This window comes from Sulfuriferula multivorans (genome assembly GCF_003851125.1).
GTDB classification, from domain to species: Bacteria; Pseudomonadota; Gammaproteobacteria; order Burkholderiales; family Sulfuriferulaceae; genus Sulfuriferula; species Sulfuriferula multivorans.
The window spans coordinates 1-57,671 of record NZ_BGOW01000036.1 but is presented as its reverse complement, the minus strand read 5'-3'; the positions used below and the strand labels follow the sequence as shown (position 1 = coordinate 57,671).

52 protein-coding genes, 1 tRNA gene and 1 CRISPR repeat array (1 of these 54 running past the window's edge) are annotated in these 57,671 nt (G+C 57.2%); of the genes, 39 read left to right on the top strand and 14 right to left on the bottom strand.

From position 1 onward, the window contains the following. The 14 genes from ispG to EI185_RS14775 all read left to right on the top strand — a co-directional run. Window positions 1-582, top strand: the final stretch of a protein-coding gene (ispG, locus tag EI185_RS14840; RefSeq protein ID WP_124705928.1) for a flavodoxin-dependent (E)-4-hydroxy-3-methylbut-2-enyl-diphosphate synthase. Its footprint begins 687 nt before the window's first position; 582 of the gene's 1,269 nt are visible here — the last part of the coding sequence; its start codon lies off the left edge, out of view; its stop codon occupies window positions 580-582. A 76-nt stretch (window positions 583-658) separates the two neighbouring features. Further along, window positions 659-1,924, top strand: coding sequence for a histidine--tRNA ligase (hisS, locus tag EI185_RS14835; RefSeq protein ID WP_124705927.1), 1,266 nt, complete (start codon window positions 659-661; stop codon window positions 1,922-1,924). Between the two features lie 2 nt (window positions 1,925-1,926). Next, window positions 1,927-2,565, top strand: coding sequence for a YfgM family protein (locus tag EI185_RS14830; RefSeq protein ID WP_124705926.1), 639 nt, complete (start codon window positions 1,927-1,929; stop codon window positions 2,563-2,565). Beyond that, complete coding sequence (gene bamB / locus EI185_RS14825) at window positions 2,562-3,725, top strand: outer membrane protein assembly factor BamB (protein WP_124705925.1); 1,164 nt, start codon at window positions 2,562-2,564, stop codon at window positions 3,723-3,725. Before EI185_RS14830 ends, bamB begins: the two co-directional genes overlap by 4 nt. 49 nt (window positions 3,726-3,774) lie before the next feature. Then, on the top strand, window positions 3,775-5,187 hold the full coding sequence (der, locus tag EI185_RS14820) for a ribosome biogenesis GTPase Der (RefSeq protein ID WP_124705924.1): 1,413 nt from the start codon (window positions 3,775-3,777) through the stop codon (window positions 5,185-5,187). 88 nt (window positions 5,188-5,275) lie between these two features. Further along, window positions 5,276-6,361 carry a galactose-1-phosphate uridylyltransferase gene (locus EI185_RS14815; protein ID WP_124705923.1) on the top strand — a complete coding sequence of 362 codons (1,086 nt, stop codon included), beginning with the start codon at window positions 5,276-5,278 and terminating at the stop codon, window positions 6,359-6,361. A 104-nt stretch (window positions 6,362-6,465) separates the two neighbouring features. Then, window positions 6,466-8,295 (top strand): putative bifunctional diguanylate cyclase/phosphodiesterase, encoded by a 1,830-nt coding sequence (locus tag EI185_RS14810; RefSeq protein ID WP_124705922.1) that lies wholly within the window; start codon window positions 6,466-6,468, stop codon window positions 8,293-8,295. Window positions 8,296-8,384: 89 nt separating this feature from the next. Next, the gene (gene hfq, locus EI185_RS14805) at window positions 8,385-8,624 is read left to right on the top strand and encodes an RNA chaperone Hfq (RefSeq protein ID WP_124705921.1); all 240 of its coding nucleotides are present in this window, start codon (window positions 8,385-8,387) and stop codon (window positions 8,622-8,624) included. A 74-nt stretch (window positions 8,625-8,698) separates the two neighbouring features. Next, on the top strand, window positions 8,699-9,856 hold the full coding sequence (gene hflX / locus EI185_RS14800; RefSeq protein ID WP_124705920.1) for a GTPase HflX: 1,158 nt from the start codon (window positions 8,699-8,701) through the stop codon (window positions 9,854-9,856). 4 nt (window positions 9,857-9,860) lie between these two features. Continuing rightward, on the top strand, window positions 9,861-11,033 hold the full coding sequence (gene hflK / locus EI185_RS14795; RefSeq protein ID WP_124705919.1) for an FtsH protease activity modulator HflK: 1,173 nt from the start codon (window positions 9,861-9,863) through the stop codon (window positions 11,031-11,033). After that, on the top strand, window positions 11,030-11,902 hold the full coding sequence (hflC, locus tag EI185_RS14790) for a protease modulator HflC (RefSeq protein ID WP_124705918.1): 873 nt from the start codon (window positions 11,030-11,032) through the stop codon (window positions 11,900-11,902). Before hflK ends, hflC begins: the two co-directional genes overlap by 4 nt. Before the next feature lie 3 nt (window positions 11,903-11,905). Next, window positions 11,906-12,103 (top strand): DUF2065 domain-containing protein, encoded by a 198-nt coding sequence (locus EI185_RS14785; RefSeq protein WP_124705917.1) that lies wholly within the window; start codon window positions 11,906-11,908, stop codon window positions 12,101-12,103. Next, window positions 12,096-13,253: an ATP phosphoribosyltransferase regulatory subunit gene (locus EI185_RS14780; RefSeq protein ID WP_124705916.1), complete on the top strand. Its 1,158-nt coding sequence runs from the start codon at window positions 12,096-12,098 to the stop codon at window positions 13,251-13,253. The genes EI185_RS14785 and EI185_RS14780 overlap by 8 nt, the downstream gene beginning before the upstream one ends. Before the next feature lie 27 nt (window positions 13,254-13,280). Further along, window positions 13,281-14,573 (top strand): adenylosuccinate synthase, encoded by a 1,293-nt coding sequence (locus EI185_RS14775; protein WP_124705915.1) that lies wholly within the window; start codon window positions 13,281-13,283, stop codon window positions 14,571-14,573. A gap of 134 nt (window positions 14,574-14,707) precedes the next feature. On the opposite strand, the gene EI185_RS14770 is transcribed toward EI185_RS14775, so the two are convergent. Further along, window positions 14,708-14,794: transfer RNA gene (locus tag EI185_RS14770), tRNA-Leu, on the bottom strand. Window positions 14,795-14,834: 40 nt separating this feature from the next. Between EI185_RS14770 and rnr the strand changes: the two genes are divergently transcribed. From rnr to EI185_RS14745, 5 genes are all read left to right on the top strand, one after another. Further along, window positions 14,835-17,177, top strand: coding sequence for a ribonuclease R (gene rnr, locus EI185_RS14765; protein ID WP_124705914.1), 2,343 nt, complete (start codon window positions 14,835-14,837; stop codon window positions 17,175-17,177). After that, complete coding sequence (gene rlmB, locus EI185_RS14760; RefSeq protein WP_124705913.1) at window positions 17,178-17,927, top strand: 23S rRNA (guanosine(2251)-2'-O)-methyltransferase RlmB; 750 nt, start codon at window positions 17,178-17,180, stop codon at window positions 17,925-17,927. Further along, a complete protein-coding gene (locus tag EI185_RS14755; protein WP_124705912.1) occupies window positions 17,917-18,471 on the top strand; it encodes a hypoxanthine-guanine phosphoribosyltransferase in 555 nt (184 codons plus the stop codon). Before rlmB ends, EI185_RS14755 begins: the two co-directional genes overlap by 11 nt. Window positions 18,472-18,574: 103 nt before the next feature. Continuing rightward, on the top strand, window positions 18,575-19,411 hold the full coding sequence (locus EI185_RS14750; protein WP_124705911.1) for a Tim44 domain-containing protein: 837 nt from the start codon (window positions 18,575-18,577) through the stop codon (window positions 19,409-19,411). 4 nt (window positions 19,412-19,415) lie between these two features. After that, a complete protein-coding gene (locus EI185_RS14745; RefSeq protein ID WP_124705910.1) occupies window positions 19,416-20,165 on the top strand; it encodes an S-methyl-5'-thioinosine phosphorylase in 750 nt (249 codons plus the stop codon). A gap of 266 nt (window positions 20,166-20,431) precedes the next feature. On the opposite strand, the gene EI185_RS14740 is transcribed toward EI185_RS14745, so the two are convergent. From EI185_RS14740 to EI185_RS14720, 5 genes are all read right to left on the bottom strand, one after another. Beyond that, window positions 20,432-20,698, bottom strand: coding sequence for a DUF2007 domain-containing protein (locus tag EI185_RS14740; RefSeq protein ID WP_124705909.1), 267 nt, complete (start codon window positions 20,696-20,698; stop codon window positions 20,432-20,434). Window positions 20,699-20,780: 82 nt separating this feature from the next. Next, entirely contained in the window at window positions 20,781-21,176 is a 396-nt protein-coding gene (locus EI185_RS14735) for a hypothetical protein (RefSeq protein WP_124705908.1), read from the bottom strand. A gap of 339 nt (window positions 21,177-21,515) precedes the next feature. Next, window positions 21,516-22,652: a TGL-type protein-glutamine gamma-glutamyltransferase gene (locus tag EI185_RS14730; RefSeq protein ID WP_223247871.1), complete on the bottom strand. Its 1,137-nt coding sequence runs from the start codon at window positions 22,650-22,652 to the stop codon at window positions 21,516-21,518. Window positions 22,653-22,818: 166 nt separating this feature from the next. After that, the gene (locus EI185_RS14725) at window positions 22,819-22,971 is read right to left on the bottom strand and encodes a DUF3096 domain-containing protein (RefSeq protein ID WP_124705907.1); all 153 of its coding nucleotides are present in this window, start codon (window positions 22,969-22,971) and stop codon (window positions 22,819-22,821) included. Window positions 22,972-23,205: 234 nt separating this feature from the next. Beyond that, entirely contained in the window at window positions 23,206-23,571 is a 366-nt protein-coding gene (locus EI185_RS14720) for a DUF6164 family protein (RefSeq protein WP_124705906.1), read from the bottom strand. Between the two features lie 62 nt (window positions 23,572-23,633). Here EI185_RS14720 and EI185_RS14715 point away from each other — a divergent pair, with 62 nt between their 5' ends. The 12 genes from EI185_RS14715 (at window position 23,634) to cas2 (ending at window position 34,781) form a co-directional block, all read left to right on the top strand. Continuing rightward, on the top strand, window positions 23,634-23,960 hold the full coding sequence (locus EI185_RS14715; protein WP_223247870.1) for a hypothetical protein: 327 nt from the start codon (window positions 23,634-23,636) through the stop codon (window positions 23,958-23,960). Between the two features lie 172 nt (window positions 23,961-24,132). Further along, window positions 24,133-24,543, top strand: a complete 411-nt coding sequence (locus EI185_RS14710) for a hypothetical protein (protein ID WP_124705905.1) — start codon at window positions 24,133-24,135, stop codon at window positions 24,541-24,543. Between the two features lie 570 nt (window positions 24,544-25,113). Next, on the top strand, window positions 25,114-26,079 hold the full coding sequence (locus EI185_RS14705; protein WP_124705904.1) for a helix-turn-helix transcriptional regulator: 966 nt from the start codon (window positions 25,114-25,116) through the stop codon (window positions 26,077-26,079). 78 nt (window positions 26,080-26,157) lie between these two features. Beyond that, window positions 26,158-28,731 (top strand): CRISPR-associated helicase Cas3', encoded by a 2,574-nt coding sequence (gene cas3 / locus EI185_RS14700; RefSeq protein ID WP_223247869.1) that lies wholly within the window; start codon window positions 26,158-26,160, stop codon window positions 28,729-28,731. After that, window positions 28,724-29,434, top strand: coding sequence for a type I-C CRISPR-associated protein Cas5c (gene cas5c, locus EI185_RS14695; RefSeq protein ID WP_223247868.1), 711 nt, complete (start codon window positions 28,724-28,726; stop codon window positions 29,432-29,434). The genes cas3 and cas5c overlap by 8 nt, the downstream gene beginning before the upstream one ends. A gap of 4 nt (window positions 29,435-29,438) precedes the next feature. Next, window positions 29,439-31,343 carry a type I-C CRISPR-associated protein Cas8c/Csd1 gene (gene cas8c / locus EI185_RS14690; RefSeq protein WP_124705903.1) on the top strand — a complete coding sequence of 635 codons (1,905 nt, stop codon included), beginning with the start codon at window positions 29,439-29,441 and terminating at the stop codon, window positions 31,341-31,343. 20 nt (window positions 31,344-31,363) lie between these two features. Continuing rightward, a complete protein-coding gene (gene cas7c / locus EI185_RS14685) occupies window positions 31,364-32,248 on the top strand; it encodes a type I-C CRISPR-associated protein Cas7/Csd2 (protein ID WP_124705902.1) in 885 nt (294 codons plus the stop codon). Window positions 32,249-32,372: 124 nt separating this feature from the next. Beyond that, on the top strand, window positions 32,373-32,579 hold the full coding sequence (locus EI185_RS14680; RefSeq protein WP_124705901.1) for a 2-oxoisovalerate dehydrogenase: 207 nt from the start codon (window positions 32,373-32,375) through the stop codon (window positions 32,577-32,579). Then, the gene (locus EI185_RS14675) at window positions 32,576-32,818 is read left to right on the top strand and encodes a type II toxin-antitoxin system HicA family toxin (RefSeq protein ID WP_124705900.1); all 243 of its coding nucleotides are present in this window, start codon (window positions 32,576-32,578) and stop codon (window positions 32,816-32,818) included. The genes EI185_RS14680 and EI185_RS14675 overlap by 4 nt, the downstream gene beginning before the upstream one ends. After that, the gene (gene cas4, locus EI185_RS14670; protein ID WP_124705899.1) at window positions 32,819-33,445 is read left to right on the top strand and encodes a CRISPR-associated protein Cas4; all 627 of its coding nucleotides are present in this window, start codon (window positions 32,819-32,821) and stop codon (window positions 33,443-33,445) included. It begins immediately after the preceding gene. A gap of 2 nt (window positions 33,446-33,447) precedes the next feature. Beyond that, window positions 33,448-34,482, top strand: coding sequence for a type I-C CRISPR-associated endonuclease Cas1c (cas1c, locus tag EI185_RS14665; RefSeq protein WP_124705898.1), 1,035 nt, complete (start codon window positions 33,448-33,450; stop codon window positions 34,480-34,482). Between the two features lie 8 nt (window positions 34,483-34,490). Then, the gene (gene cas2 / locus EI185_RS14660) at window positions 34,491-34,781 is read left to right on the top strand and encodes a CRISPR-associated endonuclease Cas2 (protein WP_124705897.1); all 291 of its coding nucleotides are present in this window, start codon (window positions 34,491-34,493) and stop codon (window positions 34,779-34,781) included. A 178-nt stretch (window positions 34,782-34,959) separates the two neighbouring features. Then, a CRISPR array of direct repeats spans window positions 34,960-37,857; the repeat unit is 37 nt; unit sequence GCATCACCCGGCCAATTGGCCGGGTGCGGATTGAAAC. 3 nt (window positions 37,858-37,860) lie between these two features. Here the strand turns inward: cas2 and EI185_RS14655 are convergent. The 6 genes from EI185_RS14655 to acs all read right to left on the bottom strand — a co-directional run bounded on the left by EI185_RS14655 (window position 37,861) and on the right by acs (window position 48,098). Continuing rightward, window positions 37,861-38,982: a 3-deoxy-7-phosphoheptulonate synthase gene (locus EI185_RS14655; protein ID WP_124705896.1), complete on the bottom strand. Its 1,122-nt coding sequence runs from the start codon at window positions 38,980-38,982 to the stop codon at window positions 37,861-37,863. 102 nt (window positions 38,983-39,084) lie between these two features. Then, on the bottom strand, window positions 39,085-39,444 hold the full coding sequence (locus EI185_RS18240; RefSeq protein ID WP_223247867.1) for a DUF2934 domain-containing protein: 360 nt from the start codon (window positions 39,442-39,444) through the stop codon (window positions 39,085-39,087). Between the two features lie 185 nt (window positions 39,445-39,629). Further along, window positions 39,630-41,105 carry a metalloprotease TldD gene (gene tldD, locus EI185_RS14645; RefSeq protein ID WP_124705895.1) on the bottom strand — a complete coding sequence of 492 codons (1,476 nt, stop codon included), beginning with the start codon at window positions 41,103-41,105 and terminating at the stop codon, window positions 39,630-39,632. A gap of 63 nt (window positions 41,106-41,168) precedes the next feature. Then, window positions 41,169-42,098 (bottom strand): carbon-nitrogen hydrolase family protein, encoded by a 930-nt coding sequence (locus EI185_RS14640; protein WP_370685776.1) that lies wholly within the window; start codon window positions 42,096-42,098, stop codon window positions 41,169-41,171. Window positions 42,099-42,144: 46 nt separating this feature from the next. Then, window positions 42,145-45,954 carry a YhdP family protein gene (locus EI185_RS14635; RefSeq protein ID WP_124705893.1) on the bottom strand — a complete coding sequence of 1,270 codons (3,810 nt, stop codon included), beginning with the start codon at window positions 45,952-45,954 and terminating at the stop codon, window positions 42,145-42,147. 173 nt (window positions 45,955-46,127) lie between these two features. Further along, the gene (gene acs / locus EI185_RS14630; protein ID WP_124705892.1) at window positions 46,128-48,098 is read right to left on the bottom strand and encodes an acetate--CoA ligase; all 1,971 of its coding nucleotides are present in this window, start codon (window positions 48,096-48,098) and stop codon (window positions 46,128-46,130) included. A 61-nt stretch (window positions 48,099-48,159) separates the two neighbouring features. On the opposite strand from acs, the gene glnE reads away from it, so the two are divergent. Genes glnE through EI185_RS14615 form a run of 3 tightly spaced genes read left to right on the top strand, consistent with a single transcriptional unit; the run spans window position 48,160 to window position 52,029 of the window. Further along, a complete protein-coding gene (gene glnE, locus EI185_RS14625; protein ID WP_124705891.1) occupies window positions 48,160-50,835 on the top strand; it encodes a bifunctional [glutamate--ammonia ligase]-adenylyl-L-tyrosine phosphorylase/[glutamate--ammonia-ligase] adenylyltransferase in 2,676 nt (891 codons plus the stop codon). Window positions 50,836-50,891: 56 nt separating this feature from the next. After that, window positions 50,892-51,812 carry a branched-chain amino acid transaminase gene (locus EI185_RS14620; RefSeq protein WP_189836423.1) on the top strand — a complete coding sequence of 307 codons (921 nt, stop codon included), beginning with the start codon at window positions 50,892-50,894 and terminating at the stop codon, window positions 51,810-51,812. A 10-nt stretch (window positions 51,813-51,822) separates the two neighbouring features. Beyond that, the gene (locus EI185_RS14615; RefSeq protein WP_124705890.1) at window positions 51,823-52,029 is read left to right on the top strand and encodes a zinc-finger domain-containing protein; all 207 of its coding nucleotides are present in this window, start codon (window positions 51,823-51,825) and stop codon (window positions 52,027-52,029) included. Window positions 52,030-52,130: 101 nt separating this feature from the next. Here EI185_RS14615 and EI185_RS14610 read toward each other — a convergent pair whose 3' ends face one another. Next, the gene (locus tag EI185_RS14610; RefSeq protein ID WP_189836422.1) at window positions 52,131-52,343 is read right to left on the bottom strand and encodes a hypothetical protein; all 213 of its coding nucleotides are present in this window, start codon (window positions 52,341-52,343) and stop codon (window positions 52,131-52,133) included. Between the two features lie 175 nt (window positions 52,344-52,518). Here EI185_RS14610 and EI185_RS14605 point away from each other — a divergent pair, with 175 nt between their 5' ends. Next, a complete protein-coding gene (locus EI185_RS14605; RefSeq protein ID WP_124705888.1) occupies window positions 52,519-53,571 on the top strand; it encodes an AI-2E family transporter in 1,053 nt (350 codons plus the stop codon). Between the two features lie 146 nt (window positions 53,572-53,717). Then, entirely contained in the window at window positions 53,718-54,134 is a 417-nt protein-coding gene (locus EI185_RS14600; protein WP_124705887.1) for a PRC-barrel domain-containing protein, read from the top strand. A gap of 111 nt (window positions 54,135-54,245) precedes the next feature. Here EI185_RS14600 and EI185_RS14595 read toward each other — a convergent pair whose 3' ends face one another. Next, the gene (locus EI185_RS14595) at window positions 54,246-54,611 is read right to left on the bottom strand and encodes a COG4315 family predicted lipoprotein (protein ID WP_124705886.1); all 366 of its coding nucleotides are present in this window, start codon (window positions 54,609-54,611) and stop codon (window positions 54,246-54,248) included. Window positions 54,612-54,860: 249 nt separating this feature from the next. Here EI185_RS14595 and queD point away from each other — a divergent pair, with 249 nt between their 5' ends. From queD to EI185_RS14580, 3 genes are all read left to right on the top strand, one after another. Continuing rightward, on the top strand, window positions 54,861-55,307 hold the full coding sequence (gene queD, locus EI185_RS14590) for a 6-carboxytetrahydropterin synthase QueD (RefSeq protein ID WP_124705885.1): 447 nt from the start codon (window positions 54,861-54,863) through the stop codon (window positions 55,305-55,307). A gap of 268 nt (window positions 55,308-55,575) precedes the next feature. Next, entirely contained in the window at window positions 55,576-56,133 is a 558-nt protein-coding gene (locus EI185_RS14585) for a YbhB/YbcL family Raf kinase inhibitor-like protein (RefSeq protein WP_442267873.1), read from the top strand. 379 nt (window positions 56,134-56,512) lie between these two features. Next, window positions 56,513-57,532, top strand: a complete 1,020-nt coding sequence (locus EI185_RS14580) for a molybdate ABC transporter substrate-binding protein (RefSeq protein WP_124705884.1) — start codon at window positions 56,513-56,515, stop codon at window positions 57,530-57,532. Window positions 57,533-57,671 lie beyond the last annotated feature (139 nt).

Here is a 57,671-nt window from a genome sequence, read left to right as displayed (position 1 = left end):
CACCTGGGCCTGACCGAGGCAGGCATGGGTTCCAAGGGTATTGTCGCCTCCACCGCTGCGCTATCGGTGCTGCTGCAGGAGGGCATCGGCGACACGCTGCGTATTTCGCTGACGCCAGAACCCGGTGGCGACCGCACCCAGGAAGTCGTGGTGGCGCAGGAAATTCTGCAAACCATGGGTTTGCGTTCGTTCACTCCGATGGTAGTCGCCTGCCCGGGCTGCGGACGCACCACCAGCACCGTGTTCCAGCACCTGGCGCAGGACATCCAGCGTTACCTGCGCGACCAGATGCCGGTATGGCGCAACCACTATCCCGGTGTAGAAGATATGCGCGTGGCGGTGATGGGTTGCGTGGTGAACGGGCCGGGTGAATCCAAGCATGCCAACATCGGCATTTCCCTGCCCGGTACCGGCGAAGTTCCGGTCGCCCCGGTATATGTGGATGGCCAAAAAACCGTGACGCTGAAAGGCGAGCGCATCGCCGAGGAATTTCAGCGGATTGTAGAAGACTATGTACAAAGCCATTATTCTGGCGGCCAAATAAGCAGCAAACCCAAAACCATACCGATTGCCATCGCCTGATATTATTTGCCGCAGAGCCCAGGGAAATACCAAGGAATGTTCCCGACACTCTGTCGCAAAAGAAACGAATTTAAAAATGAGTAACACTATCCAGGCCATACGCGGGATGAACGACATCCTGCCCGAACACAGCCCGCGCTGGCAGCACTTTGAAGCCGTGATACGCGATTGGCTCGGCGCATACGGCTACCGCGAAATTCGTACGCCCATCGTCGAGCAGAGCGCGCTGTTCAAACGCGCCATCGGTGAAGTCACCGACATTGTCGAAAAAGAAATGTACGCGTTTGAAGACGCCTTGAATGGCGAGCATCTCGCGTTGCGCCCAGAAGGCACAGCCGCTTGCGTACGTGCCGTGATCGAGCATAACCTGCTGTACAACGCACCGCAGCGATTATGGTACGCCGGCCCCATGTTCCGCCACGAACGACCGCAAAAAGGCCGCTACCGGCAATTTCACCAGGTCGGCGTCGAAGCGCTGGGTTTTGCAGGTCCGGACATCGACGCCGAGCACATCGTGATGACCGCTGATCTGTGGCGACGCCTTGGCCTGACCGGCATTACGCTGGAGTTGAACACGCTGGGCAATGCTGCCAGCCGTGCCCGTCATCGTGACCGCCTGATCGCGCATTTCGAAACACACCAGGATCAGCTCGATGCAGATGCCAGGCGCCGTCTGCATAGCAATCCGCTGCGGATTCTAGACACCAAAAACCCGGCCATGCTCGCATTGGTCGAATCCGCTCCGCGCCTGATGGATGACCTCGACACGGACGCCATCAAACACTTCGAGGATGTGCAAGGGCTGTTGCGCAGCAATGACATCGAATACCGCATCAATCCGCGTCTGGTGCGCGGGCTGGATTACTACAACTACACGGTGTTTGAGTGGGTAACCGACAAACTCGGCGCCCAGGGCACTGTGTGCGCCGGCGGCCGCTACGACAGCCTGATCGAACAGATCGGCGGCAAACCTGCACCGGCCTGCGGTTACGCAATGGGCGTGGAACGCCTGTTGGCATTACTGGAAGAGTCCGGTGTCAATGCGCCAGCGACCTCTACCGATGCCTACCTCGTGCATCAGGGTGAAACCGCTACGGCGTTTGCCTGGCAGGTTGCCAACAGCTTGCGCCAAGCCGGTCTGAGTGTGGTGTTACACTGCGGCGGCGGCAGTTTCAAAGCCCAAATGAAAAAAGCCGATGCCAGCGGCGCACGTTTTGCGCTGATTATCGGTGACGATGAAGCCGCTGCTGGCTTGATTACCCTGAAAGCATTGCGAGAAACTGCTGAACAAACGCGCTGCAGCCTCTCTGAGGCGACAGACCTTTTGCAATCAAGGAACTGAACATGACTTTCGATCTGGAAGAACAGGAAAAACTCGACGCACTCAAAGACTGGTGGAAACGCTATGGCAACTGGGTGACAGGCGCACTGGCCATACTGATCATCGGCGCAGCGGGCGCACAATGGTGGCGATATCAGCAGCATGAAAAATCTGCCCAGGCTGCCGTGATATATGGCGCATTACAACTGGGTTTGCAGGCAAACCAGCCTAAAGTCATCAAGGATGACGCAGCGACCATTGTCGCCAAATATCCGGGCACTCCTTATGCGTCGCGCGCGGCGCTGATTTCCGCCAGCAGCAGTATCCAGGCCGGGGATACGAAAACCGCTGAAACACAGTTGCGATGGGTCATCGATCACACCAGTGAAGACGGCATCAAACAATTGGCAGTCCTGCGCCTGGCCGCCGTGCTGCTGGAACAGAAAGATCCGGCAGGCGCGTTGAAATTGCTGGATGCTCCCTACAATGAAGCCTTTGCCGCCCGCTTCAATGATCTCAAGGGCGACGCGCTGGTACAGCAAAGCAAAATTGCCGAGGCACGTGCCAGTTACAAGATCGCATTGGAAAAAATCGACGCGCAAAGCCCGTACCGAAAATATATTGAAGTCAAACTCGACGCCCTTGGCGGGGAACCCAAATGAACAAACTCATCCACATGGTGCCGCGCCTCAGCGTATTCGCACTCGTCGCCGCCCTTGCCGGCTGTTCCAGCATGAACCCGATGAACTGGTTCGACAGCAGTTCTCCAGCAGAAAAGCCTGCGCCGCTGGTGGAGTTCAAGCCCGCAGTCAATCTCAAGACCGGTTGGCAGGCCAAGATAGATCCGGCGCGCAGCTATGCCTTTGCACCGGGTTTGAGTGCCGATGCGATTTACGTGGCCGGATACGATGGTCAATTGGCCAAGCTTGATGCCGGCAATGGCGCCACCTTGTGGCGCATCGCAACCGGCGGCAAACTGTCTGCAGGGGTGGGCATTGGCGACGATCTGGAACTGGTAGGCACGCCCAAAGGCCAATTACTGGCATTCGATAGCAAGGGCAAGCCGCGCTGGCAAGTACAGCTATCCAGCGAAGTGCTTGGAGTCCCTCAAGTTGCCGATGGCTTCGTCGTGGCACGCACCGCCGACGGCCACATTTATGCGCTGGATGCCAAGGATGGCTCGCGTAAGTGGATGTATGAACGCTTGTTGCCTGCGTTGTTGTTACGCAGCCAGCCTGGTGTACTCATTACACGTGGTGGCGTCTTCGCCGGTTACGCCGGCGGCAAGTTGGTGGCACTCGCGCTGGATACCGGAGCAGTCGGCTGGGAGGCTAGTGTGGCGATTCCAAAAGGTGCTTCGGAAATCGAACGGATTGCCGATGTCACCAGCACCCCGGTCGCTGATGACAAACAGGTATGCGCTGCTGCCTTCCAGGGGCGCGTGGCCTGTTTTGATCTGCGCACCGGCAATGTCAACTGGACGCGCGAACTGTCCAGTGTGGCTGGCCTTACCATGGATGACAGCAATCTCTATGTGACTAATGACAAAGGCGAGGTAGTCGCACTGGAAAAGAACCGTGGCGCAATCCTGTGGACGCAGGACAAATTGCGAGCACGCGGCACCACGGCACCACAACGGGTCGGCAACTATCTGGCGGTAGGTGATGGGCAGGGCTATGTACACCTGCTGGCACTGGATGACGGTCATTTTGTCGGCCGCATCGCCACCGATGGGTCCGCCATTATCAGCCGCCCGCAACCACGCAGCGGCGGTGTCGTAGTACAAACCGCCAACGGCGGTGTCTACGCACTTGCTTTGTAAAATATAAACCGGAACCAATCGCCGCTCAATACACGGCGATGAATACACCATGAAACCCACTCTCGTACTGGTCGGCCGCCCCAATGTGGGGAAGTCCACCCTGTTCAACCGCCTGACCAAGACCCGCGACGCCATTGTTGCGGATATCCCCGGGCTTACCCGTGATCGCCACTATGGCCACGGCAAGGTGGGCGACAAGCCCTATCTGGTGGTGGATACCGGCGGCTTCGAACCGGTGGTCAAGGAGGGCATCATGCATGAAATGGCACGCCAGACCTTGCAGGCCGTCGATGAGGCCGACGTGATTCTGTTCATGGTGGACGTGCGCACCGGTTGCACCGCACAGGACAAAATCATCGCCGACCGCCTGCGCCAGAGCGGGCGCCCGGTATTTCTGGTGGTGAACAAAGCCGAAGGCATGCGCCGTGAAGTGGTGACCGCCGAATTTCATGAGCTGGCGCTGGGCGACCCGCTGGCCATTTCCGCCAGCCACGGAGAAGGCGTGCACGAACTGGTCGAACTGGCACTGGAGAGCTTTCCCGACGCCACTGAGGATGAGTCCGACAAACACCCGAAAATCGCCATCGTCGGCCGCCCCAACGTGGGCAAGTCCACCCTGGTCAATACCCTCCTTGGCGAAGAGCGCGTCATCGCTTTCGACCAGCCTGGTACCACGCGCGACAGTATTTACATCGATTTTGAGCGCGCCGGCAAGAAATACACCCTGATCGATACCGCCGGGGTCCGCCGCCGCGGCAAAATCTTCGAGGCCATCGAGAAATTCTCAGTGGTCAAGACCCTGCAGGCCATCGAAGACGCCAACGTGGTGGTACTGGTATTGGATGCGCAGACCGACATCTCCGAGCAGGACGCGCACATGGCCGGATTCATTCTGGAAACCGGACGCGCGCTGGTGGTGGCGGTAAACAAATGGGATGACCTCGACGACTACAAACGCGACACCGTCAAACGCGAAATTTCGCGCAAACTGCAATTCCTCGAGTTTGCCAAATTTCATTACATCTCGGCGCTCAAAGGCAATGGCGTGGGCGGACTGATCGGCTCGGTGGACGTGGCCTATGCCGCCGCCATGGCCAAGCTGCCCACCCCCCAACTCACCCGCATCCTGATGGATGCAGTTACCGCACACCAGCCGCCCAAGTCCGGCCCGTTCCGCCCCAAACCGCGCTATGCCCACCAGGGTGGCATGAACCCGCCGCTGATCGTGGTGCACGGCAGCGCGCTGGATAAAATCAGTGCCAGCTATAAACGTTATCTGGAAAAAACCTTCCGCCAGGCGTTCAAGCTGGAGGGTACGCCCCTGCGTGTGCAGTTCAACGTGGGTGCCAACCCGTTCGCCGGCAGGAAACCCGCACCGCTCACCGAGAACGAAGAACGCCAGGCGCACCGCAAGCGCATGGTAGGACGCAAGCTATACGGAAAACAGCGCAAAAAAGACTAATCTGTAGAACGACATTAAATGTTTGAACAGCTATTAAAGTCATGGCCAAACCAGAATTCTTTGCTTTCAAAATAATGCAGGAAAAAATATGAGCGAATCAAACGAAATCCGCGAAATCCGCATCAACCCCATTGTGCCCAGCGAATCGGTGCTGGTTGCCACGGCACGCAGCATGCGCCCAAAAAAAGCCGAGGATCTGGCGCCGCGCGACACGCGCAAACACGTGGAAACCTGCCCGTTCTGCCGCGGCAACGAAGACAAGACGCCGCCGGAAATACTGACTTACCCGGCCAGCGGTGACTGGGATATCCGTATCGTGGAAAACCTCTACCCGGTGCTGGGGGACGATCGCAGTCAAAGCAATTTCAGTTTTGGCCTGCAGCAGACCATCGACGGCTATGGCCGCCACGAGGTCATTATCGACCACTATGAACACGGTACCGCCCTGCATGACATGAGCAGCGCCCATCTGGCCATGCTGTTTGGTGCCTATCGGGACCGCATGGCGCAAATTTACGCCTCGGACGAACGGCTCAAATATGTACTGATATTCAAAAATTTTGGACCCGCAGCAGGCGCCTCGATCCCCCACACCCACAGCCAGGTGATTGCCATGCCGGTGGTGCCGGAGAACGTGCAGGCCGAGGTGGATAACAGCCGCGAGTACTTCCGCAAGCATCATCACTGCATTTTCTGCGCGTTGATTGATGAAGCGCTGACCTTTGAAGCCACCATTTACGATCGTAATTCGGGCGAAATCCGGCGCAAAATCGACGTCGGCCAGTACGTGGTGGAGCGCGGGGAAAAATTCATCGCCATCAAGCCGTTCGCCAGCCGCTTCGAATGGGAAGTACACATCCTGCCTCTCGTGCACCAATCAGATTTTCTGGCCATCAGCACAGACGATCTGGCCGATCTCGCCAACGTGCTCAAACGCACCATGGCACGTCTTGACGCAGTGATCGGCGGCGCCCAGTACAACTACTTCCTGCACGCCGTGCCGCATGATCAACACTCCGCCGAACACGCCGCCAGTTACCACTGGCATCTGGAAATCTGCCCACGCACCTCGATCCCTACCGGCTTTGAATTGGGCTCCGGATTATTTGTCAACACAATCAGCCCTGAAGCCGCCGCAGCACGTCTGCGCAACGCGCAAATAGAGCAAGAATAATGCCTATAGTTCTTTTGGGAAATGTTGTCTAGACTGGAAGTGAAGCGCCCGCTCTACGGGGGTGTATTGCCCACACAAATAGGCTATCCGGAAAATAAACCCTGATGAAAAACCACTTATCCGGAAATTCTGATTTGGGCCCCTCCAGCACCCCAGCAAACCTGCAGGATCGTCTGCGCGCATTATGGCGACTGGCCACAGACCGCACCCTGGACGAGATACAAAAAATCGACGCCATGCTCGAGGCTGCTACTGCGGCGATGAACATGGAAACCGCGCTGGTCGGCGAAGTCGACGAGCATTACACGCTGAGTTATCTATTCGATGCAACCGGAATATTCCAGACGCCCTGGCAAATCGCATTACATGATTCCATTTCTCATGCGGTGGCCATTACCCAAAGCAGTCTGTGCCTCCCTGATCTGAGTCAGGATCAACACTACCGTGAACATGCACTGCATACCCAGCTGGGCTTTAATGTGTATATCGGTACCCCAATATGGGTAGGCGAGCATCTCTACGGCACCTTGTCATTCATGCGTCGCACAGTGTTGACGACAGCGTGTTCAGAAGACGATATCGCATTTGTCGAATTACTCGCCGCATGGTTTGGGCAGTTTTTGCTGCAAAAACGGCAGAGTGAAGAACTCAAGGCGCTGGCGCTTTCCGATCTGCTTACTGGCTTGCCTAACCGGCGCGCCGCAGAAACCCGGCTCGCTGATGAGTTTGCACGTTCCCAGCGCAGCGGTGAAACTTTTGCTATCGCAATTTGCGATCTGGATCGATTCAAGCTGGTGAATGATCATTACGGCCATGAAACCGGTGATACCGTTCTGCGCCAGGCGGCTGCCATATTGGTGGAGCAAATGCGCGATGGCGACTGGATCGCTCGCTGGGGCGGCGAAGAATTTTTCATCTACTTGCATAAGGTGGACGGCCCACAGGCGTTTGCGGTGATAGACAGACTGCGCCAGGCCTATGCGCAGCACCCGATTGCAACACCGCATGGCAGCCTGGATCTGACTTTGAGCGCCGGCGTTAGCGTCTATCAGGGCGGCGAGAAAAATATCGCCCACATCCTGGCTGAAGCCGACAGTGCCTTGTATGAAGCCAAAAATGGCGGGCGTGACCGCGTGATTTTGCACCAGACGGCACAGCGCGGACTGCTTTGGCATGCCGGAGAGCTGCAATCCGCATTACAGGACAAACGCATAGTCACGGCCTATCAGATCATGGTGGATCTCTCTACCGGCGCACCGGTCGCAGACGAAGCGCTCGCGCGCCTGGTCGGCAGAACCGGACGTACCGCTCCAGCCGCTGAATTCATCGAAGCTGCCGAAGGACTGCACCTGATCCATCTGGTGGATCAAAGCATTACCCGCCAGGCCATCATGCGTTGCGCCGCGCGCCTGGATGCGGGTGCAACGCCGGATTTCGCCCATTTCATTAACTTGTCACCGCAATTCCTGGCACGCAGCGATTTGGTCAAACAACTGCTCGAACTCACCCAGCAGATTTGCAGTAGTTGCGCAGTCACGATGGATTCGGCCAAGCCGCTGGTGTTCGAAATTACCGAGCGCCAGTACATCGCCAACTTCGATCTCCTGATGCGCGAGATACAACCCTTGCTGGATTCCGGCTTTCGTCTGGCGCTGGACGATTTCGGCAGCGGTTATTCCTCGTTTCTGTACCTGGCCAAGCTACCGGTCAGCTTCCTGAAAATCGAAGGCTGGATGATTGCCAATTTGCGTCACAACTTGAAAATTCGCGACATGATACAAAGTATCGTCGACCTGTCCCGCAAACAGGGCATTACCACCATTGCAGAAAACATCGAGGACGCCGAGACCGCGGAACTCCTGCGTGAAATGGGCGTCAATTGGGGGCAGGGTTACCACTTCGGGCGTCCGCAATTCGATACACCGACGGCATGAACTGCATATCAGCATTTTCTCATATTTGCCCGATACGCAGCTTGACCGCATAATCAACTAATATCCAATAAGCTTGGGAGTACATAAAAATGAGCGTATCCAAGGGTCAATTGTTGCAGGATCCCTTTCTCAACGTGTTACGCAAGGAACACGTACCCGTTTCCATCTACCTGGTAAACGGCATCAAATTACAGGGGCATGTCGAGTCGTTTGACCAATACGTCGTCCTGCTCAAAAATGCGGTAACGCAGATGGTATACAAACATGCCATTTCCACCGTCGTTCCGGCTCGCGCGGTCAACCTTCGTCCGGATCAAGGCGCTGAATAACTTCTGCTTATCTGACTATCGCCAGACGCGTCCTTTAGCATGCTGTCTGGGTAAAACCATTGCGGTGCATTTCCATGTTTGAACGTCATGCCGGTAGCGAACGCGTGGTGCTGGCCAGCCTGGATTTTGGCGAACCGGATTACGCCGATAGCGTAGAAGAACTGCATCGCCTGGCTGAAAGTGCTCAGCTTGAAGTGGCGGGTCTGGTCGAAGGACGCCGCGTCCGGCCCGATGCAGCACTATTCGCCGGCAGCGGAAAAGTGGAAGAAATAGCTGCCATGGTGCAGAGCACCGAGGCAGGCGTCGTGATCTTCAACCACGCATTGTCCCCTGCCCAGGAACGCAACCTGGAAAAGATATTGCAGTGCCGGGTAGTGGACCGTACCAGCCTGATTCTGGATATTTTTGCGCGCCGCGCACAAAGTGCCGAAGGCCAGTTGCAGATCGAGCTCGCCCAGCTTGGGCACATTTCCACGCGTCTGGTCCGTGGCTGGACTCACCTGGAACGTCAGAAAGGCGGCGTCGGACTGCGTGGTCCGGGTGAAACCCAGCTGGAAACCGACCGCCGCCTGATCGGCAAGCGCGTCAAACTATTAAAAGACCGGCTGGTCAAGCAGCACCGCCAGCGCACTGTACAGCGCCGTGCGCGCAGCCGCGGCCGGGTCATGTCGGTGTCGCTCGTGGGTTACACCAATACCGGCAAATCCACCCTATTCAATACGCTCACCAACGCTGGCAGCTATGCCGCCGACCAACTGTTCGCCACCCTGGATACCACGACACGTCAGCTGTACCTGCCGAATGCGGGCGAAATCGTGGTTTCCGACACAGTCGGTTTCATCACCCGCCTGCCGCATACTTTGGTGGAGAGTTTTCGTGCCACGCTGGAAGAAACCATCCAGGCCGACCTGCTTCTGCATGTGGTGGATGCCTGCAATCCGAATCGCGACAAACAGATCGCCGAAGTCAACAAGGTACTGGCGGAAATCGGCGCATTGCACGTGCCCCAAATCCTGGTAATGAACAAGATTGATCTTGGGACGATAGAACCCGGTGTCGAGCAGGATGAGTATGGTAAGATTACACGGATCAGAGTGAGCGCCAAAACCGGCGCAGGCATTCCCGCATTGCGTGATGTGCTGACGCAAATGTCGCAGCATCACCATGAGCCTGCAGCCCCGCAATTGAGCACCGCCATCATCAACAACGAATATCATCCAGAACTGGACTAAAACCATGGCTTGGAACGACCCGCAGTGGGGCAAAAAAAACGAGGGACCGCCGGATCTGGATGAGCTTTGGCGTCGATTTACCGATAAGCTCAAAGGCTTGTTTGGCGGAAAAAAAACTCCCGGCGGTGCGCCTGGCTCGAATGGCTTGGGCGCCGCCGGCCTGGGTATTGTAGGCGCTATCATTGTCGCGGTATGGCTGGCCAGCGGATTTTACATTGTGGATGCTGGTGAACGTGGTGTGGTGCTGCGTTTCGGAAAATACATCGAAACCACCCAGCCCGGTCCGAACTGGCATTTGCCGTGGCCAATTGAAAGCGTACAGGTAGTGAACATCGAGCAAGTGCGCACCGTGGAAATCGGCTATCGCAACAACGTTCAAACCAAGATGTTGAAAGAATCGCTGATGCTCACCGATGACGAAAATATCGTCGATATCCAGTTTGCCGTGCAATATATCCTGAAAAATCCTGAAGATTACCTGTTCAATAACCGTTCGCCCGACGAAGCCGTGCGCCAGGTTGCCGAAAGTGTCATGAGCGAAATCGTAGGCAAGAGCAAAATGGACTATGTGCTTTACGAAGGTCGCGCCGATGTCGCTGCGAACGCCGCCAAGCAGATACAGACAGTCCTCGATCGCTACAAAACCGGCATCAGCATCAGCCAGGTCACCCTGCAGAACGCGCAGCCGCCCCAGCAAGTACAGGGCGCATTCGATGATGCGGTCAAAGCCGGCCAGGATCGCGAACGCCTGAAGAGTGAAGGCCAGGCTTATGCCAACGATGTCATTCCCAAAGCACGCGGCATGGCAGCCCGCCTGTCTGAAGAGGCTGCAGGCTACAAGCAGTCGGTCATTGCCAATGCCGAAGGTGATGCCAGCCGCTTCAAGCAGATAGTTGAGGAATACAACAAGGCGCCAGGTGTCACGCGTGAACGCATGTATCAGGACATGATGCAGCAGGTATTATCGAACACCACCAAGGTGCTGGTTGACAGCAGCAAGGGGGGCAACAACCTGCTTTATCTGCCTCTCGACAAACTGATGAACATGTCTGGTCAGGGCACGCCCCCGCCGCCGGTCATGCTGGATGCCACTCCCAAGCCCAGCACCACCCCACCCGCTCCGGATGACCGCTCGCGCGACACCTTCCGCAGCCGTGACCGGGAGGATCGGCCATGAAACATTTGAATATCCTGATAGTCGTCATACTGGGCATACTGATATTGGCGAGCCTTAGCATGTATACCGTGGATCAGCGCCAGAACGCGATGGTCTTCCAGCTGGGTGAGGTCGTTGCCATACATAAAAAGCCAGGGCTGTATTTCAAACTGCCACTGGTGCAGAACGTGCGCTATTTCGATACGCGCGTGCTGACCCTCGACCCCGCCCAGCCAGATCGTTTCATTACCTCGGAAAAGAAGAACGTGCTGGTGGATTTCTTTGTTAAATGGCGCATTATTGACACCCGGCAATATTACGTCAGCGTGGGCGGTGATGAAACCCGCGCGAAGACACGCCTGCGCCAGACCATCAATGACGGATTGCGCGCCGAGTTCGGCAAACGCACCATACATGACGTGGTATCCGGTGAACGTGACCAAATCATGGCAACCCTGCGTCAAAAAGCCGATCAGGATGCGCGTGCAATCGGCGTGCAAGTACTTGATGTGCGTCTCAAACACGTGGATCTGCCGGACGAAGTCAGCGAGTCGGTATATCGGCGCATGGAAGCGGAGCGTAAACGGGTAGCCAATGAACTGCGTTCCACCGGTTCCGCAGAAGCCGAGAAAATCAAGGCAGATGCTGACCGCCAGCGTCAGGTCATCATTGCCAACGCCTACCGTGACGCCCAGGAGATCAAGGGCGCGGGCGATGCCAAAGCCAGCGCCATCTATGCCTTGGCCTACTCGAAAAACCCAGAGTTTTACGCCTTCTATCGCAGCATGGATGCGTACCGCCAGAGCTTCAAGAGCAAAAGTGACGTACTGGTACTTGAACCGAATAATGCCTTCTTCAAGTACATGAAATCACCCAATGCGGGAAAATAGGCCATGAACGGTGGCAACTTCCTCACTGCCATTGCACTGATGCCGGTGCTGGAAGGCCTGCTGCCGTCAGTGGCGCCCAGTTTATGGCGTGAAGCGTTTCGTAAGATGGTCATCCTGAATGATAGCCAGTTGCGCTTCGCCGGACTCGCGTCTATGCTCAGCGGTTTGTTAATTCTGCTTGCATCTCATTCCCATGCATAACTGGCTATTACCTGAATATATCGAAGATCTCCTGCCACCGGTCGCCTGGCGTCTGGAGTACCTGCGCCTCAGCACGCTCAACATGTTCCGCACTCACGGCTACGAACTGGTTACCCCACCCATGCTGGAGTATCTGGAATCGCTACTCACCGGTACGGGTAGCGACCTGGACACGCGTACGTTCAAGCTGGTGGACCAATTATCGGGACGCATGATGGGTCTGCGGGCAGACATCACTCCACAAGTCGCGCGCATCGACGCGCATCTGCTCAATCATCAGGGGGTGACGCGCCTGTGTTATGCCGGTGTCGTTGTGCACACCTTGCCCGAAGGCATGAATCGCTCGCGTGAATTACTGCAGGTAGGTGCCGAGCTTTACGGCCACAGCGGTTACGAAGCCGACGTTGAAATCCAGCGACTGATGCTGGATGCATTGGCTCTCGCTGGCGTCAGTGACCTCTATCTGGATATTGGACATGTTGGCGTATTTGGCGGATTGATGGCTTACGGGCACGTTCCCGCAGAGAAAGAAGCCGCCTTGTTCCAGGCGCTGCAGGCTAAAGACACCCCGGCCATTCGCGATTTGACCCACGGCATGGACGAGGCAACCCGTGCCGCATTTACCGCACTGCCCACGCTCTATGGCGGGGTAGAGGTGCTGGACGAAGCATTTCAAATTTTGCCTAGCAGCCTGGAAATCACCCAGGCCCTGGAACAATTGCGCGCCATCGAAAATGAACTCAAGGGTAGTGCAAAAATCAATATTGACCTCGCCGAGCTGCGCGGCTACCACTACCACAGCGGTGTGGTGTTTTCCGCCTATGCGGGAACGCATACCAACGTATTGGCGCAGGGCGGACGTTATGACGAGGTCGGCAAAGCATTTGGCCGCGCCCGCCCTGCCACTGGATTCAGCCTTGATCTGCGCGAAATTGCCACACTGTTCTGGCGTTCTCCCGGCTCAAAAGGCATTCTGGCGCCCTATCTGAAAAACGCCAAACTGGCGCAGAAAATCCAGCAACTGCGCAGTAGCGGTGAGATTGTAGTCGTCGAACTGGCTGGTCACGAAGCTGATCGCAGCGAACTCAACTGCGACCGCATACTGCTCGACAACAAAGGCGAATGGGAAGTCGCCCCTCTGACAAAATAATTTTCGATAAATCGTTTGGATATCAACATGACCAAGAACGTCGTCGTCATTGGCACGCAGTGGGGAGATGAAGGCAAGGGCAAGATCGTGGACTGGCTCACCGATCACGCCCAAGGCGTGGTGCGCTTTCAAGGCGGCCACAATGCCGGGCATACACTGGTTGTGGCCGGCAAAAAAACCGTGCTGCATCTTATCCCTTCCGGTATTTTGCGAGACAAAGTCACCTGTTTTATCGGCAATGGCGTGGTGGTATCTCCGCAAGCATTGCTGGAAGAAGTGGACATGCTGGAAGCGGCTGGTATTGACGTTATTTCACGCCTGAAAATTTCTGAAGCCTGCCCGTTGATCCTGGCGCACCACATCGCTCTCGATCAGGCGCGCGAACTTGCCAAGGGTGCCGGTAAAATCGGCACCACCGGACGTGGCATCGGGCCCGCATATGAAGATAAAGTGGCGCGCCGCGCCATTCGCCTGCAGGACGTATTCCACCGCGAGCGCTTTGCAGCCAAGCTGGGCGAAGTACTCGATTACCACAACTTCGTGCTGAAAAACTATTTCCACGCCGAACCGGTTGATTTTAGCCGTACGCTGGAAGAAACCCTGCTGCTGGCCGAGCGTATCAAACCCATGGTGGCCGACGTGCCACGGCTCTTGTATGAAGCCAACCGTGCCGGTGACAATCTGCTGTTCGAGGGTGCACAAGGCACGCTGCTTGACATCGATCATGGCACCTATCCTTTCGTCACCTCAAGCAACTGTACCTCGGGTGGTGCAGCCACCGGTGCTGGCGTCGGGCCACATACCCTGCATTATGTGCTGGGCATCACCAAGGCTTACACCACCAGGGTCGGATCCGGCCCTTTCCCGACCGAACTGTTTGATGACAACGGTAAATATCTGGCCGAGCGCGGCCATGAATTCGGTTCCACTACCGGTCGCGCGCGGCGCTGCGGCTGGTTTGACGCTGCTGCATTAAAACGTTCGATACAGATTAACGGCGTATCCGGATTGTGCGTAACCAAACTTGACGTTCTCGACGGCATGGAAACACTACGCGTATGCGTAGGCTACAATCTGGATGGTGGCTTCTCAGATATCCTGCCGGTAGGCGCGGAAACGCTAGCCAAGTGCGAGCCGGTATACGAAGAAATGCCCGCCTGGAAAGAAAGCACCGTCGGCATCAAGCGTTACGAAGACCTTCCGGAAAATGCGCGTGCTTACCTGAAGCGCATGCAGGACTTGTGCGAAGTGCCGATCGACATGATCTCTACCGGTCCCGACCGCGAAGAGACGATCGTGTTGCGACACCCGTTTAACTGAGCAATAACCGCCGTATTCGTGCGTGTACGGGTACGGTATTCAAGGCAATACGGATGACTGAATTCGGACTGGCAATGCAAAAAAACGAAAAGGGCAGCTGGCGCTGCCCTTTTGAGTTTGATGTACTGCTAATCTGGTGCCCAGAAGAGGACTCGAACCTCCACAGTGTTGCCACCGCATGGACCTGAACCATGTGCGTCTACCAATTCCGCCATCTGGGCTGGAAAGACGCGCATTATAAATGATCAAGGATACTTGTCAATGAAAAAACCCACGGCACACGCGGAAACCACGCACCTTACTGGCATGCGTGCGACTGATCCGCATCTGGAACGCGAGCGCGAGCGCTATGAGCACCCGCTGCCCAGCCGCGAATTCATCATGGATGTATTGCGCCAGCAAGGTGCGCCGCTACAGCCGGAAACGCTGGCTGAATTGCTCGATATTGCTCCCGAAGAAATCGACCTGTTTGCGCGCCGTTTGCGCGCCATGGAACGCGATGGCGAGTTGATGCAGAACCGGCGCGGCGACCTGTGCGTGGTAGAAAAACTCGACTTGATCAAGGGTCGCGTGGAAGGCCATCCCGAAGGTTTCGGATTCCTTTCCCCCGATGACGGCAGCGACGACCTGTTCCTGTCGCCGCGCGAAATGCAGAAAGCCATGCACGGCGACCGCGTCATGGCCCGTGAAATCGGCCTGGATCGGCGCGGACGGCGCGAAGGCAAAATTGTCGAAGTGCTGGAACGTGTCAATACCCATATCGTCGGGCGCCTGCTGGTGGAGCAGGGCATCATGCTGGTGGCCCCGGAAAACAAGCGCATCACCCAGGATATTCTCATTCCCGCCGGCAATGAGGGCAGCGCCCAGACCGGTCAGGTAGTCACGGTCGAGATCATCGAACAACCCGGTAAATACGCCAAGCCGATGGGACGCGTGGTGGAAGTGCTGGGCAGTTACGCCGACCCCGGCATGGAAATCGAAATTGCACTGCGCAAGCATTCGCTGCCCTATATTTTTCCTGAGGCAGTGGAAAAAATCGCCAAAAAACTGCCCAAGAAAGTGCTCAAAAAAGACCATGCCGGACGCGAAGACATTCGCCACCTGCCGCTCGTCACCATCGATGGTGAAACCGCGCGCGATTTCGACGATGCGGTGTATTGCGAGCCGCAAGGAAAAGGCTTCCGCCTGGTCGTAGCAATCGCCGACGTGTCGCATTATGTACAGCCCGGCGATCCACTAGACACCGAAGCTTACAATCGCGGCAACTCAGTATATTTCCCGCGCCGCGTCATTCCCATGCTGCCGGAAGAACTCTCCAACGGCCTGTGCTCGATCAACCCGCAAGTCGAAAGACTCTGCATGGTCTGCGACATGCAAATCGGCGCTCTCGGTGCGGTAAAGGAATACCGCTTCTACCCCGCCGTCATGTATTCGCACGCACGCCTCACTTACAACCAGGTTTGGGATTGGCTACAGCACCCGCAAAATGCCGGCGGTCATGGCGATCTATTGCCGCAGCTCAACAATCTCTACACCCTGTTCAAGGTACTGTTGAAGGCGCGTGGACGGCGTGGCGCGATCGATTTCGAGACGCTGGAAACCCAGATGATTTTCAATGATGAGAAAAAGATCGAGCAAATCGTGCCGGTCACCCGCAACGACGCGCACCGCCTGATCGAGGAATGCATGCTCGCCGCCAATGTCTGCGCTTCGGATTTTCTGCAAAAGAAAAAGCAGCCCGCGCTATACCGCATCCATGAAGGCCCCACCCCGGAAAAACTCGCCGCCCTGCGTGAATTTCTGACCGAATTCGGCTTTGCATTGGGCGGTGGCGATGACCCGCAGGCCAAGGACTACGCCACGCTGCTGGAAAAAATCAAGGGCCGCCCGGACGCTGCCTTGCTGCAAACCGTGATGCTGCGCTCATTGCAGCAGGCGGTATACAGCCCGGACAGCGTCGGCCACTTCGGCCTGGCTTACGAGCATTACACCCACTTCACTTCCCCCATCCGGCGCTATCCCGATCTGCTCATCCACCGCGCCATCAAGGCCGCACTCGATGGTGAAAAATACGTGCCCGGTAACTGGGTCGAGTTGGGGGGGCATTGCTCAATGACCGAGCGCCGTGCCGACGACGCCACGCGCGACGTGGAAGCCTGGCTGAAATGCTTCTATATGCAGGACCGGGTTGGCGAGGAATTTCCCGGCACCATTTCCAGCGTGACCGGTTTCGGCATTTTCGTGGCACTCGACGGCATTTATGTGGAAGGTCTGGTGCATATCTCCGAACTGGGCAGTGATTACTTCCACTTCGACAAGGCGCGTCACCAGATTATGGGCGAGCGTACCGGCACACGCTATCGCATGGGCGACCGGGTGCAAGTCAAAATCGTGCGCGTGAGCCTGGATACCGCCCGGATTGACTTTAGCCTCGCCGGTACCAGCCGCCCCGCTCAGACATCGGAACAAAATCAGTTGCAGGGCAGCAAACAACCAAAAAAATCCGATGCAGGCAAGAAGTCCCACACGCACTCAGCCAGCACCCCCAGCGAGCCAGCAAAAAAATCGCGCCGGCGTCGCAAATCCGGTAAGGGAGCGCACTAAATGGCGGGCATATTGATCTACGGCTTCCATGCCGTGACTTCGCGCCTGCGCCAGAATCCGGCCAGCGTCGAAGAAATTTTCGTGGATGCCGCACGCCAGGATGGGCGCGCACGCGAGCTGCTGGAGCACGCCAAAAGCCTCGGAGTCCGTGTTTTGCAGGTGGACAGCAAGCGCCTTGACGGCATCGCCGGCGGCCCGCGCCACCAGGGCATTGCCGCGCGCGTGACGATGGTGCAGCAACCGCGCCACGTGGACGAAGTACTCGAAGGTCTGCAAGGCGATCTGCTATTACTGGTGCTCGACGGCGTCCAGGATCCGCACAACCTCGGCGCCTGTCTGCGCGTGGCCGATGCGATGGGCGCCAATGCCGTAATCGCACCCAAGGACCGCGCCGTCGGTCTTACTCCCACGGTAGCCAAAGTAGCCTGCGGCGCTGCCGACACCGTGCCCTACCTCACCGTTACCAACCTCGCCCGCGCACTGCGCGACATCAAGGAATACGGCGTGACGATTGTCGGTGCCGATGGCGAAGCGCAAACCGAATTACCAGTGGCCAGTGTCGGGGGTTCCATCGCCTGGGTGCTGGGAGCCGAGGGCGGCGGCCTGCGTCGTCTCACCCGCGAGCACTGCGACATCCTGGTTAAAATCCCCATGTATGGCACCGTTGAGAGCCTGAACGTATCAGTGTCCGCAGGCATCTGCCTGTACGAAACCCGGCGTCAGCGTGTAACCAGCAGTCATGATCAATAACGCCGACGCCTGGCGCATCCTCGAGGATGCCGATCTGATTTACTCGGAGGCCGAGGTGCAGGCTGCCATCGCCACCCTGGCTGCCGCAATCACTGCACGCTTTAAAGACACTACTCCGTTACTGCTATCGGTGATGGGCGGCGCGGTAGTATTTACCGGGCAAATTTTGCCCATGCTGCACTTCCCGCTGGATTTCGACTACGTCCATGCCACCCGTTATGGAAAAAACACGCGCGGCGGCGATCTGGAATGGATCGTCGAGCCACGCGAATCGGTGGCTGGGCGTAGCGTACTACTGCTCGACGACATCCTCGACGAAGGCCACACCCTGGCCGCCATCCGTGCCCGGCTGCTGGACCGGGGCGCAGCTGAAGTCACCTGTGCAGTACTGACTGAAAAACACACCGGGCAAAGTAAGCCAATACGTGCCGACTTTGTCGGCCTGGTATTACCCAACCGCTATGTATTCGGCTGCGGCATGGATGTGGAGGGGGCATGGCGCAATTTGCCGGCCATCTATGCCCTGAAGGACGTCCACACCTGATTACATCGGTTTTTTCTGATACTCATGCAAGTTTATTCTGTCAAACTTGATAAGTTGTACTTGATAGAATCACTGTTCATCGCTTTAATTTTTGGAGTACCAAATGCGTAAATTCCTAGTCTTGTTCCTGACCCTGCTATTGAGCATGAGCATGATCACCACCGACGCTTACGCCAAGCGCTTTGGCGGCGGCAAAAGCTTCGGCAAGCAGCGTGAAAGCATCAGCCAGCAGGCTGCACCGCGCGCGCCCGCTGCGCCCGCGGCCGCCCCGGCAGCCGGCGGCAACAAATGGCTGGGCCCGCTGGCCGGTCTCGCAGCCGGCGGCCTGCTCGCCTCGCTGTTCATGGGTCACGGCTTTGACGGGATCAAGGGCATGGACATTCTGCTGATGCTGGCACTGGCTGCGGGCGTATTCTTCATCATGCGTGCCATGCGCCGTAAATCAGCCGAACCCCAAGCCACTGCCTACACCGCACACGGCCAAAGCATCCAGGTACCGATGCCGGTGAGCAACGCCGAACTGCCCATGGGCAGCACCGCGGTCGCCCCAGTTGCCGGCAGCCGCCCCGCCTGGTTTGACGACGCTGCTTTCCTGCGCGACGCCAAGGCCCACTTCATCCGCCTGCAAGCCGCTTATGATGTGGCCGACCTCAACGATATCCGCGAATACACCACACCCGAAGTCTTTGCCGAGATCAGCCTGCAAATCCAGGAACGTGGCGCCAGCGCACAAAAAACCGACGTCACGCTGCTCAATGCCGACATGCTTGACGTGGTCACCGAAGGCAATCTGGTGATCGCCAGCGTGCGTTTCCATGGCCTGATCCGCGAGGAAGCCAACGCCCCCGCAGCGCCGTTCGACGAAATCTGGAATATCCAGAAATCCGCTACCGACCGCAACGCACCGTGGTTTGTCGCCGGCATTCAGCAGGCGCAATAGATTCATGCTCGCCATTATCGGAGGCACCGGCCTCACTCAACTCGACAATCTGGAAATCACCCATCGGCAGGTCGCCCGTACGCCTTACGGCGAGCCTTCCGGTGCACTGACCTTTGGCAACATCAACGGGCATCAGGTGATTTTTCTGGCACGCCACGGCTACGGCCACACCATTCCGCCGCACGAGGTTAACTACCGCGCCAACCTGTGGGCACTACAGGAGCAAAAAGTCACTCACATCGTATCCGTGGCCAGCGTAGGCGGCATCCACCCTGACCTCATTCCAGGCGCTCTGGTTGTTCCCGATCAGATCATCGACTACACCCATGGTCGCAAGCACAGTTTTTACAATGGCGGTGACAAAACCGTAACGCACATCGACTTCACTGAGCCCTATAGCTCAAGCATGCGCGCCAAAATTATGGCCGCCATAGCGGACGCGGGAGAAAGCGCGATTGATCATGGCGTTTATGCTGCCGTACAGGGTCCGCGACTGGAAACCGCCGCCGAGATTAATCGCCTGGAACGCGATGGCGCCACCATGGTGGGCATGACCGGGATGCCCGAAGCCTCGCTGGCACGCGAACTCGGCCTCAATTATGCGGCCATCGGTGTCGTCTCCAACCATGCGGCCGGCCGCGGCAATAGCAAAATCGCCATTAGCAGCGCTGAAGTACAAGCGACCCTTGCTCAAGCCATGGGTCACGTACGTACGGTCCTCGCACACTTGGTGGCGCTGCATAATGAAAGCTGATGCTATATTCAGGGCTTTAAACAGGCCAACCACAGGATTGATCAACCAGTAATTCCGGCAATCATAAGCTGTTGATATCAACCTCTGCCAAACTGGCCGGTAAAACCAGAACCAGTCCATGACATGCTGTGCGTGCAATACACCACCCCGTAACAAGTCTTCGACAAGCCCGGCAGCTAGCGACGTGTAAAGCCGGGCAAGCAATGAATTTCCTGTCCTGTACAGAACAGAACTTGTGCGTTTCTCCTCCAGACTCCGGCCCGGAATCAGACCGAAAAGCCTTCATCGTCGTCGAGTGCCAATAAACCCGAATTCACGTCAGCAATGATTTTTTTCGCTGCGACAGAAAATTCACTGGGCACTTGCAGCCTGACTCCACCGGCAGCAATGGACATCAGCGAGTAGGTCTGATTGATATTGGCGTCCGCCACAAACGACGGAATGCCTTCCGCTTCCAGGCGAGCGCTCAGTATGAGCATCTCTGAGGTATCGAGGGAACGTGCAACCGTTACAAATTCTATGGTTTCGTCCATGTTGCGCACCTTATGTTTAATACATTCCCTGATACATAATATTTCCTCCACTCGACTCGGTTTTTTCTGGATCAAGTACCCTTTAGCGGAAGACCACCAAGAACACACACGCAGTGGTGACAACCGCAAGCGCGCCACAAAAGACAAACAAAATACGTGTGCGGACACGCAGCACATCCACCGCCTGGACTAGCTGAATATTTTGCTGCGCGAGAGATTTAATCAGCTCAGAAGACAACAATACTTCTTTGTGAAGTTCAGCAGTCAACAGTTCCAGCGAGTGAACCCGGGTATCCAGGGCCGACAAACTCACTGACTGGGAAACTTCTTCCTCTGCGCGGTCATTGCCGCGCTGTGGTGCCGGTTTTCCGGCAATGATGCTCCATAGCTTCTCCGCTCCCTGGACGATATATGGCGCCGCCGTCAGCACGTCGCTCCACGGAATAATCTTGAATGCTGAAAGCATACTGATAGCCATATACATATCTCCTGGAACGAATTTCTAAAATTTCATCATTCTGCCATCTTATGAATCTAGCATTGCCGCATGCTTACCATTCATGGAAAAAACAATGCTGATCTGTCATGAATGCCTGCACAAAAAATTTGTGCCAGTGGAGGCCTCAGCCTATCGTGGGTCTTTGCAACTTAATCATTACGCAACTTGCTCAACTTGCAAACAACTTACCTTGTGCCGCTGTGTACACAGCCACCTCATCAAGGAAAGAATCGATATACACATGCCGAAACAGACTGTTCGGCATGGCAGCGAGACGGCAACACAGCGGAGAACAGGCTAAGGACCAACCGGGAAGTCTCAATGATCGGGTAGGAGTAAGTCTGACGTACCCGGACAAACCCGGCGCGGATATTCGCGCGAAGTGTCGATACAGCCGCCATCAATATACACACCGCTCGGTTCGCGCAGCCGCAGCATCATCTTGAGAATGCGCTCCACCTCTGCCGGATCCTGCAACGAAGTATGTACCCGTTGCTCGACGACCGCCTCGTCAATCTGCAACTCGCCTGCCTGATCTCGATAAGTCGCGTTGCGCCAATGAAACAACTCCAGACACTTCGTCGTCAGCGTGTAGGGTTCGGCCCGCTTCCAGAAGTTGGTGAACCGTCCCCCACCGAGATACAATACCCAGGACCCCTCATAACCCGCCACGTCCGAGGAATAATCATCAGGATTACGGAACCAGGTTCGATCTCCGGGGACGAAATACTTCAGCGGCAACGGATCGCTCATGGAGCCGTACTCGCGCAGAAAGACTTCATGGAATTCGCCAGACTTGATCGCTCTGCGCTCACCCTGCTGTTGCAGGCGGCGGAATAATTCCGGATTGCTGGCCATCACCTCCTGGGCGATGCCAAGCAGAATCACATACTCGGTGGCCCGGTAGCATGAAAAAGAGTAGCACCTTCCGGACTCGTCAGGCTGCGTCGCTCTCTGTAATGCCGTCACCAAGTGGCTGCCGGGTATCAATGTAAACCCGCGATCCTCGGAATAGGTCCAGCAATCGGCGGGGCGTTCTGCCTCGTTTGTGTCAAAAGCCAGAGTGGTCTTGCGCGCCGCTTCCACAATGTTTTTTCTGATACGAACCGCAGAGGCCAGTTCGTCATAACTCGGAAACTGGAATGGCACCGGGCTCAACAACATGGCCAGCAGGATTTCACGTTCCAGATCGTCGGAATTGCCTTCGCTATCCAGATCGAGTGCCTGACACAGCTGCAACGTATCCCAGCCTGGCGCCAACTCATTGGCAACCTCAGTACGAAGCTGGAACTTGATACAAAGGATTCCGACATCCTCGGCATTTATAATTTGAACATACTGCACAAGCCCAAGCGCTTCGAGTTGGCTCAGGAAACTGAGTCGATCCGCTTCGAGAGCCTGCGTCGACACCCTGTGTATCTGTATCCCCATCGCCTTCCCTTGCGCATCGTTCATCTGAAGGGATGGAATATTACATTCATTTCAGGGCGCGGACACTCCGTCAAAACCCGGAACAGATTTTACCTATCGCTCAGTCTATCTAAACGATTAAATTTGAACTATGGTGGAAAACGACTCACAGGATTGGCATTGCGCATTTTATTGTCATCCGCACCTGGTTTCAGCGCAGAAGATTTCCTGTGCCAAACAACCCGATCAGACCGATGACGATCAGATAAATGGCGACGATGTAATTCAACAAACGTGGCATGACCAAGATCAGAATACCGGCAACCAACGACACGAGTGGAGTAAGAGCCAAATGGAGATTCATGGGATATCCTTTATTTAAGTGAACCATACAGGAGTAACACAATTCCGGCGTACATCATGTGAGCACCAAGTACTCAAAGCATAACGCCAAGTTTCTATAAATCGGACCATGATTAAATGGCTGATCCATACGCAGAGTACACCAAAGCATTCGCCCCGATATATATTCGCTGCCTAGTCCATATTCAAATCAGTCGCACTTTCGTACCATTCGCTTTCAGGACACAAGGCAACGTCATTTCCCGAAATCCATAAACGGTTTCGTGGAAAAATAAACAACGGCGGCAATGACAGCCAGATAGAGGATAAACCGCAGCGGATTTCCCTTGATCACGTCAAGGACAGTGCGCCGTTCGCCGGCCTTTTCCATCTGCGCATACTCCTCCCTCACTCTAACCATGCGCGCACGCTGGTATGCATCGATCAATGATCGGGCCTGATCCAATTGGCGCTCATCATTCAGCCATATCGCGGGTGAAGAAATACCCCAGTTTCCTGCCGGTGTTTCGTAGTAGTCTATACCTCCATCTGTCAGCACGGCGCGCACATCTTCGGCTTCGTCATCGGGCACCCCATTCAAGGCAAACAATCGGGTTGGCATGGATCATTCCTTTTAGTTCGGCAAGGATATCGAACACATCGCTTTTTAATTTTAAGTGAAAAATGCATTTCTTATCCTCATTGGCCGCAGCAAATGAGGCTTGTCTACAAAAAATCCTGGCCTATCATCATGATGATGATGATGGAAAATATCTCATGGAAGAAGAAGTATTGAGGGATCGCGAATTACGTTCTCCCGTGGAAGCACGCAGAACCTTGACCAGGCTCATGGTCATTATCTGTATCGCCGTCTCGCTCGAAACCGTTGTTTATCTCTCCACGGCAGGAAAAGACCGGATTCAGAACCTGATATATCCGGCAATTTTATTGTTAAACGCCGTGGCAGTCAGAGTGGGGTTGAGTACCTATCAAAAAAAGTGGCGCCATTGAAACCAGGGATTCCCGACAAATTCCAAGGAAATACGACAGCAAACGCAATGCAGTGCCTCAATCAACACCCGCCAAAACACAGGGCAAAAACCATTCATGGCACATTAATTCTTGTATTTTTATTTTTACCTGCTATACAAATAGTCCCTCATTTATATTTTAAGGATGAATCATGATTCGTCGTACAACTCTGGCTGTAATACTTGCGGGTTTTTTTGCAGTTCCGGCTTTCGCCGCCAAGGAAATGCCCCTCACCATCAATCTCGGTGCGCAAAATGATTCGGGGGAAACGGGTACCGCGACACTCACCCCTGAAGGCCACAAAACCAAGGTGGTTATCGAACTGACAAACGCACCTGCCGGCGTCGCCCAGCCCGCTCATATCCATGAAGGCACCTGCGCCAAACTCGATAAGGCGCCCAAATGGAAGCTGGAACCGGTCAAGGACGGAAAATCGACCACCATGGTGCCGGCCTCGCTGGAAACCATCCTGAAAGACAAAACAGCGATCAACGTTCACAAAAGCCCTGATGAAATACAGGTCTACGTTGCCTGTGGAGATATCGTCCATTCCAAAAAATAGCAGCCTGCATTGGGTCTGACTACAGCCTTCAGCAGCATGAATAAGGCTGCGCCGCAGCCCTAACCTTGTTCCGTGTCAAAAACAAAATCCGCCTGACATTGCTGTCTTTCTGACAGCAATGTCAGGCGGATTCGCGTTACAAGCCTCGCCCTTCGGCAATGCCTCTTAAACAAGATACGCATCTCTTTGTCCTGCAGGATTGAGCCTGACGAAAACAATCATGCCCGACGTCATTTATTTTGAGAAAATGGCCGCTTCGTAATGCTCAAGAAATGGAATCATGGATACAGAGCTGAACGTGCAGGATAACAACGGAACCTCGCTGAATGAAGGTGCTGATTCTCATTGCACTACGCGCCACCAGATCGCCGACGTGCTGCAATCCACCTGCATCTGCAGAGGACGCAGGCGGTGATATTATCGACGAAGGTTTAGGAAATCGCTGATTCTGTTTTATTGGAGCCAACATAAACATCAACGCCGAAGCTGGAGGGAAGCACCACCGCTACGCCTGTTTCAGGCCACCGGCAAACTTGCCAATCACCCCGGGTTTGAAGTGAGCAGACCGTCTTGAGCAAACTCGACGACCTCTACCGGCTGCACCGCCTGCTCGATGGCCGGCGCAGCACCATCAGCCGCCAGGCATTGATGGACGAACTGGAAATTTCCCGCTCCAAACTCACCCGCCTCATCACCGACCTGCGCAACAAACTCGGCGCGCCCCTCATCTTCGACACAGCATACGGCGGCTACCGCTACGACACCGCGGACGGCCACCACCCCCTGCCCGGCCTGTGGTTCACCAGCGCAGAACTCCATGCCCTCATCACCCTCAATCACCTGCTGCAAACCCTCCAGCCCGGCCTGCTGGATTCCGCACTTGCGCCCATCCGCACCCGCATCGACGCGCTCCTCCAGACCGAACATCTCGGCAGCGGCGAAGCGCACAAACGCATCCGCATCCTGTCCATGGCCGCCCGCACCAAAGACCTGCGCCATTTTCAGAGCGTCGCAGGCGCCGTACTGCAACGCAAACGATTAATCATCCAGTATTACAACCGCGACCGCAGCCAGACCAGCGAACGCGAAATCTCGCCGCAACGCCTCACCCACTACCGCGACAACTGGTACCTCGACGCCTGGTGCCATCAGAAAAAAGGCCTGCGCATTTTCGCCGTCGAATGCATCCGCCAGGCAACCACGCTGGACAAGCCCGCTAAAACCCTTCCCGACACCACCCTCAACCGCCAGCTCGCCAGCGCCTACGGCATCTTCGCAGGCCAACCCGTCGCCACCGCCATCCTGCGCTTTACCGCCCACCGCGCCCGCTGGGTCGCCGATGAAACCTGGCACCCCGAGCAACAATCCCGCTGGCTCGAAGACGGCCGCTATGAACTCAGCATCCCCTATTCCAACGACAAAGAACTCATCATGGACATCCTCAAATACGGCGCGGATGTAGAAGTGATCGCGCCGGATGCGTTGAAAGCAGCCGTCAAAATTCAGCTCGACCGCGCCAGAGGCCAATATGGATAAGGGTTTGCAGCAGGCTCAGGTTTTGGGCCTGGGTGGGGGTAGGATACAAAATGCGATTACAGGATTAGCGAGTCATTAGTGAAAACACATACAGCGAAAAAAGTAGCCCAAGGCACAGAAGCTGGGGACGTGGCGAGCAAACCGCAGTTCATCGCCCACCATCGTGAATCGGATAGTGCTACGCAATCACTCGTGACCCATTTATGTAACGTGGCGATGCTGGCAAACGTATTCGCAGGGAAAGTCGGTTTGGATAAACAAGGGGAGCTGATCGGCCTGCTCCACGATTTGGGGAAATTCAGCGCAGCGTTTCAGGCCTACATCAAGTCCGCCGTCGGCCTACTCAACCAGGATGAGGACGAAGAATTCGTCGATGCAGCCGGGCTGAAGGGCAAGATCGACCACTCCACCGCCGGAGCCCAATTGGTGTGGCGGGAACTCTCCAAACAGGGACAGCTTGGACAGATCGTCGGACAAATCCTCTCCCTTTGCATCGCCTCCCACCATTCCGGGCTGATCGACTGCCTGTCTTCCGATACGAACAGCCTTGGCGAAGACGTATTCGGCAGGCGCATGAACAAGGCCGATGACCGGAGCCACTTCAATGAAGCACTTGGCATCGCCGACGAGGCTATCCTTACCCGCGCTCGCGAACTCACTAGCAAGCCTGAAATGCTCAAAGCCATGCAAGCAGCGATTTCCGGGATTGTACGTGTCGCACCGGGCAAAGATGACAAGAGCATGGTAGCGCAACAACAAATCGGATTGTTGGTGCGTTTTCTGTTCAGTTGCCTCATTGACGCCGACCGCATTGATAGCGCCGACTTTGAGAATCCCAAGGGAAAGAAACTCAGGGCGAATGGCGGATATGCCGCATGGGATGTCTTGATCGACCGTCTGGAAAAGCACCTAGAAACCCTTCAACCCCGTCACCCTATCGATAACCTTCGGCAAGACATCTCCCGCCATTGCCTGGAAGGCGCGTCGCGCGGCAAAGGCATCTACACTCTCACTGTGCCGACTGGCGGTGGCAAAACACTGGCTAGCCTACGATTTGCGTTGCATCACGCGAACAAGGAAACGAACGGCGTGAAAATGGATCGGGTGATCTACGTCATTCCATTCACGTCCATCATCGACCAGAACGCTGACATAGTGCGAAAAATCCTTGAGCCGGAGGGCATAGAGCCGAGCAGCGTGGTTCTCGAACACCATTCCAACCTCACCCCTGAAGAACAAAGCTGGCGCGGAAAAATTCTCTCGGAGAACTGGGACGCGCCGGTCATCTACACCACCAGTGTGCAATTTCTGGAAACCCTGTTTGGTGCGGGTACACGTGGTGCCCGCAGGATGCACCAGCTGACGAATGCCGTACTGATCTTCGACGAAATCCAGACGCTACCGATCAATTGCGTTCACTTGTTTAACAATGCCATCAATTTTCTGGTTGAGCAATGCGGCAGCACGGTCGTCCTGTGTACCGCCACTCAGCCACTGCTGGACAAGGTCGATGCAAATAAAGGAGCCATTCGCATCCCAGAGGGCAACGAACTCATGCCGGATGTGAAAAAATTATTTGATGATTTGAAGCGAGTAGATGTGTTGAACCGCCGCAAACCAGGCGGCTGGACAATGGATGAAATTGCCTCGCTGGCGCGGGAGGAAACCACGAGAGCCGGTAGCTGCTTGGTCATCGTCAATACCAAGAAAGCGGCGCAAACGATCTATCGACTATGCAGTGAACAGGCCGCTATCCCGACTTATCACTTGAGCACCAGTATGTGTCCGGCGCATCGTAAGTCGATTCTGGCCAAGGTACGGATGCGGCTTGAAAAGCAGGAACCGACGTTGTGCGTCAGTACCCAATTGATTGAAGCCGGTGTAGATGTGGATTTCAGTGCGGTCATCCGCTTTACCGCCGGGCTGGATTCCATCGCCCAAGCGGCGGGGCGTTGCAATCGTAATGGAAAGCAAAAAGATGCTGACGGAAATCCCAAAGTAGGGTTTGTCCATGTCGTCAATCCGCAAGATGAAAGTCTGGGCATGCTGCCTGACATCAGCATTGGCCGCGATAAGGCAGAGCGGGTTTTGGACGACTACGAGAAAAATCCCGGCAAGTACAGAAACAACCGCATCGGGCCGGAAGCAATGGCTTGGTATTACCAGAACTACTTTTTCGCCCGTGCCAGTGATATGGATTACCCGGCTTCCGATAGAACACTGGGGCACAACGACACCTTGCTCAACCTGCTCTCAATCAACACACAAGCCACTGCCGAATATGGCAGAACCAAGGGGCAGGCACCCGACATCTACCTGCGTCAGTCCTTCATGGCCGCCGCTAGGGCGTTCAAGGCGATTGACGCACCAACACGCGGAGTCATCGTCCCGCATGGAGAGGCGGGGCGCGCCATCATCACCGCGCTATGCGCGGCCTACCTGCCGGATAAAGAATTCGACCTGTTGCGCCGGGCACAACAATTCACCGTAAACGTGTTCCCACAAACGCTGGAGCGGCTCACCAAGGCCGATGCAGTGAAGGAAATCCTGGAGGGAACGGGCATACTGTTCCTGGCCGACTCGCGCTACTACAGTTCTGAGTTTGGCTTGAGTGAAACACCGGATGGAAAAATGGAGGTTCTCTGTGGCTGAAAGAAATAGAATTGAATTCAAAGTCTCAGCACGCCATGCACTGTTCACTGACCCATTGACACGAATCGGCGGTGAAAAATGTTCGTACCACATCCCGACCTATGAGGCGCTCAAGGGCATCGCCAAGTCCATCTACTGGAAGCCCACCTTCATCTGGATCATTGATGAGGTGCGCGTGATGAAGCGTATCCGCACCCAGACCAAGGGCACCAAGCCACTGGAATTCGGTGGCGGTAATACTTTGGCCATTTACACCTTCCTGGCCGACGTGGAATACCAAGTACGCGCCCATTTTGAATGGAACACGTATCGGCCTGAGTTGGAAGACGACCGGATCGAAGGCAAACACTACGCCGTCGCCCAGCGCATGCTGGAACGGGGCGGTCGGCAGGACATTTTTCTGGGTACGCGGGATTGTCAGGGCTATGCCGAACCTTGTGAGTTTGGCTCAGATGACGGCGACTACGACGGCGCAGGAGAACTCGCCTACAGCCTGATGTTCCACGGCTTCGACTACCCCGACGAAACGGGCGTGAAAGAACTGCATGCTCGTTTCTGGCGACCCACCATGACCGATGGTCATATCCGCTTCATCCGCCCGGAGGATTGCACCATCCACAAGTTCGTTCGAGACATGGGTGCAAAGAAGTTCGGCAAGGGCAGCCTGCGCAGCGTCGAAAACGAAGCAGCAGAATTGGAGTGATGACATGAGCTGGATTCAGAAACTCCATGAGACCTATGAGCAGTGCAAAGGACAAGAACCACCAGGGTCGGAACGGCTAATGCCGATTAGTCACACGCCACAACAAGCGCACATCGAAATTACGCTTGATGCCGATGGCAATTTTAAGGGTGCCAGAATCGTCCAGAAAGAAGAGACAGTAATCCCTGCCACTGAAAAATCGGCGGGCAGAACAGGTAAAACCCCGCCACCTCATCCCCTGTGTGACAAAGTGCAGTACTGTGCGGATGATTACCCTGGATACGGCGGCGGAAAACCTTCATTTTTCAAGGAATACGAGGCGCAACTTGGCAAGTGGTGCGAATCCGAATTCAGCCATCCCAAGGCCAAGGCGGTGCTTGCATATATTCGCAAGGGCTGCGTAGTGGCTGATCTAGTCAAGGAAAAAATCCTTCACATCGATTCCGATAGAAAGTTATTGACCCGCTGGACAGGGGAAAATCAAGCCCCTGATCTCTTTCGTTTACTGACCGCAAAGGCTGGCGAGCGGGACCAAGGGGATGCGTTTATCCGCTGGCATGTCCGGGAAGCCAACAATCCATGCACTGCCGTTTGGGAAGACCCTTCATTGCAAGAAGCCTGGGCAAAGTTTGATGCCAGCACGAAACAGTTGATGGGTATATGCATGGTTACTGGCGAGGACGTAGCGCTTGCCGTGAGCCATCCCAAGCGAATCAGGCACGCTGGAGATGGCGCCAAACTGATCAGCGCCAATGATGCCTCAGGCTATACGTTCCGAGGCAGATTCACGGATGATACTGGCCTGCAAGCGTGCGGGGTCGGTTATGAGGTTACCCAAAAAGCACACAACGCTTTACGCTGGCTTATCCACCGACAGGCCTATCGAAACGAAGATCAGGTGATTGTAACCTGGGCTGTTTCAGGCAAGCCCGTCCCCGATCCATTCAAGGACTCGCTCTCGCTCTTTCTCAGCAGTGAAGAGACCGCTCAAGCGGCAACGGAAAGCGTGCTTCATGATACGGGCGATACTGGCCAGGCATTCGCACTACGGCTGAAGAAAGCGATTTCCGGGTATCGCGCACAGCTCGACCCGACTGAAGGCATCGTCGTCATGGGTTTGGACTCTGCAACACCTGGGCGTATGGCCATCACCTTCTATCGCGAACTGTTGGGTTCGGAGTTTCTGAACAGAATTCAGGCTTGGCATGAAAAGCACGCCTGGCCGCAAAACTTCGGCAAGGATTCCAAGTTTGTTGGCACGCCAGCCCCACGCGACATCGCCGAAGCCGCCTTCGGTCGCCGCCTCGACGACAAATTGCGCAAAACCACGGTGGAACGGCTTCTGCCCTGCATTGTCGATGGTCGCCCACTGCCCCGCGATCTCGTTGAATCGGTGGTGCGCCGAACCTATAACCGGGTGGGTTTGGAACACTGGGAATGGGAGAAAAACTTGGGTATTTCTTGTGCGCTTTTCAAGGGATTTTTCAATAAAAGGGAGTATCAAATGACACTGGAAACAGACCGGACATCCCGGGATTACCTGTACGGCCGCCTCCTCGCCATTGCTGAACACATTGAAGGCAGAGGGCTGTATGTCGGCGGCGAAACACGCGATACTTCCGCCGCCAAACTGATGCAGCGCTTCGCTGACCGGCCAGCGAGCACTTGGCGCACTATCGAACTTGCCCTGACGCCATCGAAGTCGCGCCTACGCGCCAAACGCCCCGGCTTTTTGTATGAAATGGAAAAACTGCACGACGAAGTCGTTTCAAGCTTTGCCGAAGAGGACTTCCTTGACGATCGAAAACTCTCTGGCGAATTCCTGCTTGGCTACCACTGTCAGCGACAGGCATTGAACCCACCCAAGGCGGATACTGCCGCCAGCGCCGAAAAAACACCTGCCGAATAAACTAATCCAAGGAGCCAAACATGACTACTTTGCAAAACAAAATCGACTTCGCCGTCATCCTCCGCGTCAAGAACGCCAATCCCAATGGTGATCCACTCAATGGCAACCGTCCGCGCACTGACTATTCAAACTTCGGAGAAATGACGGATGTTTCGATCAAGCGGAAGATTCGGGATCGGCTGCTGGAACGCTGGGTAGCAGATGGTAAGAACGATGACGGAAACATGATCTTCGTTCAGTCAGATGATCGGAAAGTAGATGAGGCAAAAAGTCTGCGCGCACGCGCCGAAGCTGTTTTGGGTAACAAATTGGGGTCTGACGAGACCGCCAAGCTCGCCTGCGAGAAGTGGTTTGACGTGCGTGCCTTTGGTCAATTGTTTGCGCTGAAGAGCAACAAGAAAGCCGGAAAGAAAAAGGACGATGGCAGCGACGATGAAGGCGACACCGGCGTATCCATCGGCATTCGCGGCCCGGTCACCGTCCAATCCGCCTTCAGCGTCGAGCCCATAGACATCACCAGCACCCAGATCACCAAGAGCGTCAGTGGCGAAGGCGACGGCACCAAGCGCGGCTCGGATACAATGGGAATGAAGCACCGCGTTGACCAAGGCGTTTATGTGTTCTGCGGCAGCATGAACCCGCAGCTTGCCGAGAGAACCAGCTTCTCCGACGCCGATGCCGAAGCCATCAAGCAGGTACTTCCCAAATTGCTTGAAAATGACGAATCATCTGCACGTCCGGCGGGCAGCATGGAGGTGCTGAAAGTCATCTGGTGGAAACACAACTGCAAATCGGGCCAGCATTCTTCGGCCAAAGTGCATCGGACACTCACTGTCAATCCAGATGGCAGCTACGCGCTTGCCGACCTGGAAAACTTGGTTCCTGAAGAAATCAACGGGTTCTAAATGCCGGAGCCGCTTACCGCACCCAGCCAGAAGTCGTGTTGAAGAGTCCGGCTCAAGGTCAATATTTTTTATCTGTGGGATAGGCGATACTAGAAGCTATCTTTGTTATTGGAGGACAGTATCCATGAGCGAAATCCATTTCATTGTTGAAGAAGCGCCAGAGGGCGGTTATGTTGCGCGTGCTGTTGGCGTGGATATTGTGACCGAGGCCGACGATCTACCCAGCCTGCACGCCCAGGTCCGCGACGCGGTGCATTGCCACTTTGACGAAGGAAAATTGCCCGGTCTGATCCGCCTGCACATCACCCGTGAAGAAGTGCTGACGGCATGAGAGTGCCGCGTGATCTCTCCGGGGCGGATCTGGTCAAGCGCCTTGAGCGAATGGGACACAGCGTCACACGCCAGACGGGCAGTCACATGCGGCTGACTAGCTCCGTTCGTGGCGAGCATCACATCACCATCCCCAATCACGACCCGCTCAGGCTGGGTACGCTCGCCTCCATTCTCGCCAGCGTAGCCGCGCATCACGGCCTCGCGCGCGATGAACTCATCCAACGATTGTTTGATTGAGTGGCAAATCCTGCAGACGAAGTTGTCGCCCTCTCTGCCCTGCAACACTGGATCTACTGCCCGCGCCAGTGTGGGTTGATTCATCTGGAACAGGCGTTCGAGGACAACATACACACGGCGCGCGGGCAGGCCGTGCATCATCTTGTTGATACGCCGGGTTATGAGATCAAATCTGGCGTACGTGTTGAGCGTGCGTTGCCCGTGTGGTGCGACCGGCTCAACCTGATTGGCAAGGCCGATCTGGTTGAGTTCCATCCAGACGGCAGTGTGTATCCCGTCGAGTTCAAACACGGCGCCAAGCGTCAGAAGTTGCACGACGACATCCAGCTCGCCGCGCAGGCGATTTGCCTGGAGGAAATGCTGAACCGCCCCGTGCCCAAAGGTGCGATTTTTCACGCCACCAGCCACCGGCGGCGAGAAGTATCCATCACACCGGAACTCAGGCAACTGGTGGAAGAAACCGCCGATGCCATTCGCGCCATGCTGGCCTCGGGCAAGCTCCCACCTCCGGTGAACGATGCGCGCTGTAAAGAGTGCTCTTTGAAAGACATTTGCCAGCCGGAGGCGCTGGCCGGACAGAGCAAGCAGCACCAACAAAGACAAGATTTATTCAACCCGGAGAAATAGCGGTGCACACCGTCCAGAACACGCTCTACGTCATGACGCCGCACGCCTACGCGCATCTGGAAAACGCCACCCTGCGTATCGACGTGGAGCGTGAGAAAAAGCTCCAGGTACCGCTGCATCACTTGGGCGGGCTGGTCTGTTTCGGCAATGTCATGGTCTCGCCCGCGCTCATGCACCGCTTGGCGGATGAAGGCAAATCGCTGGTGTTGCTGGATGATTCAGGGCGTTTCAAAGCGCGGCTCGAAGGCCCGGTTTCCGGCAATATCCTGTTGCGTCAGGCGCATCACCGCGCAGCCTTGGAACCCGCTTTCACCCTGGAGTTTGCGCGTGCCGTAGTCGCGGGAAAACTCAAAAACAGCCGCACCAACCTGCAGCGCGGTGCACGCGAAGCCGCCGACCCAGATGAAGCCGCAATACTCACCCGCACTGCCAACAACCTCGCCGCCTCATTGCGCGCAGCGGCCGTTGCCAAAACCATGGACGAACTGCGCGGGGTGGAAGGCGAAGCCGCGCGCGGCTACTTCGCTGCCCTCAACCTCATTGTCAAACCCCAGACGCGTGCATCATTTGCACTCAATGGCCGCACCCGTCGCCCGCCGCTGGATCGTTTCAATGCGCTGCTTTCCTTCCTCTACGCCATGAGCATGAATGACTGCCGCTCCGCCGTTGAGGCCGCCGGGCTGGATGCACAACTCGGTTTCCTCCACGCCGTGCGCCCCGGCCGTGCCGCGCTCGCGCTGGATTTGCAGGAAGAATTCCGCTCGATACTTGCCGACCGGCTGGCCCTTACCCTCATTAACCGCGGCCAAATCACTGCCGCTGATTTTGACGAACGCGAAGGCGGTGCTGTCATGCTCAACGACAAAGGCCGCCGCGCTGTCGTCACCGCCTGGCAGGAACGCAAACAGGAAGAAATCACCCATCCGCTCACCGAAAACAAAATCCCCATCGGCCTGCTACCCTTCATCCAGGCACGTTTCATCGCACGCACTATCCGGGGCGAGATGGAAGGCTACCTGCCTTATCTGGCAAAATAGGAAACCGCATGCTCATCATCGTCACCTACGATGTCTCCACCGAAACTGCGGCCGGACGCAAGCGACTAAGACGGGTTGCAAAAGCCTGCGAAAAGATGGGACAGCGCGTACAGAAATCCGTGTTCGAATGCACCGTCAACGAAATGCAGTTTGAACAACTGGAGCGTACACTGCTCGCAGAAATCGACGAAAGTCAGGATAATCTGCGTTTCTACCGCATCACCGAGCCAGTGGAAGTGCGCGTCAAACAACATGGCTGCTTCCGCTCCGTGGACTTTGAAGGGCCTCTCATTGCCTGAGTGCGCGAACCTCTATCAACGGCCAATGCCCGAGGCTTTCGCGCAGGAGCTAACCGGATGACTAATAAACATTTTTCACGCAGAACAAAATTCATGAGCCAAAAACAGTGGCTTTCTGAAGCCAGTTCGCGGGAAAATACAGGAATCTTCTTACGTAGCGATACGTTACGTGGGCGGAGCATCACCCGGCCAATTGGCCGGGTGCGGATTGAAACGGCAATACGCCGGGCGGCGAGATCAGCGTGCAAAGCATCACCCGGCCAATTGGCCGGGTGCGGATTGAAACTGGCTATCTGATGTGCGCCCGGATGGTGCCGAAGCGGCATCACCCGGCCAATTGGCCGGGTGCGGATTGAAACCGCTGCACCGACGACCTGCAGGGAAAGCTGGCCGCGCATCACCCGGCCAATTGGCCGGGTGCGGATTGAAACTACACCACCATTGGGGAGGTGTCTATGGTGGTTTGCATCACCCGGCCAATTGGCCGGGTGCGGATTGAAACATCGCCGTCGTGCCGCGCAGCAGCTCGCGGTTCAGCATCACCCGGCCAATTGGCCGGGTGCGGATTGAAACCATCTGCGAGTTTTCGTAGTGTAGCAAAAAATATTGCATCACCCGGCCAATTGGCCGGGTGCGGATTGAAACAACGTGCGCCGACGGCTAATCGGCGCTTTGTGATGGCATCACCCGGCCAATTGGCCGGGTGCGGATTGAAACCAGGTCAGCCAGATTTCCGAGTCCGGCTCGCGGATGCATCACCCGGCCAATTGGCCGGGTGCGGATTGAAACACTCCTGCGAAAATCCACTCGACGTGCTTAGCTAGCATCACCCGGCCAATTGGCCGGGTGCGGATTGAAACTTTGCGGTAGGTCAAGCGCATCACGATACCGGATGCATCACCCGGCCAATTGGCCGGGTGCGGATTGAAACGATTGTGCGGTCAGGGTCGAGCATTTCGGCCTGGGCATCACCCGGCCAATTGGCCGGGTGCGGATTGAAACGTGGTTGGCCTTATCTGGTGGGCCATTGCGGCGCTGCATCACCCGGCCAATTGGCCGGGTGCGGATTGAAACTTTGGTCTGGATCGTGGCAATCAAATCCGTGACCGCATCACCCGGCCAATTGGCCGGGTGCGGATTGAAACGACATACAGGCGGATCTGGTTGAGCAGATCGCCAGGCATCACCCGGCCAATTGGCCGGGTGCGGATTGAAACCGGGATGGGTGTTTCCACCAGCGCGGGCGGCACGGCATCACCCGGCCAATTGGCCGGGTGCGGATTGAAACGGTGATGCTGTCCCAGTTCAGCGCCTGCACCTGCGCATCACCCGGCCAATTGGCCGGGTGCGGATTGAAACATCCATGCGGAATCACCATTTCGCCCACACCCCGGGCATCACCCGGCCAATTGGCCGGGTGCGGATTGAAACCGGCGTTTGCAGCGTTTCCACGCCGCGTACATCGCGCGCATCACCCGGCCAATTGGCCGGGTGCGGATTGAAACAAACTCAACCAGACTGACAGGAGAACCAAAAATGCAAAGCATCACCCGGCCAATTGGCCGGGTGCGGATTGAAACGCAAGCGCGGCAATCTCAAGCGCGGATAACGCCCGCATCACCCGGCCAATTGGCCGGGTGCGGATTGAAACTGCAAGGCATCCAGCGCCCATACCAGCCGGTGCCGCATCACCCGGCCAATTGGCCGGGTGCGGATTGAAACCAGCCTGGCCTACAAGATCGACCGCAAGCTGACCGCATCACCCGGCCAATTGGCCGGGTGCGGATTGAAACGCCGCTGGCCTGGTCGGTGCGCAGCGCCGCCACGCATCACCCGGCCAATTGGCCGGGTGCGGATTGAAACACCAGGCGGCGCTGATTGCATTCGGCGCACACCCGCATCACCCGGCCAATTGGCCGGGTGCGGATTGAAACATTTTGGCGATGCGAGGCGAGGATCTCGGTCTGCGCATCACCCGGCCAATTGGCCGGGTGCGGATTGAAACATAAGACCGACTTGTTGTAAAACCTCGCTGAAATGCATCACCCGGCCAATTGGCCGGGTGCGGATTGAAACTTTACACTACTGATTCAAGCCACGTTGATGTTATTGCATCACCCGGCCAATTGGCCGGGTGCGGATTGAAACTTAAAACGAGAACTCCTGCTGTTCCAGCGTGAGAATGCATCACCCGGCCAATTGGCCGGGTGCGGATTGAAACAATTTTGAAGCCTCGGAATGCTTCTGACCTTTTTGCATCACCCGGCCAATTGGCCGGGTGCGGATTGAAACCGTTCTGGGACGTAGATGAGGCCCACGATTTACGCATCACCCGGCCAATTGGCCGGGTGCGGATTGAAACCCTCATCCGTACGCGCCACACGAACCGGTAAGCAAGCATCACCCGGCCAATTGGCCGGGTGCGGATTGAAACACTTTGTTCAGTTCCATTTCATTCTCCGCGCTTAAGCATCACCCGGCCAATTGGCCGGGTGCGGATTGAAACGGTCGGCCATCCTGGCGTTTCCTCGTCTTTCCTGGCATCACCCGGCCAATTGGCCGGGTGCGGATTGAAACCGGTGGTTGTGCATTCTCTCAAGCCATGCCGGGGGCATCACCCGGCCAATTGGCCGGGTGCGGATTGAAACATGAGAAACAGGGGAAGGAAACCGGGCACCGGGTGCATCACCCGGCCAATTGGCCGGGTGCGGATTGAAACCAGCGCCGCCGCGTTGCGCTTGCGCTGCTGGGTGGCATCACCCGGCCAATTGGCCGGGTGCGGATTGAAACTGGATAACGTCCCCGGCCTTGCTGAAAAACCCATGCATCACCCGGCCAATTGGCCGGGTGCGGATTGAAACGGCAAGCGCATGATTGTCGCGCATGTGCTGAATGGGCATCACCCGGCCAATTGGCCGGGTGCGGATTGAAACATGAATTTGCGCTGTTGGGTAGCGCAGAAGCCGCGCATCACCCGGCCAATTGGCCGGGTGCGGATTGAAACTGCTGGTTGGCATTGGACTGGATGTAGGCCAGTGCGCATCACCCGGCCAATTGGCCGGGTGCGGATTGAAACAAGTCAGGTACTTGGGTATTTTTGCCGCAACGTCAGGCGCTTCTCATACGCCTCGCGCGCGATCGCCACATCTTCGAGAAAATACGGCAGTTCCGGCAGCGTCAATGCCTGGGGCCCATCCACCAGCGCGGACGCGGGGTTCGGATGGAAGTCCACCAGGATCATGTTGGCGCCGGCGATGACGCCTTGCGCCACGACATGGGCGATGTCTAGCATGCCGTCCGGTCCGGCTGCGCGCGTGCCGACCGAGTGCGACGGGTCGATGCACACCGGCATGCGGGTCAGGCGCTTGACCACCGGCACGTGGGCGAAGTCCACCAGGTTGCGGTGCGGGTCGCCCATGTTGGTTTTCATGCCGCGCAGGCCGAACACGACTTTGCGGTTGCCTTCGCTGGCCAGGTATTCGGCGGCATTGAGCGATTCGTCCAGGGTAATGCCGAAACCGCGCTTCAACAGCACCGGGAAGCGCTGCTGGCGTCCGACAATTTTGAGCAATTCGAAATTTTGCGTGTTGCGCGTACCGATCTGCAGCATCACGCCGGTGGGATCGCCGGTCTGGTGCAGCGCCTCGAAAATCTCTGCCATGTGCGATTCATGGGTGATCTCCATGGCGATGACCTTGATGCCGTATTTGCCGGCCAGCTCGAATACGTAAGGCAGGCAGTCCTTGCCGTGTCCCTGAAATGCATAGGGATTGGTGCGCGGCTTGTAGGCACCCATGCGCGTGCAGACCTGGCCATTGTCGCGCAGTACCTTCATCATTTGCTCGACGTGCTCGGGGTTATCTACCGCGCACAGCCCGGCAAATATGTTGAGGTTGTCCTGGCCGAAGCGCACGCCGTTGTATTCAAAATGGCTGGGGCGCGGGTCGTTGGCCTGATGGCGTCCGAGTACGCGGTATTCTTCGGATACCCGCACCGCGCGCTCTACCCCCGGCAGGCTTTGCATGTAGTCCATTGCCAGCCCGGCGGTGCTGCCGATCAGGTAAATCTCGGTGAGCAGTTGCGTCGCGCCCTGTTCTTCATGTACGCGATACTGGATACCCGGCAACTTGTCCAGATAGCCCATGAGCTGCTGGTAAGCCGAACTGTCCGAGCGGGTATTGGGAGTGAGGATGAGGATCATGCTTTACACGCCATTCGATAAAAGCACGATTGTAGCCTAACCCGGCTGATGGATGATCCGTCCAGCCTCGATTTGATCTTTCAATCGGATGAAAACTGCCGGCTATTTTTTCAGCAGGGCAACGATCTGCATTTCCGCCTGCGCCCAGTCTGCAGTCGGATCACCTGGCGCAAAACTGCGACGCTCGGCAATGTAGTAGGCCGCTTCGGCAATCATGCGATAGCGCTGCTCGGGATTGATTGGGAGCATGGGTGCCTTCACACTGCGTTTGGCTGCCGGAGCCTTCTCAACGGGGGCGGCCATTTTAGCCTTGGTCACCTTGGGCTCGGCGGCTACCACAGCCTTTGCTGCCGATTTGCCGGTCGCAGGCTTTGCAGTTTTTGTTTTGGCTTTGACTTTGGTTTCGGCAGCAGTGGATGCCGTTTTGCCTGATGCTTTGGTTTTTTCTTTGGACTCGGCCATGAATATTCTCCATTTGATTAAGCAGGGAGCTTACAGACTGCGTTTGACAGTCAGGTTAAAACGACGCTGAACCTGGTAACAGCAATTTGCATACCGGGGGTTCGCAGCGCAGTTGCGGCGCTGCTGGGTGGGGCAACATCCGGACCCCGCACCACGTCCGTGCATCCATGCACGCTTTGTGCGCGTCAGGCGGTGCCGCCCACCGTCAAACCATCAATGCGCAAGGTTGGCTGACCAACGCCGACTGGCACGCTCTGGCCTTCCTTGCCGCAAGTACCGACACCCGGGTCGAGCGCCATGTCGTTGCCGATCATGGAGACGCGGGTGAGCACATCGGGACCATTGCCTATCAAGGTAGCACCTTTCACCGGATAGGTAATTTTTCCATCCTCGATCATGTAGGCTTCGGCCGCGGAAAACACGAATTTGCCGCTGGTGATGTCCACCTGCCCACCGCCGAAGTTCACCGCATACAGGCCGTGCTTGACCGAGGCAATGATCTCGGCCGGATCCTTGTCGCCATTGAGCATGTAGGTGTTGGTCATGCGCGGCATCGGGATATGGGCAAAGGATTCACGCCGCGCATTGCCGGTAATCGGCACCCCCATCAGACGCGCGTTGAGGGTGTCCTGCATATAACCCTTGAGCACACCGTTTTCGATCAGCGTAGTGCACTGAGTGGGATTGCCTTCGTCGTCCACATTGAGCGAACCGCGCCGGTTCATCAGGGTGCCGTCGTCCACCACCGTCACGCCGCTGGCGGCGACGCGCTCGCCCACACGCCCGGCAAACGCCGAACTGCCCTTGCGGTTGAAGTCGCCTTCCAGGCCGTGGCCGATCGCCTCATGCAACAGAATGCCCGGCCAGCCCGCACCCAGCACTACCGTCATGCTGCCCGCCGGGGCTGGCTTGGCAGCCAGATTGGTGAGCGCCTGATGCACCGCCTGTTCGGCATATTTTTTCAGCATCGCATCGCTGAAATACTCATACCCGAAACGTCCGCCGCCGCCGGCCGAGCCCTGCTCGCGGCGGCCATCCTGCTCGGTAATCACCTGCAACGACAGCCGCACCAGCGGACGCACGTCGGCAGCCTGGTGCCCATCGGAGCGCGCAATCAGCACCACGTCGTATTCCGACGCCAGGCTCGCCATGACTTGCGTGACGCGGCTGTCGATGGCGCGCGCATAGCGCTCCAGCTTCTCCAGCAGCGCGACTTTTTCTGCGTCTTTCAGGGTGGTGAGCGGATCCAGCGGCTGATACAGGGCATGGCCGCCAGGACGCGCCACCGCATGCGACTTGCGCACTGCACCGCTCTTGGCGATGGCACGCGTGGCTTCCGCGGCGGCGAGCAAGGCCGGCTGGCTGATGTCGTCGGAATAGGCAAACGCGGTTTTCTCGCCGGATACGGCACGCACCCCCACACCCTGCTCGATGTTGAAGCTGCCGGATTTGACCTGCCCCTCTTCCAGGCTCCAGCCTTCGGAGCGCGTATATTGAAAATACAGATCGGCGTAGTCCACATGATGGTCCATAAGCCGCCCGAACACGCTATCAAGCTGGCTGGCGTCGAGCTGGTTGGGCACCAGCAGGGTTTCATGCGCGGTCTGAAACAGCGTCTCCGGGTTGGGGATCAGTACGCCGGTGAGTGTGGAAGTCGTCATGGAATACGCCTGTGAAGTGAGTAGGGTTAGATGGTGACGAAGCGCCAGCGTTCAAGCTATTTACTATTTAATCGCCTTGCCTTGAATCTGGATATGACTGCAATCCAGAGTGCGATGTTTCAATGCAGGGAGGCTTTTTCTCAGGCTCGCCTGATAGGCTGGATTAATACCCGCCATGACCACGCCCGAGCCGCGCGGCAGGCGATCCAGCACCACTCCCCACGGGTCGACGATCATGGTGTCGCCATGCGTCTCGCGGCCGGACAAATGATAGCCGCCCTGCGCGGGCGCGATGACGTAGGCCAGATTCTCTATGGCACGTGCACGCACCAGGGTTTCGAAATGCGCCTTGCCGGTGGTGGCGGTAAATGCCGACGGCACCAGGATGATGTCCACGTCGGGCATGGCGCGATACAGTTCGGGGAAGCGCAGGTCATAACAGACGGACAGCCCGATACGGCCAAATGGCGAATCCAGCACCACAATCCGGTCACCGGCTTCGATGGTTTTCTCTTCCTGATAGTGTTCGACGCCCAGGTCGAGGCCGAACAGGTGAATCTTGTCGTAGCGCGCCACCAGCTTGCCCTTGTCGTCGTACACCATGCAGCTGTTGCGCACTTTTTTGGGGTTGTCGCAGGCCATCGGCACGGAACCGCCTACCAGCCAGATCTTGTGTTTTTTCGCGGCAGTCGCGAGAAATTTCTGGATCGGGCCCTTGCCCTCCTCCTCGCGTGCGGCAACCTTATCGGTGTCCTTGTTACCCATAATCGCGAAAAACTCGGGCAGCGCCACCAGTTTTGCGCCGCCGGCTGCGGCCAGTGCGACGAGCCGTTCGGCTTCCGCCAGATTGGCGCTGACATTGGGGCCGGAAGCCATCTGGATGGCAGCCATGCGGATGACGCCGGGCGCAGTTGCGCGTGCCGGTTTGGCCACGGCAGTGCGGCTTTTGCGTTTGGCAAAACTGGATGTGGATTTACTGTTTCTTTCGGTCACTATTCTCTCCATGCTGCCGCCCTCGCGGCAGTTCACTCAATCTGGCTCAAGGCGATAATTCTCCGCCCTTGGCCTCACGGTCAACCCGCTTGACCACCGGATCAGACCACGCGCCGGTAACGCTGTATTCAAACGTGGCCGCCTGGCCGAAGGGATCCTTCAGTAATTTTTGCACGGCCAGCGCGCCCAGCCCCACGACCGGACCGCCAATCAGGGTACCTGCCAGCGCCACGCTTTCGCTCAGTTTTGGGGATACCGCCACGCGCAACTGCTGGGTCTCGGTATTGATATTCACCATACCGCTCATGCGCACCTTGGCAGAGGGGCCCTGCATGCTGAAATCGTCACTGTAAACCACGCCACGACTCAACCTCATGGTACCGGAAATCTCATCGAAGGCGAACCCGTCGCTAAACACATCCCGGAAATCCAGCCCGATGCGACGCGGCAATGCCTGCAGGCTGAGCACTCCTAACAGCTTGCCAATACCGGGGTCTACCTTGGCAAACTGGCCACTGCTGGCCTTCAATGCAAACGTGCCGGACAACGAGGGAATGGCGATATCCGCGGGTGTGCCGTTCCACTCGCCCTCGCCATCCAGCGTTGCCCGGCCGCGCTTGACCAGGCCAGGATGATCGAAACGTCCAAGAAACTTGCCCACATCATTCACTTCAAGGTGAATTTTGGCCTGGGTCTGCGGAATGCGGTCAGGATTCCATATCCCTTGCATGGTCAAGGTACTGTCCGGGTGAGACAGGCGAATGGATTCAAAATCAAGACCGTCACCCTGCGGCGTGGCAGTGACCTGTAATTGACCGAGCGGACGATTTCGCAACTGCAAATTATCCACGCTGATATCCAGCGCCGGCAGGCTGCCATTCTGTGAGGATTTCACGCCGTCTGCAGGCAGGGCCGCCGGGATGTCCAGGGTTTTGAAATGCGCACTGAGTTTGTCCTGCGGCCGGCCAGCACCGGCATCTGCGGGTTGCCATGTCACCTCGCCATTGACCCCCTGTCCGGCTACGTTGGCCCGCCACGTGCCGCTCTGGTTGCGTGCATTGATGTTGATATCCTGAAAACGGTGACCAAACAGGTCGAGCGTACTGAAGTTGAGATTGACCCCGGCCAAGGGTGGCAACCCGCCCGCACCAGCTCCAGCCGCCGAGAACTGATTGCGCCAGCGATCCAGACCAGACAGGGGTAGCGAGCCTGTAATCCATAGTCCGCTCTCCTGCGGGAGTGCCGCCTCGCCGCCAAAACGCAATGCACCGCGTTCGAACACCGGTTGGCCGTTTTTCAGTGTTTGTAACAGCAACGCCGAAGCCACCTGTCCATAATGGATCGACAGCAGCGATTCACCCGCTGCGCGCAGGGTTTTTTTCACGCGCAGCGGCTGGCTCTCCGCCGCCGTCTTGGCAAAAGGCGGCGGCAAATCGGATGCCATGCCCACCAGATTTGATTCAAAATCAGCTTCGGTCTGAAGATGGCGCAGATTGATCGTCGCGTGCCAGTCCGCCGTGCCGCGCAGATGGTTTGCCAATGCCGGGGTCAGAAAGCTTTTTAGCCCGGCTGCACTCATGCGGCCCTGGGTAACCAGGCGCGTTATCCCACCCGGCTGGCTGGTCGCTGAAATCGTAGCGGGCCCGCCCAACAGTTGAACGCTGATGTTTTGCGCCGCAATGCCGGTGTTGGTGAATTGCAGCCGGCCGCGGATATTCTGCAATGGCGGCATGCCGACAGGGGTCAGCGTATTGCCGTCGAAAGTGAGATCGCCAGCCACCGTGACGTCGTGCGCATGGTGCAACGGCACTTTCAGATTCAGACGCAACCGGCTGTTGCCGGTGGCACCCATATTGTTGGTGATGCCGTCTATTAATTTTGTCACTGGACTGGTATTGACAAAGCGCACGAACGCGTCCGTAGTCCCGCGCGCCTCACCGTTCACCTCCAGCATCGGGTTCCCATTGAACAAGTCAGGAACTATTGCGCTTACCCGGCTGAGTGCCACGCCATAGATGTTCGCCTGGTTCGAGGTAATTTCCATACGCTCGCCGCGAAACAGCAGATTCCCCTGTATGCCTTCGATCCTGGGCCAATCCGGCGCGTATTGCAGCACCCCATTTTCGATCCTGGCAGCCACTTCGAATAAACCATCACGCCCGCCCCGGAAAGGAAAGTGCGCAAGATCTCCTTTCAACCGCACGCTCATATCGCGAGCCTGCCCACCCTGCAATGCCGTTTGCAGCCACTGATCCGTGTGCTCATTGACTGTCACGGGAAGATAACGATAAACCTGACGCGCATCCAATCGACCCAGACGCGCGGTCAAATCGATGTTTCCCCGCTGCCCCGGTTGATACTGATATTCGCCAAACGCACTGCCTGACAGATCGGTATTGGCGAAGCTGGCTTCGGTGAGTTTGAATAGATACCCTTGCTTTTGCTCGCGCCAGTTCATTTGTGCTGTCAGGGTAGCCAGCGCCACGTCTGCTACGGGCAGCACGCGCGGCAGCGCCAGCATCACATTGCTGCTATTGATCGACAGCGTGCCATTGCTTCGCGTTGCATCGATATTTCCGGACAATCCCGCGGCCCCGGGCAAACTCCCCTGAGCCTGCCAGCCGAGCCGAGTAAAACGGCCTTTGACCTGGTAATCGAGCGGCATATGGTCGGCACTGCCGCGCCACGCCAGCGTGAATTTCTCCAGTTGGCCGCGCGGCTGCAAATCTGTCAGGCGCTGGCGTTGCGTTGCATCCAGCGGCAGATAGGGTGCCAATGCCGCCAGCCGCTCGAGCTGTATATTGTTCGTATCAATACGGCCGCCGCCCGGCAGGTTCGCTTTGGCCGGATCCAGCCTCAGCGTGAGGTCGAACGGCGCCACATAGACAAAATTCGTTGTGCGTAAACTCAATTGTTTGACCGCAAACGACTGCGCCAGTCCCAAGCGCTTCCAGATGGTGCGCCCGGATATATTCGCCAGTTTCAGTACCGGCAAATTCGGCGCGAACTGTACCGACACCTGGCGCAGGGAAGCATCCACCGTTGCGGCAATCACTTGCTTGCTGGCCACATCCAGCCACACGCGCAGGCCGCCGTAACCCTGGCTGATGGCATACGGCAGCGTCAGCCATTGGCGCCACTGGCCGAGATCGGTACGATCCGCACGAGCGTATATCTGACCATGCCAACTGGCCAGATCATCCAGGCTGCGCCCGCTGAAATCGCCCCGTATATCAAGTGGCTGGGCAAGCTGTTCGGGGGGGATGGCTGTCAAGCGAAAACGGTGCCTATGGCCGCGATTTTGCAACGTCAGGCTGACATCGCGCGCCACCAGATACGGCGCGCCGCGGCGTGCGTCGTCCCACGCCAGCGTGGCATGATTGACCTGGATATTCCGCTGCGCCAGCAGCCAGTCGCCAAACCCGCCGGATGAACCGGACTGGTTGAGCAGGATACCGGCCACATGAATGCCCTGCATGTCGCGCCGGATGGTGAGCACCACATCGTCCATGGTGAGCGAGGCCAGGCGCAGCTCGCCATGCAGCAGCGATGTCCACGACAGCACCGCGCGCACATCGGCCAGAAACAGTGCCGGGCGCCCGTCCGCACCAAACACGCGAATGTCGCGGATGCGCAGGTGCGGATGCAGGCCTTGCCAGTTGGCATTGATTTCGCCCAGCGTGACGCGCTGCCCGGCGCTGTGACTGATGGACGCGGCAATGTCATCACGCCAGCGGTCGATGTCGGGCAATATCCACAAACGCAACAACAAAACCAGCGCCACGAACAGCAACGCCAGCGGCAGAAACACATAGTCAACGCCACGCCTGATCCAGCGGCGGCTAAAAGCAATCATGCTGAAATACCCAATACCGTCATGTCGCTACCATCATTAGAAAATAACCCGCAGGACAGGATTGACAGGATGGTTCGAGAAAAATTTGGCAGGTTCTGTCAATTCCGGGAAATACTGTCCTCAATTTGTCCTTTCTATTGGCGTCACGTCGGCTGACTTGCAGGCTTGCTAACTCACCGCACCGCTTCCTTGAGTTGTTCCAGAATCGCCGGATTCTCCAGCGTGGACACGTCCTGGGTAATTTCCTCGCCCTTGGCGATCGCGCGCAGCAGGCGGCGCATGATCTTGCCGGAGCGGGTCTTGGGCAGATTGTCGCCGAAGCGGATTTCATCCGGCTTGGCGATGGGACCGATCTCCTTGCCGACCCAGTCGCGCAGTTCCGCGACGATTTTCTTCGCCTCGTCACCGGACGCACGCACTCCCTTGAGCACAACGAAAGCGACGATTGCCTCACCTTTGATGTCGTGGGGCTTGCCCACCACGGCGGCTTCCGCCACCAGCGGATTGGCCACCAGCGCCGATTCGATTTCCATGGTGCCGAGGCGGTGGCCGGACACGTTCAGCACATCGTCGATGCGGCCCATGATCCAGTAATAGCCGTCGGCATCGCGGTGGGCGGAATCCCCGGCGAGATAAATTTTGCCGCCCAGTTCCTCGGGGAAATACGCTTTTTTGTAGCGTTCCGGGTCGTTCCACAGGCTCCGCAATTGCGACGGGAATGGACGCCTGATCACCAGATAGCCGCCCTGCCCCAGCGGCACACTGCCGCCGTGCTCGTCCACCACATCGGCCATGATGCCGGGCAACGGCAGGGTGCACGAGCCGGGCTTGGCCGCCACCGCGCCGGGTAGCGGCGCGATCATGTGCGCGCCGGTTTCGGTCTGCCACCAGGTGTCGGTAACCGGGCAACGGTTTTGGCCGACCGTCTCGTAATACCACATCCACGCTTCCGGGTTGATCGGCTCGCCCACCGTGCCCAGCAGGCGCAGGCTGGAAAGGTCGTAGTTTTTGGGCAAATCCGCGCCCAGCTTGATCAGCGAACGAATCGCCGTGGGTGCGGTGTAGAACGTGGTGACCTGGTGATTCTGGATTATTTTCCAGAAGCGCCCGGCATCGGGATAGGTCGGCACGCCTTCGAAGATCACTTCGGTCATGCCCAGCGCCAGCGGGCCATATGCCACATAACTGTGGCCGGTAATCCAGCCCACGTCGGCGGTACACCAGAACACATCGGTATCCGGCTTGGCGTCGAACACCCACTGCATCGACAGGATCGCGCCCAGCAAATAACCGCCCGAGGAATGTTGCACGCCCTTGGGATGGCCGGTGGAGCCGGACGTGTAGAGAATGAACAGCGGGTGTTCGGCATCCACCCATTCCGGCTCGCAAGTCTGCGCCATGCCGTTTACCAGATCGTGCCACCAGATGTCGCGCGCGGCGTTCCATGCGCTAGCGTCGCCGCTGCGCCGGTACACCACGACAGCTTCCACGCATTCGCAACCGCCCAGCGCAATCGCCGCATCCACCGCCGACTTCAATGGCACGGTCTTGCCGCCGCGGATACTGCCATCCGCCGTCACCACCAGTTTGGCGCCGGCATCGCGGATGCGCTCATGCAGCGACTTGGCGGAAAAACCGCCGAACACCACCGAATGAATCGCGCCGATGCGCGCGCAGGCCTGCATCGCCACCACCGCCTCCACGCTCATCGGCATATAGATGATGACGCGGTCGCCCTTTTGCACGCCGCGCGATTTCAGGCCATTGGCGAACGCGCACACCTGGTTGTACAGTGCCTGATAAGTGACCCGCGTCACCGCGCCGTCGTCGGCCTCGAAAACCAGCGCGGTCTTGCCGGCCTTGTCCGGCAGGTGGCGGTCGAGACAGTTGTAGGAAACATTCAGCTCGCCGTCGTAAAACCACTTGTAGAATGGTGCATTGGATTCATCCAGGGTTTTGCTGAAATCTTTTTTCCAAGTGATGCTGGCGCGCGCCATATCCGCCCAGAAGCCCTCATAATCCGCCGCCGCGCGCGCAGTCAAGGCCTGGTAGCCGTCCATGCCCGAGACGTTGGCCTGTGCCTGGAATGCGGCAGAAGGCGGAAAAATGCGTGTTTCCTGCAAAATGGATTCGATATTGGCCATGCGGGGCTCCTGAATTATTCTGATACGCAGTACAAAAAACCATTTTAACCCGAAGCACACCATGCCCGCACATCACATGATAGAACGCGCCGCCTCTCATTCACATTATTTGACGCGTCTGCTGGCTGCAGATGCGCAATTCGTCCACAGCCTCGCCCGCGGACTCGATCGACCATTCGACGCGGATACCATGCAGGCGCAGTTGCAGGCTGCCGCGCCCGGCGACGAGGCCGCGCTCAGCACCGCACTGCGCAAATTGCGCCAGGCGGTAATGGCACGGCTGATTGTGCGCGACCTCGGCGGCCTGGCGGACTTGGCCGAAGTCATGGGCACCTGCACCGATCTGGCCGAAACCACACTGCGGTTCGCCCTCGCCCACCACAGCGCCTGGCTGGCGCAGAAACACGGCATGCCGAAAAATCCGGACGGCAGCGACATGCAACTGGTGGTGGTGGGGATGGGCAAGCTGGGCGGGCGCGAGCTGAATGTCTCGTCGGACATCGACCTCATCTACCTCTATCCGGAACAGGGCGAAACCACCGGCGCCAAGCCCATTTCCCACCACGATTTTTTCATCCTGCTGGGCAAAAAGCTCGGCCTGGCGATTTCCGACCTGACCGCCGACGGCTTCGTGTTCCGCGTGGACATGCGTCTGCGTCCATGGGGCGATGCCGGGCCGCTGGCGATGAGTTATGCCGCATTCGAGGACTACCTCGTAGCCCACGGCCGCGAGTGGGAACGCTACGCGTGGATCAAGGGACGCGCGTTGACCGGCACCCGGCTGGCGGAACTCGACCAGATCATCCGCCCGTTCGTGTTCCGCAAGTATCTGGACTTCAATGCCTTTGCCGCGATGCGCGAACTGCACACGCAGATCCGCCGCGAAGTCATCCGCCGCGACCGTGCCGACAATATCAAACTGGGGCCGGGCGGCATCCGCGAAATCGAATTTATCGCACAGGTATTCCAGTTGATCCGCGGCGGCCGGGTGCCCGTGCTGCAAACCCGCTCGCTGCTGGCGGTGCTGCCTCTGCTGGCGGCGCGCGGCCTGTTGCCGGAAAACGTGGTGGCCGAGTTGCAGGCGGCCTATGTCTTTTTGCGCAATCTGGAGCACCGCCTGCAATACCTCGACGACGCGCAAACCCAGATGCTGCCGACTCAACCGGACGACCAGACGCGCATCGCCACCAGCATGGGATACACCGATTACCCGGCTTTTCTGGCCGCGCTCAACGCCCATCGCAGCCAGGTGTCGCGCCACTTCGACCAGGTATTCGCCGCCCCGCAGGCGGACGGCGGCAGCCACCCGCTGGCCGGGCTGTGGCAGGGCGCGCTGGAAGACGCCGATGCGCTGGCGACCCTGGCCGAGCTTGGCTACAGCGTGCCCTCCGAAGTCTGCAACCGCCTGCGCCAGATCCGCTCCAGCACCCGCTATACCACCTTGCCCGCCAGCAATCGCGCGCGCTTTGACACGCTGATGCCGGCGCTGATCGAAGTCGCTGCCGGTTGCAGCCCGCCCGATGCCACGCTGGCGCGCATCCTCGATCTGCTGGAAACCGTGGCGCGGCGCGATTCCTACCTGGCGCTGCTGGTGGAATACCCCGCCACCCTGCAGCGCGTGGCCGCGTTGTGCGCAGCCAGTCCGTGGGCGGCGCAGTATCTGGCGCGCAACCCGATGCTGCTGGACGAGCTGCTCGACACCCGCGTGCTTTACGCAGCACCGGACTGGCCGGCGCTGGGCGACGAACTGCAAACGCTGATGGACACCCACAGCGGCGACACCGAACGCCAGATGGACGCCATGCGCCAGTTCCGTCAGCGCGTCACCTTTCACCTGCTGGCGCAAGACCTGGCCGGCGTGCTGGCGCTGGAGACCCTGTCCGACCATCTCTCCGACCTGGCCGCGCTGATTCTGTCGGCCACCCTGCCGCTGGCGTGGGCAGGCGTGCGCAATCGCCACCGCGCTACGCCAGCCTTTGCCGTCATCGGCTACGGCAAGCTGGGCGGGCGCGAGATGGGCTATGCTTCCGACCTCGACCTGGTGTTTCTCTACGACGACCCCGCGCCCGCAGCCGCCGAGCACTATGCGCGCCTTGCCCAGCGCATCAACACCTGGCTGGGCAGCACCACCTCCGCCGGCATACTCTACGAAACCGACCTGCGCCTGCGCCCGGACGGCGCGGCCGGCCTACTGGTCAGCAGCGTCGAGGCATTCAGCCAATACCAGCACGGCCACGCCTGGACCTGGGAACATCAGGCGCTGACCCGCGCCCGCTACGTGGCGGGCGACACTGCCGTGGGTGCCGCGTTCGAGCGCATCCGCTACGACATCCTCACCCAGCCGCGCGACCCCGCCAAACTGCGCGAAGACGTGCTCGCCATGCGCCGGAAAATGCATGACGGCCATCCCAATCGCAGCGATCTGTTCGACCTCAAACACGACGCCGGCGGCATCGTGGACGTGGAATTCATGGTGCAATACCTGGTGCTCGCCCACGCTGCGCACCATCCCGAACTCACCCGCAACAGCGGCAACCTCGCGTTGCTCAGGCTTGCTGCCGGGCTGGAACTGATTCCGGCCGGCGACGCTGAGGCAGTGCGCAACGCCTACCGCGAATTCCGCCGCCTCCAGCATGCGTTACGCCTGCAGAGCGCGCAGACCGCACGCACCGAGCCGATGCAAGTCGCTGACCATGCTGCAGCGGTCAGGCGGCTCTGGGGCACACTTTTCGGATAACCGGCGCGCGCCGAATCGGTTACAATTTCTCTTTACAAGTCTTTGGAGTTGCTGCAATGTCAATGGCGGACCGCGATGGTTTTATCTGGTACGACGGCAAAATGGTGCCCTGGCGCGACGCCACCACCCACGTCCTCACCCACACCCTGCATTACGGCATGGGTGTATTCGAAGGCGTGCGAGCCTACAAAACCGACCAGGGTACCGCGATTTTCCGCTTGCAGGAGCACACCGACCGCCTGTTCCGCTCGGCCCACATCCTCGGCATGAAAATGCCGTTCGACAAAGCCACCATCACCGCTGCCCAGCTCTCCGCCGTGCGCGACAACAAGCTCGAATCCGCCTACCTGCGCCCGATGGCGTTCTACGGCGCAGAGGCCATGGGCATTTCCGCCAAGACCCTGTCCACCCACGTCATCGTCGCCGCCTGGACCTGGGGCGCGTACATGGGCGCAGAAGCGCTGGAGCACGGCATCCGCGTGAAGACTTCGTCGTTTGCACGCCACCACGTCAACGTCACCATGTGCAAGGCCAAGGCCAACGGCAACTACATGAACTCCATCCTGGCGCACCAGGAAGCCGCGCAGGACGGCTACCAGGAAGCGCTGCTGCTGGACGTGGACGGTTTCGTTGCCGAAGGCTCGGGCGAGAACGTATTCATCGTGCGTAACGGCAAGCTCATCACCCCCGACCTGACCAGCGCGCTGGAAGGCATCACGCGCGACACCATTGTGCAACTGGCCGGTGAAATCGGCCTGCAAGTGGTGGAAAAACGCATCACCCGCGACGAGGTATACAGCGCCGACGAAGCTTTTTTCACCGGCACCGCCGCCGAAGTCACGCCGATCCGCGAACTCGACAATCGCGCTATCGGCAATGGCTCGCGCGGCCCCATCACTACGCAATTGCAGAAAATGTACTTCGATTGCGTGACCGGCAAAGACCCGCAACACACCGGCTGGCTCAGCTACATTTAAGGGACGCATCATGGCTCAAGTGCTACACGAAAATACCCAGCGCATCATCGAAGTCAGCAGCAGCGATCTGCCGCTGCATTGCCCGATGCCGAACATGGTTGCCTGGGACTCGCACCCGCGCGTGTTCCTGCCGATCGAAGTCAAAGGCGAAGCGCTATGCCCCTACTGCGGCACCATGTACGTACTCAAGGGCGGCGCGATGGGACATGGGCACTGACATACCCCGCAAGGATGCGCACTGTCAAACAAGCTATAGACAGGATTAACAGGGGCGCGCTCAACCACAGCTTGGAGATAACACATGAGTACACGAAATGTTTACTTCTTGATAATTGGTGCGCTATTGCTGGTCGGGCTCGCAATATTCTGGTCGCCGACTGCTCGGTCCCAGATCAACGCCACGCCCAGCTGGGTACCCATTGGCGTCTCTTCGAGCGGAAATACCAGCACTGTCTGGTTCCATGAGCCATCGTCACGCCAAACATTGGCGTGCCAGACGATCGCTGCACAAGGTTCCGGCATAACAGGCATTAAATGCGTTACTGCCAAGTTGCCTTGAAAACGCGCCCTGGCCTTTAGGTCAGCGGAGGTCCGACCGCAGTCCGCCATGGGACTTCGATTACCTGGCCGGATCGTGGCATATTCAGGCGCAGGCTGGTCGAATCATCCCGCCATAAACTGGCCCAACGTTTCCCAAGGAGTAAACTTGGACCACTATACCAGGGACTTCGTGATCGTCGTCGCTGCCCTCTGCGCCCTCGCCCTGTACGGCATGCTTGCGCCCTTCTGGGGGGCGCTGGCCTGGAGCATCTGTCTCGCTTACCTGCTGGCGCCGATGCAGAACTGGCTGATGCGCAAACTGAAGGGACGTGCCAACCTGTCGGCGGGGATCATCACCGTGCTGGTGCCTGTCCTGCTCGCGGGCCCACTGCTCAGTCTTGGCGCGGCATTCGCGAATCAGGTCGCGGCTCTGGCCGTGCGCCTGCAACAACAGCCGTTGCGCTTCAACACCAGTCTGCTCGCGCAACTGGAACACAACCCCTTCATAGGCAGCGTTGCCGAGTGGCTGCGCCATAACCTCGCCGCTACAACCGAACAAATTGATGCCTGGCTGGTCAGCGGCGCTCAGATGTTGCTGCAGTCACTGGCGGCCAGAGGGGGTAACTTCGTGCTCAGCGCCATGACCACGTTCGTCCACTTCCTCATGATGCTATTCCTGCTGTTCTTTCTGCTGCGCGACGGCCGCCAGATGCTCGACCGCGTGGTGCGCCTGGTGCCGATGGAACCGCAGCGCAAGAGCGAGTTGCTCAAACTGGTTGGCGACACGACCCGGGCCGTGGTCTACGGCGAGGTCTTGACCGCCCTCTTCCAGGGCGCGTTGGTGGGTATCGGCTTCGCTATCGCAGGGTTGCCCTCATCCGTCGTGTTCGGCGTGCTGGCGGCGGCTTTTGCGCTGCTGCCGGTGGGCGGCACGGCCATCGTATGGGTGCCGACGGCCATTTTCCTGGCCGCCACTTCACAGTGGGATGGGGCGATCTTCATGTTGATCTGGGGCACCGGCGTGTCAGTCTCCGACAACCTGGTGCGGCCGCTGCTGATTTCGAGGCGGGCGCCGGTGTCGACACTCGCCGTATTCGTCGGCGTCATCGGCGGCGTCTCAGCCTTTGGTATGATCGGCGTGATCATCGGGCCGGTACTGCTGACCGTCATTGTGGCACTGCTACGGTTCCTCGACGAGAGGTTGTCGCATCAGCCCTGACACATGAACAGCAGAATGATCTTGCCCCAGCTTTCTTAAGACTCCTTGGATTGGAAAAAAATTTCTGCAGGCAATGTGAGGGATCGAACAGACCATACGCGTCTTCAAACTTATGCTGGAATCTCTTACTTAAAGGAGAAACCCTAATGAGTTATCTTGATCGCGATACGTATGGCATGTATAAATCTGGCGATGCAACCGGCCCAGGCCCATCCCTGATGGGCGCCGATACTTTAATAGGCGAAGATGTCTATAACCATAGAGAAGAGGATCTCGGGGACATCAAGGAAATCATGCTGGACATGCGCAGCGGTAAAATTGCCTATGCGGTGTTGTCATTTGGCGGATTTCTTGGTATGGGCGAAAAATTATTTGCGGTCCCCTGGAATGCCTTGACTCTGGACACCGTGAATAAGCGTTTTATTTTGAACGTGGAAAAGGAACGCCTCAAGGACGCGCCTGGTTTTGATGAGGACCACTGGCCAAATATGGCCGACACCACTCGGGCAACGGGTATCCATAACTACTATGGCACTACCCCCTATTACGACGATCCCATTTAATCTTCACTGATCTGCACCATTCAAGACAGCTCCCAAAATGCCTGTGCCGGATAGACAAGCATGATGGGAGTTTTTTTCATGTGAAGGCCATGTTTAAATCAGGTATTGCAATTACTTGATCACGTGCCACACGTCTTTAACGTTATCACCCAGCTTGTCGCCGGGTTTTTGGTCCTTGGCGAACAGGTATACCGGCTTGCCTTTATAAGCCAGCTGCTTGGTCCCATCATCGCGGGTGATGGCAGAATAGTCGCCGCTCAAGCTACCGGTTGCTGCGACCGGCGGCCACAGTGCGGCACACGGGCCATTGCAGGCGCTTTTGCCGCTATTGGCGGCGTCTTTGTCGAAGGTATAAAGTGTCATGCCGGCGCTGTCTGTTAACACGCCACCCGACATCATGGTTGGCTGATAGCTGGCGCAGCCCGCAAAGGCCAGGGCGAGCAGGGCAGCGACCAGATATTTTGCGATACGATACATTTTTCTCTCCTTTAAATTGAAGTACAGGGTCTTGCAAAGGAATTAACAGACAGCCAGCCTGTTTTATTCTGCAAGCAGATAAATTTAATTTGGCTTGATCCAGTCAAATTCCGGCCCTGCATCGTGCGCTAGAGGAAAAAGGGTCGCCCGGTTGACGCTCTGCGCAAGTGCGCTTATGGTGACAAGGTCAATACCAGCGCCAACAAGATATAATTCGCAACTCATCATCCGCTCACGACCGACATCCACATGCTTATCACCCGCCGCCTGGAATTCGACGCCGGGCATCGTATCCCCAACCACACCAGCCAGTGCAAGCATTTGCACGGGCATCGCTACGCGATAGAAATCACGCTGTCCGGCGACATCATTACAGCCGAAGGACAATCCGCGCAGGGCATGGTGATGGACTTCTCCGACGTCAAACGCATCGCCAAGGAGCAATTGGTGGACGCGTGGGATCACGCATTCCTCGCGTATCGCGGCGACAAGGTGGTGTGCGACTTTCTGGCGAGCTTGCCGAACCACAAAACCGTTATTCTCGAAGTTGTGCCGACGGTTGAAAATCTTGCGCAAATCGCTTTCGACATTCTCAATCCCGCCTACCGTGATACGTATGGCAACCACCTGCGCCTGAAACAGGTGCGCATCTACGAAACACCCAACAACTGGGCGGATTGCATGCCAGGGGAATGATTCTGGAAAAAACAGTTGGTCCACGAAAGACACGAAAAACACGAAATTGGTAAGCAGGCATTTCGCAGTAAGGAAAGCTCGCAAAATATCCAATGAGATCGCAAGCAGTAACGCATCACGAAAAGGATTAACGACCTATTCAAGGCAATTTTTCGTGTCTTTCGTGTTTTTCGTGGATAAATGGCTTTTTTGGATAAACACGGTGGCAAGTTAACCAGGATAAATCCTTCATTTTTTCATCTTGTTTTTTATGTCCTAGAATGGATAGATGAAAAATGGAAAATTCATGGCCGCATTGTGTGCCCTGGCGTTGGTGCCAGCGACATCCCTGTGTCTGGCTTCGGAGGGGAATTCGAAAATGGGCTTGACCATCACCTCAACCGCATTCGCGCACCATGGCGCCATCCCCAAACACTACACCTGCGATGGCTCGGATACTTCTCCGCCGCTGGCATGGAGCGGCGTACCTGCCAACGCGAAGAGCCTGGTGCTCATCGTTGACGACCCCGACGCGCCCGATCCGGCCGCTCCGCAACGCACCTGGGTACATTGGCTGCTCTACAATCTGCCCGTGACCAGCACTGGCCTTACGGAAGGGATAACAGCACTGCCGGCCGGCACGCTGGAGGGGAGCAACGACTGGAAACGCACCGGCTACGGCGGTCCGTGCCCGCCGATCGGGCGCCATCGCTACTTTTTCAAACTCTATGCGCTGGATGAGGCACTGCCGAATCTCAATCATCCCGGCAAAGCTGCATTGGAAAAAGCAATGCAGGGGCACATTCTGATGCAGGCCGAACTCGTCGGCCTGTACCAGCACCACTGATGCGAGACACGGGAACTGTCGAGGCCATGCGGCTGCATATCTGCAGCCGATTTCATTCCGAAATCAGCCTGAGGAGTTTTTTATGCAAGCGTGGGGGAATACACAAGCCATACAGCTGACCGACCCTTTTGACAGCACCGAACCAAAAGGCCAGAAGTGTGGGTCGAGCAGCTAATGACACAATGCAAATATTCCACGACGCAGTAACCGATGTGGGTGGATTTCTTTCTTGAAGTTCTGCTACGCTTGCCCACGGTCTGGCACGGCGCGATTCATGCTTGTTGCGTCATCCCGACCTGACATTTTTCACACTATCATTTCACTTCCCTGTTTCAGGGAAGTTCGAGTGTATCTAAATCAAACTTGAAGAGGCTTAAACATGAAGCTGAGCAAATTACTTGCTGCATTAGTGATCCCCGTATTCACCCTGGGCGCTGTCGCCGTGTCTGCCGCATCGGATGCCGAGAAACCGGCTCAGGTGAATCCGGCAGCACAGAAACTTGAGCCCATTCCTGCCGACAAGGACGAAGACCTGCGTGTTTTTTACCCTGACGGCAAGGTCGTCAAGGGCGAAGCGGCTCTGGAATTGATGAAGACCGGGAAAACCGGATTCAATATATGGCTGGCAGGCAACCAGTTCTTTGCCATGGAAGAGGTCATCCATGCCTTCCAGAAGCAGCATAAGGATGTAGTGGGTGTAATCACGATGCCGCCCGGAAAAGTAATGAACGCAGTCCTGAAAGGCGGCTGGGTTTATAAGGACAAGGAATATGCCATGACGCCTGACGTATTCGGCATGGTCGACATGGGTTCCATGCAAAAACTCAAGGAAGCCGGCAAGGGCAAGGATTATGTGACCTACATGCATAACCAGCTGGTGCTGATGGTAGCCAAAGGCAACCCCAAGAATATCAAGGGTATCGCCGATCTGGGGCGCCCCGACCTGCAAGTCATGCTTCCCAATCCCGTCACCGAGGGGATCATGAAGTTTTATGCAAAAAAAGTGCTGCAGAACGATGGCCTGTGGGACAAGCTCTCCGCTGGCAAAGAATGCCAGTCCTGCTATGGCGCACCTAATGTCTACTTCACCTCAGTACACCACCGCGAAATTCCGGATGGCATCAACGCCGGCAAGGTGGATGTGGGCATCGTCTGGGCAACCGAATATCAGAATGCCATTGCCCACCATGCACCGGTGAGCGTCGTGAATCTGCCTGAAAAAGACAGCATGAAAAATGAAGTCAATTACTTTGCCGGCGATGTCACTGGCGCGCCGCATGCCAAGGCCGCTGCGGAATACCTGAAATTCCTGGGAACACCTGCTGCCCAGGATGCCTACGCCAAGTTCGGCTTCATCAAGGCCACAAAAGAAGAGCTTGAAGTCCGTGCAATCAAGTAACATCGCTTGAAAGAGTCGGGCAACTTCTACCTTAGGACCGTTGCCCGAGGGTGTAAATAATTTTGTGTAAACGGTCATTAGGCAGGAGACTGCCACCTCCAAAGGAAAACCATGACCAAACGCAAAGTAGTACAGCCCG

Coding starts and splice junctions, on each gene's coding strand:
- glnE (WP_124705891.1), top strand. CDS start 48,160: ATGCCCGCACATCACATGATAGAACGCGCCGCCTCTCATTCACATTAT.
- hflX (WP_124705920.1), top strand. CDS start 8,699: ATGTTTGAACGTCATGCCGGTAGCGAACGCGTGGTGCTGGCCAGCCTG.
- EI185_RS14750 (WP_124705911.1), top strand. CDS start 18,575: ATGCGTAAATTCCTAGTCTTGTTCCTGACCCTGCTATTGAGCATGAGC.
- hflK (WP_124705919.1), top strand. CDS start 9,861: ATGGCTTGGAACGACCCGCAGTGGGGCAAAAAAAACGAGGGACCGCCG.
- der (WP_124705924.1), top strand. CDS start 3,775: ATGAAACCCACTCTCGTACTGGTCGGCCGCCCCAATGTGGGGAAGTCC.
- EI185_RS14725 (WP_124705907.1), bottom strand. CDS start 22,971: ATGAATCTCCATTTGGCTCTTACTCCACTCGTGTCGTTGGTTGCCGGT.
- EI185_RS14615 (WP_124705890.1), top strand. CDS start 51,823: ATGGCTCAAGTGCTACACGAAAATACCCAGCGCATCATCGAAGTCAGC.
- EI185_RS14715 (WP_223247870.1), top strand. CDS start 23,634: ATGCATTTCTTATCCTCATTGGCCGCAGCAAATGAGGCTTGTCTACAA.
- EI185_RS14810 (WP_124705922.1), top strand. CDS start 6,466: ATGAAAAACCACTTATCCGGAAATTCTGATTTGGGCCCCTCCAGCACC.
- tldD (WP_124705895.1), bottom strand. CDS start 41,105: ATGACGACTTCCACACTCACCGGCGTACTGATCCCCAACCCGGAGACG.
- EI185_RS14655 (WP_124705896.1), bottom strand. CDS start 38,982: ATGATCCTCATCCTCACTCCCAATACCCGCTCGGACAGTTCGGCTTAC.
- cas2 (WP_124705897.1), top strand. CDS start 34,491: ATGCTCATCATCGTCACCTACGATGTCTCCACCGAAACTGCGGCCGGA.
- cas8c (WP_124705903.1), top strand. CDS start 29,439: ATGAGCTGGATTCAGAAACTCCATGAGACCTATGAGCAGTGCAAAGGA.
- EI185_RS14830 (WP_124705926.1), top strand. CDS start 1,927: ATGACTTTCGATCTGGAAGAACAGGAAAAACTCGACGCACTCAAAGAC.
- cas7c (WP_124705902.1), top strand. CDS start 31,364: ATGACTACTTTGCAAAACAAAATCGACTTCGCCGTCATCCTCCGCGTC.
- EI185_RS14710 (WP_124705905.1), top strand. CDS start 24,133: ATGATTCGTCGTACAACTCTGGCTGTAATACTTGCGGGTTTTTTTGCA.
- EI185_RS14730 (WP_223247871.1), bottom strand. CDS start 22,652: ATGAACGATGCGCAAGGGAAGGCGATGGGGATACAGATACACAGGGTG.
- EI185_RS14620 (WP_189836423.1), top strand. CDS start 50,892: ATGTCAATGGCGGACCGCGATGGTTTTATCTGGTACGACGGCAAAATG.
- EI185_RS14755 (WP_124705912.1), top strand. CDS start 17,917: ATGATCAATAACGCCGACGCCTGGCGCATCCTCGAGGATGCCGATCTG.
- EI185_RS14785 (WP_124705917.1), top strand. CDS start 11,906: ATGAACGGTGGCAACTTCCTCACTGCCATTGCACTGATGCCGGTGCTG.
- hfq (WP_124705921.1), top strand. CDS start 8,385: ATGAGCGTATCCAAGGGTCAATTGTTGCAGGATCCCTTTCTCAACGTG.
- EI185_RS14610 (WP_189836422.1), bottom strand. CDS start 52,343: ATGCCTGTTATGCCGGAACCTTGTGCAGCGATCGTCTGGCACGCCAAT.
- rlmB (WP_124705913.1), top strand. CDS start 17,178: ATGGCGGGCATATTGATCTACGGCTTCCATGCCGTGACTTCGCGCCTG.
- EI185_RS18240 (WP_223247867.1), bottom strand. CDS start 39,444: ATGGCCGAGTCCAAAGAAAAAACCAAAGCATCAGGCAAAACGGCATCC.
- EI185_RS14780 (WP_124705916.1), top strand. CDS start 12,096: ATGCATAACTGGCTATTACCTGAATATATCGAAGATCTCCTGCCACCG.
- EI185_RS14600 (WP_124705887.1), top strand. CDS start 53,718: ATGAGTTATCTTGATCGCGATACGTATGGCATGTATAAATCTGGCGAT.
- EI185_RS14680 (WP_124705901.1), top strand. CDS start 32,373: ATGAGCGAAATCCATTTCATTGTTGAAGAAGCGCCAGAGGGCGGTTAT.
- EI185_RS14745 (WP_124705910.1), top strand. CDS start 19,416: ATGCTCGCCATTATCGGAGGCACCGGCCTCACTCAACTCGACAATCTG.
- EI185_RS14740 (WP_124705909.1), bottom strand. CDS start 20,698: ATGGACGAAACCATAGAATTTGTAACGGTTGCACGTTCCCTCGATACC.
- EI185_RS14585 (WP_442267873.1), top strand. CDS start 55,576: ATGAAAAATGGAAAATTCATGGCCGCATTGTGTGCCCTGGCGTTGGTG.
- hisS (WP_124705927.1), top strand. CDS start 659: ATGAGTAACACTATCCAGGCCATACGCGGGATGAACGACATCCTGCCC.
- EI185_RS14675 (WP_124705900.1), top strand. CDS start 32,576: ATGAGAGTGCCGCGTGATCTCTCCGGGGCGGATCTGGTCAAGCGCCTT.
- hflC (WP_124705918.1), top strand. CDS start 11,030: ATGAAACATTTGAATATCCTGATAGTCGTCATACTGGGCATACTGATA.
- EI185_RS14775 (WP_124705915.1), top strand. CDS start 13,281: ATGACCAAGAACGTCGTCGTCATTGGCACGCAGTGGGGAGATGAAGGC.
- EI185_RS14635 (WP_124705893.1), bottom strand. CDS start 45,954: ATGATTGCTTTTAGCCGCCGCTGGATCAGGCGTGGCGTTGACTATGTG.
- EI185_RS14815 (WP_124705923.1), top strand. CDS start 5,276: ATGAGCGAATCAAACGAAATCCGCGAAATCCGCATCAACCCCATTGTG.
- EI185_RS14595 (WP_124705886.1), bottom strand. CDS start 54,611: ATGTATCGTATCGCAAAATATCTGGTCGCTGCCCTGCTCGCCCTGGCC.
- queD (WP_124705885.1), top strand. CDS start 54,861: ATGCTTATCACCCGCCGCCTGGAATTCGACGCCGGGCATCGTATCCCC.
- rnr (WP_124705914.1), top strand. CDS start 14,835: ATGAAAAAACCCACGGCACACGCGGAAACCACGCACCTTACTGGCATG.
- EI185_RS14580 (WP_124705884.1), top strand. CDS start 56,513: ATGAAGCTGAGCAAATTACTTGCTGCATTAGTGATCCCCGTATTCACC.
- EI185_RS14720 (WP_124705906.1), bottom strand. CDS start 23,571: ATGCCAACCCGATTGTTTGCCTTGAATGGGGTGCCCGATGACGAAGCC.
- bamB (WP_124705925.1), top strand. CDS start 2,562: ATGAACAAACTCATCCACATGGTGCCGCGCCTCAGCGTATTCGCACTC.
- EI185_RS14735 (WP_124705908.1), bottom strand. CDS start 21,176: ATGGCTATCAGTATGCTTTCAGCATTCAAGATTATTCCGTGGAGCGAC.
- acs (WP_124705892.1), bottom strand. CDS start 48,098: ATGGCCAATATCGAATCCATTTTGCAGGAAACACGCATTTTTCCGCCT.